At 72.2% G+C, this 56,360-nt stretch carries 48 protein-coding genes (1 of these 48 cut by a window edge); 29 read left to right on the top strand and 19 right to left on the bottom strand.

What is annotated here, in order from left to right; all coding sequences use genetic code 11:
* Positions 1-176: 176 nt before the first annotated feature.
* Complete coding sequence (locus ACIGYR_RS10155; RefSeq protein WP_399595873.1) at positions 177-965, bottom strand: sirohydrochlorin chelatase; 789 nt, start codon at positions 963-965, stop codon at positions 177-179.
* Between the two features lie 152 nt (positions 966-1,117).
* On the opposite strand from ACIGYR_RS10155, the gene ACIGYR_RS10150 reads away from it, so the two are divergent.
* The 3 genes from ACIGYR_RS10150 (at position 1,118) to ACIGYR_RS10140 (ending at position 5,916) form a co-directional block, all read left to right on the top strand.
* Complete coding sequence (locus tag ACIGYR_RS10150; protein ID WP_399595874.1) at positions 1,118-1,801, top strand: vancomycin high temperature exclusion protein; 684 nt, start codon at positions 1,118-1,120, stop codon at positions 1,799-1,801.
* 2 nt (positions 1,802-1,803) lie between these two features.
* Complete coding sequence (locus ACIGYR_RS10145) at positions 1,804-3,273, top strand: membrane-associated oxidoreductase (RefSeq protein WP_399595875.1); 1,470 nt, start codon at positions 1,804-1,806, stop codon at positions 3,271-3,273.
* A 138-nt stretch (positions 3,274-3,411) separates the two neighbouring features.
* Positions 3,412-5,916, top strand: a complete 2,505-nt coding sequence (locus ACIGYR_RS10140) for a molybdopterin-dependent oxidoreductase (RefSeq protein WP_399595877.1) — start codon at positions 3,412-3,414, stop codon at positions 5,914-5,916.
* A 273-nt stretch (positions 5,917-6,189) separates the two neighbouring features.
* Here ACIGYR_RS10140 and ACIGYR_RS10135 read toward each other — a convergent pair whose 3' ends face one another.
* Entirely contained in the window at positions 6,190-6,594 is a 405-nt protein-coding gene (locus ACIGYR_RS10135; RefSeq protein WP_399596520.1) for a gamma-glutamylcyclotransferase family protein, read from the bottom strand.
* Between the two features lie 357 nt (positions 6,595-6,951).
* Here ACIGYR_RS10135 and ACIGYR_RS10130 point away from each other — a divergent pair, with 357 nt between their 5' ends.
* From ACIGYR_RS10130 to ACIGYR_RS10090, 9 genes are all read left to right on the top strand, one after another.
* Entirely contained in the window at positions 6,952-8,601 is a 1,650-nt protein-coding gene (locus tag ACIGYR_RS10130) for a M4 family metallopeptidase (protein WP_399595878.1), read from the top strand.
* Positions 8,602-9,015: 414 nt separating this feature from the next.
* Positions 9,016-9,564, top strand: coding sequence for a hypothetical protein (locus tag ACIGYR_RS10125; protein WP_391838533.1), 549 nt, complete (start codon positions 9,016-9,018; stop codon positions 9,562-9,564).
* A 123-nt stretch (positions 9,565-9,687) separates the two neighbouring features.
* On the top strand, positions 9,688-10,341 hold the full coding sequence (locus ACIGYR_RS10120; RefSeq protein ID WP_399595880.1) for a class F sortase: 654 nt from the start codon (positions 9,688-9,690) through the stop codon (positions 10,339-10,341).
* Between the two features lie 225 nt (positions 10,342-10,566).
* Entirely contained in the window at positions 10,567-11,301 is a 735-nt protein-coding gene (locus ACIGYR_RS10115; protein ID WP_399595881.1) for an alpha/beta hydrolase, read from the top strand.
* Positions 11,302-11,500: 199 nt separating this feature from the next.
* Positions 11,501-12,715 carry an NAD(P)/FAD-dependent oxidoreductase gene (locus tag ACIGYR_RS10110; protein WP_391838526.1) on the top strand — a complete coding sequence of 405 codons (1,215 nt, stop codon included), beginning with the start codon at positions 11,501-11,503 and terminating at the stop codon, positions 12,713-12,715.
* Positions 12,716-15,325: a nitrite reductase large subunit NirB gene (gene nirB, locus ACIGYR_RS10105; RefSeq protein WP_399595882.1), complete on the top strand. Its 2,610-nt coding sequence runs from the start codon at positions 12,716-12,718 to the stop codon at positions 15,323-15,325.
* Positions 15,322-15,681, top strand: a complete 360-nt coding sequence (gene nirD / locus ACIGYR_RS10100; protein WP_399595884.1) for a nitrite reductase small subunit NirD — start codon at positions 15,322-15,324, stop codon at positions 15,679-15,681. Before nirB ends, nirD begins: the two co-directional genes overlap by 4 nt.
* A gap of 32 nt (positions 15,682-15,713) precedes the next feature.
* Positions 15,714-16,298 (top strand): TetR/AcrR family transcriptional regulator, encoded by a 585-nt coding sequence (locus tag ACIGYR_RS10095; RefSeq protein ID WP_391838520.1) that lies wholly within the window; start codon positions 15,714-15,716, stop codon positions 16,296-16,298.
* Positions 16,299-16,373: 75 nt separating this feature from the next.
* Positions 16,374-17,174: an SDR family NAD(P)-dependent oxidoreductase gene (locus ACIGYR_RS10090; protein WP_399595885.1), complete on the top strand. Its 801-nt coding sequence runs from the start codon at positions 16,374-16,376 to the stop codon at positions 17,172-17,174.
* Between the two features lie 13 nt (positions 17,175-17,187).
* Here the strand turns inward: ACIGYR_RS10090 and ACIGYR_RS10085 are convergent, their stop codons facing one another.
* The 4 genes from ACIGYR_RS10085 to ACIGYR_RS10070 form a co-directional block, all read right to left on the bottom strand.
* On the bottom strand, positions 17,188-18,021 hold the full coding sequence (locus ACIGYR_RS10085; RefSeq protein ID WP_391838516.1) for a carbohydrate ABC transporter permease: 834 nt from the start codon (positions 18,019-18,021) through the stop codon (positions 17,188-17,190).
* Positions 18,014-18,916, bottom strand: coding sequence for a carbohydrate ABC transporter permease (locus ACIGYR_RS10080; protein ID WP_399595887.1), 903 nt, complete (start codon positions 18,914-18,916; stop codon positions 18,014-18,016). Before ACIGYR_RS10080 ends, ACIGYR_RS10085 begins: the two co-directional genes overlap by 8 nt.
* Entirely contained in the window at positions 18,913-20,169 is a 1,257-nt protein-coding gene (locus ACIGYR_RS10075) for an ABC transporter substrate-binding protein (protein WP_399595888.1), read from the bottom strand. The genes ACIGYR_RS10080 and ACIGYR_RS10075 overlap by 4 nt, the downstream gene beginning before the upstream one ends.
* 86 nt (positions 20,170-20,255) lie before the next feature.
* Positions 20,256-21,182, bottom strand: a complete 927-nt coding sequence (locus ACIGYR_RS10070) for an oxidoreductase (protein ID WP_399595890.1) — start codon at positions 21,180-21,182, stop codon at positions 20,256-20,258.
* A 98-nt stretch (positions 21,183-21,280) separates the two neighbouring features.
* Between ACIGYR_RS10070 and ACIGYR_RS10065 the strand changes: the two genes are divergently transcribed.
* Positions 21,281-21,778, top strand: a complete 498-nt coding sequence (locus ACIGYR_RS10065; RefSeq protein WP_399595891.1) for an excalibur calcium-binding domain-containing protein — start codon at positions 21,281-21,283, stop codon at positions 21,776-21,778.
* A 136-nt stretch (positions 21,779-21,914) separates the two neighbouring features.
* On the opposite strand, the gene ACIGYR_RS10060 is transcribed toward ACIGYR_RS10065, so the two are convergent.
* Both ACIGYR_RS10060 and ACIGYR_RS10055 read right to left on the bottom strand, forming a co-directional pair.
* Positions 21,915-22,310: a cupin gene (locus tag ACIGYR_RS10060; protein ID WP_399595893.1), complete on the bottom strand. Its 396-nt coding sequence runs from the start codon at positions 22,308-22,310 to the stop codon at positions 21,915-21,917.
* Positions 22,307-23,770, bottom strand: a complete 1,464-nt coding sequence (locus ACIGYR_RS10055; RefSeq protein WP_399595895.1) for an MFS transporter — start codon at positions 23,768-23,770, stop codon at positions 22,307-22,309. Before ACIGYR_RS10055 ends, ACIGYR_RS10060 begins: the two co-directional genes overlap by 4 nt.
* Positions 23,771-23,886: 116 nt before the next feature.
* On the opposite strand from ACIGYR_RS10055, the gene ACIGYR_RS10050 reads away from it, so the two are divergent.
* A complete protein-coding gene (locus tag ACIGYR_RS10050; protein WP_399595897.1) occupies positions 23,887-24,558 on the top strand; it encodes a TetR/AcrR family transcriptional regulator in 672 nt (223 codons plus the stop codon).
* Positions 24,559-24,804: 246 nt separating this feature from the next.
* Here the strand turns inward: ACIGYR_RS10050 and ppdK are convergent, their stop codons facing one another.
* Both ppdK and ACIGYR_RS10040 read right to left on the bottom strand, forming a co-directional pair.
* Positions 24,805-27,525: a pyruvate, phosphate dikinase gene (ppdK, locus tag ACIGYR_RS10045; protein WP_399595899.1), complete on the bottom strand. Its 2,721-nt coding sequence runs from the start codon at positions 27,523-27,525 to the stop codon at positions 24,805-24,807.
* A gap of 406 nt (positions 27,526-27,931) precedes the next feature.
* A complete protein-coding gene (locus ACIGYR_RS10040) occupies positions 27,932-29,152 on the bottom strand; it encodes an ROK family protein (protein WP_399595901.1) in 1,221 nt (406 codons plus the stop codon).
* A gap of 120 nt (positions 29,153-29,272) precedes the next feature.
* On the opposite strand from ACIGYR_RS10040, the gene ACIGYR_RS10035 reads away from it, so the two are divergent.
* From ACIGYR_RS10035 to ACIGYR_RS10020, 4 genes are all read left to right on the top strand, one after another.
* On the top strand, positions 29,273-30,781 hold the full coding sequence (locus ACIGYR_RS10035) for an MGH1-like glycoside hydrolase domain-containing protein (protein ID WP_399595902.1): 1,509 nt from the start codon (positions 29,273-29,275) through the stop codon (positions 30,779-30,781).
* Entirely contained in the window at positions 30,778-32,715 is a 1,938-nt protein-coding gene (locus ACIGYR_RS10030) for a glycogen debranching N-terminal domain-containing protein (RefSeq protein WP_399595904.1), read from the top strand. Before ACIGYR_RS10035 ends, ACIGYR_RS10030 begins: the two co-directional genes overlap by 4 nt.
* 252 nt (positions 32,716-32,967) lie before the next feature.
* Positions 32,968-33,162: an NAD(P)-binding protein gene (locus tag ACIGYR_RS10025; RefSeq protein WP_399595905.1), complete on the top strand. Its 195-nt coding sequence runs from the start codon at positions 32,968-32,970 to the stop codon at positions 33,160-33,162.
* 121 nt (positions 33,163-33,283) lie between these two features.
* Positions 33,284-35,059, top strand: coding sequence for a CDP-alcohol phosphatidyltransferase (locus ACIGYR_RS10020; RefSeq protein WP_399595907.1), 1,776 nt, complete (start codon positions 33,284-33,286; stop codon positions 35,057-35,059).
* Between the two features lie 470 nt (positions 35,060-35,529).
* On the opposite strand, the gene dusB is transcribed toward ACIGYR_RS10020, so the two are convergent.
* Entirely contained in the window at positions 35,530-36,663 is a 1,134-nt protein-coding gene (gene dusB / locus ACIGYR_RS10015) for a tRNA dihydrouridine synthase DusB (RefSeq protein WP_399595908.1), read from the bottom strand.
* Positions 36,664-36,917: 254 nt separating this feature from the next.
* Between dusB and ACIGYR_RS10010 the strand changes: the two genes are divergently transcribed.
* Entirely contained in the window at positions 36,918-38,369 is a 1,452-nt protein-coding gene (locus tag ACIGYR_RS10010; RefSeq protein WP_399595909.1) for an MFS transporter, read from the top strand.
* Between the two features lie 28 nt (positions 38,370-38,397).
* Here ACIGYR_RS10010 and ACIGYR_RS10005 read toward each other — a convergent pair whose 3' ends face one another.
* Positions 38,398-39,279: a helix-turn-helix transcriptional regulator gene (locus tag ACIGYR_RS10005; protein WP_391838488.1), complete on the bottom strand. Its 882-nt coding sequence runs from the start codon at positions 39,277-39,279 to the stop codon at positions 38,398-38,400.
* 101 nt (positions 39,280-39,380) lie between these two features.
* Between ACIGYR_RS10005 and ACIGYR_RS10000 the strand changes: the two genes are divergently transcribed.
* The 4 genes from ACIGYR_RS10000 (at position 39,381) to ACIGYR_RS09985 (ending at position 43,002) form a co-directional block, all read left to right on the top strand.
* A complete protein-coding gene (locus ACIGYR_RS10000; RefSeq protein ID WP_399595910.1) occupies positions 39,381-40,808 on the top strand; it encodes an MFS transporter in 1,428 nt (475 codons plus the stop codon).
* Positions 40,809-40,914: 106 nt separating this feature from the next.
* Positions 40,915-41,139, top strand: a complete 225-nt coding sequence (locus ACIGYR_RS09995) for a hypothetical protein (RefSeq protein ID WP_391838485.1) — start codon at positions 40,915-40,917, stop codon at positions 41,137-41,139.
* Between the two features lie 72 nt (positions 41,140-41,211).
* Positions 41,212-42,363, top strand: a complete 1,152-nt coding sequence (locus ACIGYR_RS09990) for a serine hydrolase domain-containing protein (RefSeq protein ID WP_399595911.1) — start codon at positions 41,212-41,214, stop codon at positions 42,361-42,363.
* Between the two features lie 144 nt (positions 42,364-42,507).
* Positions 42,508-43,002, top strand: a complete 495-nt coding sequence (locus ACIGYR_RS09985; RefSeq protein ID WP_399595913.1) for a hypothetical protein — start codon at positions 42,508-42,510, stop codon at positions 43,000-43,002.
* Here ACIGYR_RS09985 and ACIGYR_RS09980 read toward each other — a convergent pair.
* Together ACIGYR_RS09980 and ACIGYR_RS09975 are read right to left on the bottom strand one after the other, a co-directional pair.
* A complete protein-coding gene (locus tag ACIGYR_RS09980) occupies positions 42,989-43,582 on the bottom strand; it encodes a TetR family transcriptional regulator (RefSeq protein WP_399595914.1) in 594 nt (197 codons plus the stop codon). The two genes, ACIGYR_RS09985 and ACIGYR_RS09980, sit on opposite strands and share 14 nt — an antisense overlap.
* A 25-nt stretch (positions 43,583-43,607) precedes the next feature.
* Complete coding sequence (locus ACIGYR_RS09975) at positions 43,608-44,618, bottom strand: aldo/keto reductase (RefSeq protein WP_391838478.1); 1,011 nt, start codon at positions 44,616-44,618, stop codon at positions 43,608-43,610.
* 174 nt (positions 44,619-44,792) lie between these two features.
* On the opposite strand from ACIGYR_RS09975, the gene ACIGYR_RS09970 reads away from it, so the two are divergent.
* Complete coding sequence (locus ACIGYR_RS09970) at positions 44,793-45,845, top strand: chitinase (protein WP_399595916.1); 1,053 nt, start codon at positions 44,793-44,795, stop codon at positions 45,843-45,845.
* 139 nt (positions 45,846-45,984) lie between these two features.
* On the opposite strand, the gene ACIGYR_RS09965 is transcribed toward ACIGYR_RS09970, so the two are convergent.
* Positions 45,985-47,367, bottom strand: coding sequence for a glycine--tRNA ligase (locus tag ACIGYR_RS09965; protein ID WP_391838475.1), 1,383 nt, complete (start codon positions 47,365-47,367; stop codon positions 45,985-45,987).
* A 160-nt stretch (positions 47,368-47,527) separates the two neighbouring features.
* Between ACIGYR_RS09965 and ACIGYR_RS09960 the strand changes: the two genes are divergently transcribed.
* Genes ACIGYR_RS09960 through ACIGYR_RS09945 form a run of 4 tightly spaced genes read left to right on the top strand, consistent with a single transcriptional unit; the run spans position 47,528 to position 50,650 of the window.
* Positions 47,528-48,490 carry a metal ABC transporter substrate-binding protein gene (locus ACIGYR_RS09960; RefSeq protein ID WP_399595918.1) on the top strand — a complete coding sequence of 321 codons (963 nt, stop codon included), beginning with the start codon at positions 47,528-47,530 and terminating at the stop codon, positions 48,488-48,490.
* Positions 48,491-48,507: 17 nt separating this feature from the next.
* Positions 48,508-49,278: a metal ABC transporter ATP-binding protein gene (locus ACIGYR_RS09955; RefSeq protein ID WP_391838471.1), complete on the top strand. Its 771-nt coding sequence runs from the start codon at positions 48,508-48,510 to the stop codon at positions 49,276-49,278.
* Positions 49,278-50,180 carry a metal ABC transporter permease gene (locus ACIGYR_RS09950; protein ID WP_399595919.1) on the top strand — a complete coding sequence of 301 codons (903 nt, stop codon included), beginning with the start codon at positions 49,278-49,280 and terminating at the stop codon, positions 50,178-50,180. The genes ACIGYR_RS09955 and ACIGYR_RS09950 overlap by 1 nt, the downstream gene beginning before the upstream one ends.
* 59 nt (positions 50,181-50,239) lie before the next feature.
* Entirely contained in the window at positions 50,240-50,650 is a 411-nt protein-coding gene (locus tag ACIGYR_RS09945) for a Fur family transcriptional regulator (protein ID WP_391838468.1), read from the top strand.
* Positions 50,651-51,129: 479 nt separating this feature from the next.
* Here ACIGYR_RS09945 and ACIGYR_RS09940 read toward each other — a convergent pair whose 3' ends face one another.
* From ACIGYR_RS09940 to ACIGYR_RS09925, 4 genes are read right to left on the bottom strand one after another with little or no spacing between them, the layout of a single operon-like run.
* Complete coding sequence (locus ACIGYR_RS09940) at positions 51,130-52,455, bottom strand: histidine-type phosphatase (RefSeq protein ID WP_399595921.1); 1,326 nt, start codon at positions 52,453-52,455, stop codon at positions 51,130-51,132.
* 40 nt (positions 52,456-52,495) lie between these two features.
* A complete protein-coding gene (locus tag ACIGYR_RS09935) occupies positions 52,496-53,344 on the bottom strand; it encodes an isoprenyl transferase (protein WP_391838465.1) in 849 nt (282 codons plus the stop codon).
* Positions 53,345-53,370: 26 nt separating this feature from the next.
* On the bottom strand, positions 53,371-54,117 hold the full coding sequence (gene recO, locus ACIGYR_RS09930) for a DNA repair protein RecO (RefSeq protein WP_391838464.1): 747 nt from the start codon (positions 54,115-54,117) through the stop codon (positions 53,371-53,373).
* Between the two features lie 29 nt (positions 54,118-54,146).
* Positions 54,147-54,362: a hypothetical protein gene (locus ACIGYR_RS09925; protein WP_391838463.1), complete on the bottom strand. Its 216-nt coding sequence runs from the start codon at positions 54,360-54,362 to the stop codon at positions 54,147-54,149.
* 687 nt (positions 54,363-55,049) lie between these two features.
* On the opposite strand from ACIGYR_RS09925, the gene ACIGYR_RS09920 reads away from it, so the two are divergent.
* Positions 55,050-56,360, top strand: partial view of an ABC transporter substrate-binding protein gene (locus ACIGYR_RS09920; protein WP_399595924.1) — the 5' portion only. It continues 312 nt past the right edge of the window; only the first 1,311 of its 1,623 coding nucleotides appear in the window; the start codon lies at positions 55,050-55,052; the stop codon falls past the right edge of the window.

Below are 56,360 nucleotides of genomic sequence, written 5' to 3'. Positions count from 1 at the left end.
GCTGCTGGGTCCTGTCGTCTGGCGGGTGCGGGTGCCCGACGGGCTGCTGGGTCCTGTCGTCGGACGGGTGCGGGTGCCCGACGGGCCGCCGGGTTCTGTCGTCGGGCGGGTGCGGGGCTCGGTGGCCTGCCGTGGCCATGCGGCCGAGCCGGACGCCGGCACGGCCCCGCGTCCCGTCAGGCGGCTTCCGTGGACCGCGCCGTCCGGGCCTGGTCGTAGCGGTGCAGGACCAGGCGGGCCATCGCCTCGTGGTCCCCCAGCGGAGCGGACGCGATCCAGGGCGCCGCCTCCGCGCACTGCGTCGCGAAGCGGCCCGGTGCCGTGAAGTACGACGCGATCGCCACCCGGTGCCGGCCCCGTGCCGTCAGGGCGCGGACCGCCGTGGGGACGGCGGGGGTCGCCGCCGAGGCGTACGCGGGGATCACCGGGACGCCCAGGCGGGCGGCCAGGAGGCGGGCGGTGCGGCGGGTGTCGGTGGCCGAGTCGGGGTCGCGGGAGCCGGCGGCGGCGAGGACCACCGCGCTCGACCGGCGGAACGAGTCGTCCGTGGCCGGGGGCCAGCCGGCCTCCAGCAGCCGGGCGTGCAGGACCTCGGCGAGCAGCGGGTGCGGGCCGAGCGGGGTGGCCGTGCGGGTGCGGGCGGAGGCCGCGGCGGCCATCTCGGGGATGTCCTGTCTGACGTGGTAGCCGCGGCCGAGGAGGAGGGGGACGAGGACGGCCCGGGTGTCGCCGAGGGCGGCCAGGGTGCCGGGGAGCAGCGGCTCGGTCAGCTCGATGTGGCCCAGGTGGACGGGGAGGCCGGGGCGCAGCCCCCGTACCCGTGTCATGAGGGCCCGTACGGTGGTGAGCGCCCGGGGTTCGCGGCTGCCGTGGGCGACCAGGACGAGGGCGGGCGCGGCCGGGCGGCGGCGGCCGAGCGGGGTCACGAGCCGGCCGCTGGTGCTGGGTGGGGTCGACGCCGTCATGCAAGGATCCTGACCCGGGGACGTTGCGCGCCCGTTGCGCGGTCGTCACGGGTGTTTTCCGCGGATTCACCTCGTACGGATGCGCGATGTGAGGCGAACCGGATCGCCGTCGTTCGCGTCCTCCTTGGTCGGGACCGATCACTGGGGGGCGTATGAGGATCCGTCGACCGCGGCTGCCGCGTACGCGTGCCGGGCAGCGGCGGCTGGTGCAGGCAGTGATGGCCGGGTGCGTGCTGGCGCTGCTGCCGATGACGTGGCTGTACGCGTCCACGGCGGACCGGCTGCGGACGACGGCGGACGTGCCGCGCACCGAGGTGGCGATGGTGTTCGGGGCCGGGCTGTGGGCGGAAGGCAAGCCGTCGCCGTACCTCGCGCGCCGGCTGGACGCTGCGGCCCAGCTGTACCGGACGGGGCGGATCGAGGTCGTGCTGGTCACCGGGGACAACAGCCGGGAGGACTACGACGAGCCGGACGCCATGCGCGCGTACCTGGCGCAGCACGGGGTGCCGGACAGGCGGATCGTCAGCGACTACGCCGGGTTCGACACCTGGGACTCCTGCGTGCGGGCGAAGAAGATCTTCGGGGTGGACCGGGCGGTGCTGATCAGTCAGGGCTTCCACATCCGGCGGGCGGTGGCGCTGTGCGAGGCCGCGGGGGTGGAGTCGTACGGCGTGGGGGTCGAGGACAAGCATGACGTGACCTGGTACTACGGGGGCACGCGCGAGGTGTTCGCGGCGGGCAAGGCGGTGCTTGACGCGGTGTTCCGGCCGGACCCGCGGTTCCTGGGGCCGAAGGAGCAGGGGGTCACACGGGCCCTGGCGGGAGCGCGGGACTGAGCATGGAGATCACGGAGCTGACGCCCGCCGAGCGCCGTGTACGGGAGGCGTTCCCGCTGGGTGAGGGGGTCGACTTCCGGCAGGGCGGCGACGAGGACCCCGCGCGGGGCGCCTCGTGGGGGCCCGAGCGCACGCTGCGCGCGGAGGTGCTGCGGGAACTGCTGCTGGCCGGGCCGGTGCGGGAGGGGCGGACAGCCGGCCTGAAGGTGGCGGGCGCGCGGATCACCGGCCGGCTGGACCTCAAGTACGGCACGGTCGGCCACCCCGTCCGGCTGCGCTTCTGCCACTTCGAGGAGCCGCCCGACCTGTACGGGGCGCAGGTCGGCGCCCTGGTCCTGAGCGACTCGGTGCTGCCGGGGCTGACGGCCGGGACCCTGCGCGCCGACGGGGTGGTGCGGATCACCTGCTGCCGGATCACGGGGCCGGTACGGCTCCAGGGCGCGAAGCTGTCCGGGGCGTTCTTCGCCAACGGTGCGCGGCTGGGCAGGCCCGGAGAGGTTCCCGAGGAGGCCGTGCTCCAGCTCAACCACGCCGAGATCGGCGCGGACGTGTGGGCCCCGGGCCTGGTCGCGCACGGAAAGGTGCATCTGAACGGGTCGGTCGTCCGCAACCAGGTGAACCTCAACGACGCGGAGCTCAACGCTCCCGGCGAGACCGCGCTGAACGCCGAGGTCCTGACGGTCGGCACCGACCTGCACGCCATGCGTCTGCGCAGTCGTGGCCGGGTCAATCTGGGCGGTGCCCGGATCCCCCGGCAGCTCAACCTCGCCCACGCCCGGCTGTCCAACCCGGACGGCCAGGCGCTGCGCGCCAGCAGCAGCGTCGTGGGCGAGCTGTGGCTGCGGGAGGCCGCACCCATCGAGGGTTCCGTCAATCTGCGCCGTGCCCAGCTCGACCTGTTGCACGTGCCGCCCGAGGTGTGGCCGCGTCAGGTCCAGACCGACGGGCTCAGCTATCGCGTGCTGACCCCGCACCTCCCGGCCGAGCGGCGTCTTCCGCTGCTGGAACACGAGCCGGACGGTTATCTCCCCCAGCCCTACGAACAGTTGACCACCGCCTACCGGACGGTCGGCGACGACGGTGCCGCACGCACCGTCCAGCTGGCCAAGCTGCGTCGTCACCGCCGCACCCTGCCGCCGTACGCCCGGGTGTGGGGCTGTCTCCAGGACGCGGCCGTCGGCTACGGTTTCCGCCCGATGCGGGCCGCGGGCTGGCTGCTGTTGCTGCTGAGCACCGGCACGTTCGCCTTCGCCCTGCACCATCCGCCGGCTGTCAGCCCCGCAGAGGCGCCGGTGTTCAACCCGCTCGCCTACGCCCTGGACCTGCTGCTGCCGATCGTCGACTTCGGTCAGCAGGGGGCGTACGCGCCGCGCGGCTGGTACCAGTGGCTGTCGTATCTGCTGATCGCCACCGGCTGGGTGCTGGCCACCACGATCGCGGCGGGCGTCACCCGGTCCCTGAACCGGCAGTAGGAACGGTCCGGCACCTCACGCCGCTCCCGGCCCAGCGCGGACCTCACGCCGCTCCCGGCCCGGCGGGGAGGTCGCCGTGCCGGGCGTGTAACCGGACGGGGCCAGGGGCCGTAACACGCCCGACGCACGCTGGGCGGCATGGAGAACACCTCGACGCCCACCCACTGCCCGTACTGCGCCCTGCAGTGTGGGATGAACGTCACGTCCCTGCCGCAGGGGGGCGTCGAGGTGACCGAGCGCCCGGACTTCCCCGTCAACCGGGGCGCGCTGTGCGGCAAGGGCCGTACGGCGGCCGAGGTGCTGTCGCCGGCGGTGCGGCTGACCGCGCCGCTGGTGCGGGAGGGCGGCCGGCTGGTGGAGGCGAGCTGGGCTCGGGCGCTGGACCGGATCGCCGAGCGGCTCGGGGCGACGCGGGAGTGCTACGGCCCGGACGCGATCGGGGTGTTCGGCGGGGGCGGGCTGACCAACGAGAAGGCGTACGCGCTGGGCAAGTTCGCGCGGGTGGTGCTGGGCACCTCGCAGATCGACTACAACGGCCGGTTCTGCATGTCGTCGGCCGCGGCGGCCGGCACGAAGGCGTTCGGACTGGACCGCGGGCTGCCGTTTCCGCTGGAGGACGTCGCGAAGACCGGCTGTGTGATCCTCGTCGGCTCCAACCCGGCCGAGACCATGCCGCCGTCGCTGCGGTTCTTCTCGGAACTTCGCGAGAACGGCGGCACGTTGATCGTCGTCGACCCGCGCCGGACCCGGACCGCGGAGCAGGCCGACCTGCACCTGGCGCCCCGGCCCGGCACCGATCTCGCCCTGGCGCTGGGCCTGTTGCACCTGGTGGTGGCCGAGGGGCGGACGGACGAGGAGTACATCCGGGAGCGGACCACGGGCTGGGCCGAGGCCCGGGCGGCGGCGATGGCGCACTGGCCGGAGTACGTGGAGCGGATCACCGGGGTGCCGGTACCGCAACTGCGTGAGGCGGTGCGGATGTTCTGCGCGCCGGAGGCGGCGATGGTGCTCACCGCGCGGGGGCCGGAACAGCAGTCCAAGGGCACGGACACGGTGGGCGCGTGGATCAACCTGTGCCTGGCGACCGGCCGGCCGGGCCGTCCCCTGTCCGGATACGGCTGTCTGACCGGGCAGGGCAACGGGCAGGGCGGGCGCGAGCACGGTCAGAAGGCCGACCAGCTGCCCGGTTACCGCAAGCTGGACGACCCGGTGGCGCGGCGGCACGTGGCCGGGGTGTGGGGCGTGGACCCGGACAGCCTGCCCGGCCCCGGGCGCAGCGCGTACGAGCTTCTCGACGCCCTCGGCACGGAGGTGCGGGCGCTGCTGCTGATGGGTTCCAACCCGGTGGTGTCCGCGCCCCGCGCGGCCCACGTGGAGGAGCGGTTGCGGTCGTTGGACTTCCTGGCGGTGGCCGACGTCGTCCTGTCCGAGACGGCGGAGCTGGCGGACGTGGTGCTGCCGGTGACCCAGTGGGCGGAGGAGACGGGCACGACGACCAGCCTGGAGGGCCGCGTGCTGCTGCGCCGCCAGGCCGTCGCTCCCCCGCCCGGCGTCCACAGCGACCTGTACGTCCTGCACGGGCTGGCCGACCGGCTCGGCGTGGAGAAGGGCTTCCCCACCGACCCGGAGGAGACCTTCGAAGAACTCCGGCGCGCGAGCGCGGGCGGCCCGGCGGACTACTCGGGCATCACCTACCGCCGCCTCGCCGAGGAGAACGGCGTCTTCTGGCCGTGCCCGGAGGAACCGGCCGAGGGGGAGACACCGACGAAAACCGAGCCGGACGTCGCGACCGGCACCGGCACCGGCACCGGCACCGGCATCGACACGGACACCGGGCACACGAACCGATCCGTGGCCGGGCACACGAGCCCAGCCGGGGCCGGGGACACGGGCCGAACCGGGGCCGGGGACACGGACCCGGCCGAGGCCGGGAACACGGGCCCAGCCGAGGCCAGGGACGGTGAGGCAACAACCGGTCGTGGTGAGCAAGATCGTGCTGAGCCGGATCGTGCGTGGCCGGATCGTGCTGGGCCGGATCCTGCTGGGCCGGATCGTGCTGGGCCGGATCCTGCTGGGCCGGATCGTGCTGGGCCGCGCGGGGACGCGGTCTCCGTGTCCCGCCCGCACCCCGGCACGCCCCGCCTCTTTCTCGATCGGTTCGCCACCCCCGACGGACGGGCCCGGTTCGTGTCCGTCGTGTACCGGGCGACCGCCGAGGAGCCGGATGCCGAGTATCCGTTGGTGTTGACCACCGGCCGGGTGGTGTCCCAGTACCAGTCGGGGGCACAGACCCGGCGCGTGACGGAGCTCAACGCGGCGGCGCCCGGACCGTTCGTGGAGCTGCATCCGCGGCTCGCGGCCCGGCTGGGGGCGGCCGACGGCGATCCGGTGGCGGTGGTCTCCCGGCGCGGCCGGGCCGTGGCGCCGGCCCGGATCACCGGTGCCATCCGCCCCGACACCGTCTTCATGCCCTTCCACTGGCCGGGCGAGGGCCGTGCCAACACCCTCACCAACCCCGCCCTGGACCCGACGTCCCGGATGCCGGAGTTCAAGTCGTGCGCGGTGCGGGTGGAGGTCCTGGGAGGTCAGAGCGCCGGAAAGGGCCTGACCGCAGTCGCGGTCAGCAAAGATCCGGAGACGTAGTGCCGCATGACCGCGTGGATGTCGTGCACCCCGGCGTCTTCGACGGCCCGGTCGGACTCCGCACGCCGCTCCTCGGCCGGTCACCAGCAGATCGACAAGATGCTCGAACAGGCGGTACACAGCAAACTGCCCGAGGGCCAGTGGCATTCGACGGACCAGGACCCGGGGCAGTTCGAGACCAACCTCCGGCACCCGCCCGAAGCTTCCGGGCCGCCGTGGCGCACCAAGGCCACTGCACGTGACGAGGTTCGGCTGAACCGTCCCCGGCACCGATCAGCGGCGGGAGAGCCAGTCGCCGTCCGCGATGCGGGTCCCGGTGTCGCGCAGCCGGGCGGCGACCCCGGGGGCGGCCAGGTAGACCCAGGCCCGGACGGTCCCGCCGGCGGCGCGTACGACATCCCGGGCGGCGCGCTCGTAGAGGTTGCGGGGGTCGCCCGGCACGTACTCCTCCAGCCGGTCCAGGGCGGCGAGCAACTCCTCGTACGCCTCCGGCCGGGTGGTCACCAGCTCGCCGCGCACGGTTTCGCCGGGTTCCTCGACGGCGTAGGGATAGCCGGGGCCGTCGTACAGCACGGCGCCGGTGAGGCGTCCCGGTTCCTCGGCGAGGGTGCGGCCGCGCAGGTACAGGTCGTGGTTCACCTCGCCGGGGCGGAGCGTGCCGTAGACGAAGAAGGGCAGCGGGCGACCGCCGCCCTCACCGGAACGTTCACCGGCGTCCTCGCGGCCACACCGATCAGGGTCCTCACGGGCACCCCGGCCGGGATCCTCGCGGGCACACCGGCCGCCGACCTCCGGGGCGTACGGGCCGGCGTCCTCGCGGGCACACCGGCGTCCGGCCTCGCGGGCGTACGGGTCGGCGTCCTCGCGGGCGTACCGGCGGGGGTCCTCGGTGATCACGGAAACGATTCTGTACCCACGCCGGCTCCCCACACATCTCCATGAAGAGACTATGGACATGACATGTCATGGCCACTTAAATCTCGGTGACATCAGCGCCACCCCCACGCCGAGCCTGGCGCCTTCCCGAGGAGACAGATGAGCCGGATACGGCAACACGTCCGAGGAACCCGTCGCACAGCCACCGCCGGTGTCGCCCTCACCACCGCGACCCTGCTGGCCGTCAGCCTCTCCCCCGCCGCCCACGCCGACGGCAGACCGACCCGGGCCACCGCGATCGAGAACGCGGCCTCCGCACTCCTGACCCACGCGGCGACCCTGGGCCTCACCTCCCCCCAGGACGCCGGCGTCCGGGACGTGATCGTGGACAAGGACGGCACCCAGCACGTCCGCTACGACCGCACCTTTCGCCACCTCCCGGTGATCGGCGGCGACTTCGTCGTCCATCTCGCCGCGGACGGCAGCTACCGCAGCGCCGACCGAGCCACCCGCCAGGCGATCTCCGTGCCCTCCGTCACCCCGGCGGTCTCCGGCACCGAGGCCGCCGGGATCGCGGTGAACGCGCTGCGCGCGGCCAACCTCGGCGACCGGCTGAAGCAGGTCAAGGCCAGGCCGGAACTGGTGGTCGACGCCCTGCACGGCAGCCCCAAGCTGGCCTTGCGCACCAACGCCGTCGGCCTCGACTCGCTCGGCAACCCCGTCGCCCGGACCGTGCTGACCGACGCGCGCACCGGCGCGCAGATCGACGCCTGGGACAGCATCGAGACCGCCACCGGCGACGGCAAGTCGCTGTACAGCGCGACCGTGCCGCTGGAGACCACCCAGTCCGGGTCGTCGTACCAGCTCAAGGACCCGACCCGCGGGAACACCTACACCGGTGACGCGCAGAACAAGACCGACCTGTGCATCTTCGGCATCTGCATCAGCCGGGCCCCCGCGACCGTGTTCACGGACGCCGACAACCACTGGGGCACGGGCACCACCGCCGACCGCGCCTCGGCCGCCGTCGACGCCCAGTACGGCACCAACGAGACCTGGGACTACTACAAGAACGTCCACGGCCGCAACGGCATCGCCGGCGACGGCAAGGGCTCGTACAACCGCGTCCACTACGGAAGCAACTACAACAACGCCTTCTGGGACGACAGTTGCTTCTGCATGACGTACGGCGACGGCGACGGGACCACCTTCGGGCCCCTGGTCGCCCTCGACGTCGCCGGGCACGAGATGTCCCACGGGGTGACGTCCAAGACGGCCGCGCTGACCTACTCGGGCGAGTCCGGCGGGCTGAACGAGGCCACCTCCGACATCCTCGGCACGATGGTCGAGTGGTACGCGAACAACTCCTCCGACACCGGTGACTACCTCATCGGCGAGAAGATCGTGAAGCCCGGCTTCGGCAAGGCGGCCCTGCGCTTCATGGACAAGCCGTCCAAGGACGGCAGTTCGGCGGACTACTGGAGTTCGTCGGTCGGGAACCTGGACGTCCACTACTCCTCCGGCGTCGCCAACCACTTCGCCTACCTCCTGGCCGAGGGCAGCGGCGCGAAGACCATCAACGGCGTCAGCTACGACTCCCCCACCTACAACGGCTCCACGGTCACGGGCATCGGCCGGGACAAGGTCGGCAAGATCTGGTACCGGGCGCTGACGGTGTACATGACGTCCTCGACGAACTACAAGGGGGCACGGACGGCGACCCTGAACGCCGCGAAGGACCTCTACGGCGCGGGCAGCACGGAGTACAACGCGGTGGCCGCCGCCTGGAGCGCGGTCAACGTCAGCTGAACCGACGGCGACAGCGGAAGGCCGGTGCCCGGGCGGCACCGGCCTTCTCGCGCGCACGGACCGCGTCCCTTCCGGGATGCGGGCGGGTCCGTTCCGGACGCGGGCCTGCTCCGGGTGCCGGACGCGGGGCGGGTCCGGTTGCCCGCGGTGCCCGCTGCGGCTGATGCGCCGTCACCCGTTCACCGGCACCACCGCTCCATTCGTGTGCTTTTCGTACCGCAGTCTCCCGGTCCTTCCGTACCCGCCGATGACCTGGCGGAACGCCGCACGGGCTGACCCGTGCGGGTGGCGGGACCGGCACCCGTTCGCCGTATCCCTGACGCGGCCTCAGGAAGCGAACCGGTCGCGGAGCCACTTATCTCGGAAGGGCAGGGGCGCACCCCTGGACGAGTCGGACAAGCCCTGGGGAGCACCATGCGACGCACTGCCCGTCTGCTGGCCGGTACCGCGCTCGCCGTGGCCGCCGCGGCACCCGCCCAGGCCGCCGCGGACGCGGTCCGCACGGCGGCTCACCTCCGGGGCGCTCAGACCGGCCGCCTGGACGTGTACCCCTCCACCGTGACGCCCGGCAACCAGGTCACGGTGAACACGGCCGCGTGCGGGGACCCGGGCGCCGCGACCGGTGACGCGGGCGCGCTCGGCGCCGGCACGTTCCCCCTGGCGCCCAGCACGCACCAGGGCGAGGCGATCGGCCAGTTCCGGGTGCCCCCGAGCGCGCAGCCGGGGACGTACGAGATCGTCGCCAAGTGCGCCGAGGGGGACCGGCAGGTGTCGGGCGACCTGGTGGTGGCGTTGAGCGCGGTGCACGAGCAGGTGCAGCCGCGAGGAAGCGTGAAGACGGGGGTCGGCGGCGGACTCGGCACCGACCCCGTACAGACCACGGCGGGTGTGACGGCGCTGGCCGTCGCCGCCGTGGGCGGTACCTGGCTCCTGCATCGCCGGGCGAGAGGCGACGGGATCTGACGGACACCCTCCGCTGTCCGTCCGCCGGTACCGCACATCCCGCCCCCTCCGGGTCCGACGCCCCTCGCGGCCCGGAGGGGGAGGGGATCCCCAAGGGGGGCCGTCTCCGGGAGAGGGGTTCGTATGCGCAGGAGCGCCAAGGCTGCCGGGCGCGGCCGGAGCGCCCGGCTCGGCGACACCGCCATAGCCGCCGTCACCGTCGTGGCCCTCGGCTCGGGCGTGTGGCTGCTGGGCGGCGCCGGCCCGCACACACCGCCGCAGCCGACGGCCGCCGAGGGCCGTGCCGATCCGGGCGGTGAGCCGCTCGTGGCCCCCGCCCTCGCGCCGTCCGTACCGCTCCGCATCCGCATTCCCGCGATCCGCGTCGACGCGCCCCTCACGGGCCTGGCCCTCACCCGCTCCGGCAGCCTGGACACACCGCCCGCCAAGGAGAAGAACCTGGCCGGCTGGTACGAGGCCGGCACCACGCCCGGTGAGACGGGCACCGCGATCGTCGCCGGCCATGTCGACAACACCGACGGCCCCGCCGTCTTCTACAACCTCGGCGCACTCAGGCGTGGCGCCCGTATCGAGGTGGACCGCGAGGACGGCACCGTGGCCCTGTTCACCGTGGACGCGGTGGAGGTGTACTCGGCCCGCGACTTCCCCGACGAGAAGGTCTACGGCGCGGCCCCCCGCCCCGAACTCCGCGTCATCACCTGCGGCGGGGGCTACTCGAAGGCCACCGGCTACCAGGGCAACGTGGTGGTGTTCGCCCGTCTGACGGGCAGCCGCTGAGGCTCGGCGCCGGGCCGGTTCCCCGCCCAGGACGTACGGCCACGGGGCCTGGCGAAAACCTGTTGGCGGGCCACGGCGGCCACTGCTACTTTTCCGGAGGCCGTGCGAGAGAACGAGGAGGTGGTACCCGTGAACGTATCGACATGGGTGCTCCCCTCCGGGGTCACGGTCGGGCGATAGGTCGTCCGGGAGCGCCGTTCAAGCGCACTCCCGAAAGGCACGACCATGCACTTCACTTCTGAACAGCGTCTCGACGACGGTGTCCTGGAGCGGGAATTCACCCTCGGCGAGATCCCCGGCATCCTGTGGACGCCCGCGTCCGTATCCGCACCGGCGCCGTTGATCCTGCTCGGCCACCCCCCGCTCGGGCTGCGCACGATGTATCCCCGGCTGGCGGAACGGGCACGGCAGGCCGCAGCGGACGGCTTCGCCGCGGCCACCATCGAACTCCCCGGGAGCGGGGAGCGGCCCCGTTGGGCCGCCGTCGAGCAGGCCCGCGCCGACCTGCGCCGGGCTGTGCAGGCCGGCGAGCCGGTCGGTGACGAGATCATCGACGCCCTCGCCCTCCCACTCGTCGAGAAGTCGGTCCCGGAATGGCAGACCGCCCTGGACGCCCTCCTGTCGCGGCCCGAGATCGGCGGTCCGGTCGGGTACTCGGGGGGAGTGATCTCCATCGGCATCCGGCTCGCGGTGGTCGAGCCGCGCGTCTCGGCCGCCGTTCTGTTCGCCGGGAGTCTCGTGCCCGCCGCCATGTTCGAGGAGGCCCGCCGGGTCACCATTCCGCTGCACGTCCTGCTGCAGTGGGACGACGAGGGGAACGACCGGCAGGCGGCCCTGGACCTGTTCGACGCCTTCGGCTCCAAGGAGAAGACGCTGCACGCCAACATGGGCGGGCACACCGGCGTCCCGCGGTTCGCGGGGGACGCCGCGGCCCGCTTCTTCACCCGGCACCTGAAGTGAGGCCGGGCCGTCAGGCCGGCGGCAGACGGCGGGCGGTGTCGGCCGGCACCCGGTCCCCCGCCACCCGACGGTCCTCGGGCACCCAGGACGTACGCCGGCCCGGCCCTCACACCTTTGCCCGCCGGCCGCTGAGGGCAGCGTTCCTCGCGGGAAACAGAGGTGATGCCGCCGGGTAACGTCGGGGCCGCACGCTCGTGGCATGACCTCGAATACGCGTGTGGTGGTGATCGGCGCCGGCCTCGCGGGCGTACGGCTCGCCCGGCGGCTCGGCGAGCTGGGTGTGCCCGCGCTGCTCGTCGGCGAGGAGGAACACGCGCCGTACAACCGGGTGCTGCTGGCCGAGGTGCTGGCCGGCCGGTACGCCCCGGAGGTGATCGCCCTCCCGCCGCACGCCGGCCTGCTGCGCACCCGGGTCACCGGCATCGACCGGGCCGCCCGGACGGTCGCCTGCGCCGACGGCACCTCGATCGCGTACGACACGCTGGTCCTGGCCACCGGCTCCAACCCGGTGCTGCCCCCGCTGCGCGGGCTGTTCGGCCCGGACCACCGGCTCCCCGACGGCGTCCACGCGTTCCGCACCCTGGACGACTGCCTGGGCCTTGCCGACGCGGTCCGTCCGGGGGTGCGCGCGGTCGTCATCGGCGGCGGGCTGCTCGGCGTCTCCGCGGCTCGTGCGCTGGCCGTACGCGGCGCACAGGTGGTGCTCGCCCAGCAGGCCGAACGGCTCATGGAGCGCCAGCTCGACCCGGACGCCTCCCACCTGGTGCTGCGGCACCTCACCGACCTGGGCGTCGAGGTCCACACCGAGTGCCGGGTACGGGACGTGCGCTGCGTCGGGGGCACGGTCCGCTCGGTGGAACTGGCCGACGGCTACGCCCTCGACGCCGACCTCGTGGTCCTGGCCTGCGGGGTACGGCCCCGCACGGTTCTCGCCGAACAGGCGGGCCTCGCCGTCCGCAAGGGCGTCCTCGTCGACGACGAACTGCGCACCTGCGACCCGCACATCCACGCCATCGGCGACTGCGCCCAGCACGACGGCACGGTGTACGGCCTGGCCGCCCCGGCCCTCGAACAGGCCGACGCCCTGGCCGGGCTGCTCGCGGGCGACACCCGAGCCCGCTACCGCGGCACCCGTTCCCTGACCCGGCTGACCCTGACCGGTCCCGGCTCCCCCTTCGACCTCGCCGCGTTCGGCGAGACCGAGCCCCGCCCCGGTGACGACGTCGTGCGGCTCGCCGACGCCACCCGGGGCACGTACCGCAAGGTCGTCGTCCGCGACGACCGTCTGATCGGCGGGGTCCTCGTCGGCGAACTCGGCACCGTCGGCGCGCTCGCCCGCGCCTGGGAGGGAGCGGAACCGCTCCCCGACGACGGCCCCCTGCTCCACCTGCTCACCAACGATGGAGGCTCCTGAATGACCGCCACCCCGGGGGCCGCCCCCACGATCGTGCTCGTCGGCCACGGCATGGTCGGGCAGCGCTTTCTCGAAGCGCTCGCCGAGCGCGGCCTGACCGCCACGCACCGCGTGGTCGTGCTGTGCGAGGAGCCGCGTCCGGCGTACGACCGCGTGCGGCTCACCTCGTACTTCTCGGGCAGCAGCCCCGAGGACCTCTCCCTGACCGACCTGGAGTTCATCAAGGACCACGGCATCGAGCTGCACGTCGGCGACCCGGCGGAGACGATCGACCGCGAGGCGAGGAGGGTGACCGCCCGCTCGGGCCTGGTCGTCGACTACGACGTCCTGGTCCTGGCCACCGGTTCCTACCCGTTCGTGCCGCCGGTGCCGAACAAGGACGCCACCGGCTGTTTCGTCTACCGGACCATCGAGGACCTGCTGGCGATCGAGGAGTACGCGAGAACGAAGGCGTCCACCGGTGCCGTGGTCGGCGGCGGCCTGCTCGGCCTGGAGGCGGCCGGCGCCCTCAAGGGGCTCGGGCTCGCCGCCCACATCGTGGAGTTCGCGCCGCGCCTGATGCCGGTGCAGGTGGACGAGGGCGGCGGCGCGGCCCTGCTGCGGACCATCGAGGAGATGGGCCTGACGGTCCACACCGGCGTGGGCACCCAGGAGATCGTGACGGACGCCTCCGGTGCCGTCACCGGCATGAAGCTGTCCGACGGCTCCGAACTCGCCACCGACCTGGTCGTGTTCAGCGCCGGTGTCCGCCCCCGCGACCAGCTGGCCCGCGCCTCGGGCCTCACGGTCGGCGAGCGCGGCGGCATCGCGGTCGACGAGCGGTGCCGGACCGTCGACGACCCGCACGTGTTCGCGATCGGCGAGTGCGCGCTGGCCGTCGACGGCCGGGTGTACGGCCTGGTGGCCCCGGGTTACGAGCAGGCCGAGACGGCCGCCGCGACCATCGCCGCGGACGAGGCGTCCTTCACCGGCGCCGACCTGTCCACCAAACTGAAGCTGCTCGGCGTGGACGTCGCGTCCTTCGGTGACGCGCACGGCACCACCGAGGACTGCCTGGACGTCGTCTTCGCCGACTCGCGGGCGGGTCTGTACAAGAAGCTGGTCATCGGCCGGGACGGCACACTGCTCGGCGGCATCCTGGTCGGTGACGCGGAGGCGTACGGCACCCTGCGCGCGCTCACAGGGTCGGTGCCCCCCGTCTCCCCCGAGTCGCTCGTCCTGCCCGCCGGTGCCGGCTCGGGGGCTCAGCTCGGCCCGTCCGCCCTGCCGGACGACGCGATCATCTGCTCCTGCCACAACGTCAGCAAGGCGGCCATCCGCGGCGCGGTCACCGAGCACCACTGCGGGACCGTGCCCGAGGTGAAGAAGTGCACGAAGGCCGGTACCGGTTGCGGCAGTTGCGTGAAGGTGCTGGGCCAGCTGGTCACCGCCGAGCTGGAGGCGTCCGGTGTCGAGGTGGACAAGGGCCTGTGCGACTGCTTCGCGCAGACCCGCGAGGAGCTGTACGAGATCGTCCGTGCCCTGCGCCTGACGTCGTACCGGGAGCTGCTGGACCGGCACGGCCGTGCGGACGCCCGGGGCGGCGAGGGCTGCGAGGTGTGCAAGCCGGCCGTCGGCTCGATCATCGCCTCGCTCGCCCCGGCCATCGGCGCGAGCGGCTATGTCCTGGACGGCGAGCAGGCGGCCCTGCAGGACACCAACGACCACTTCCTCGCCAACCTGCAGAAGAACGGCTCGTACTCGGTCGTGCCGCGCATCCCCGGCGGGGAGATCGCGCCCGAGAAGCTGATCGTCATCGGGGAGGTCGCCCGGGACTTCGGGCTCTACACGAAGATCACCGGTGGCCAGCGGATCGACATGTTCGGCGCCCGGGTGGAGCAGCTGCCGCTGATCTGGGCACGGCTGGTGGACGCCGGCTTCGAGTCGGGCCACGCGTACGGCAAGTCCCTGCGCACGGTGAAGTCCTGTGTGGGCTCGACGTGGTGCCGCTACGGCGTGCAGGACTCGGTCCGGATGGCGATCGACCTGGAGCTGCGCTACCGGGGGCTGCGGTCCCCGCACAAGCTGAAGTCGGCGGTCTCCGGCTGCCAGCGCGAGTGCGCGGAGGCGCAGTCGAAGGATTTCGGGGTGATCGCCACCGCCAACGGCTGGAACCTGTACGTCGGCGGCAACGGCGGTGCCACCCCGCGCCACGCCGACCTGCTGGCCCAGGACCTGTCCGACGCCGAACTGGTCCGGCTGATCGACCGGTTCCTGATGTTCTACATCCGTACGGCCGACCGCCTGGAGCGCACCAGCACCTGGCTGGAACGCGTCCCCGGCGGCCTGGACCACGTACGGGACGTGGTGGTGCACGACTCGCTCGGCATCTGCGACGAGCTGGAGAAGCTCATGCGGGCGCATGTCGCCCACTACCGCGACGAGTGGGCGGAAACCGTGAACGACCCCGAGAAGCTGGCCCGGTTCGTGTCCTTCGTGAACGCCCCGGACGCGCCGGACCCGGTGGTCTCCTTCGTCCCCGAGCGCGACCAGATCAAGCCCGACCTGCCGCTGCTGTCCATCGGCCTGCGGCCCGCCGACGACGTCCTGGAAGGAAGCACCCAGCGATGACCCTGGCAGTTGAGACGACCGACCTGAAGGTCCAGCTCCAGCTGGCGGACGGCTGGTTCACGGTCTGCGACCTGAGCATGCTGGTCCCGGGCCGCGGGGTCGCCGCCCTGCTCCCCGACGGCCGTCAGGTGGCCGTCTTCCGGGACCGCGCCGACCGCCTGTACGCCGTCGACAACCGCGACCCCTTCACCGGCGCGGCCGTCCTCTCCCGTGGGCTGACCGGCACCCACGAGGGCCGCCCGTTCGTGGCGTCCCCGCTGCTGAAGCAGCGCTTCGACCTGGCCGGCGGGCAGTGCCTGGACGACGAGTCGGTGCGCCTGGCCGTGTACGAGGTACGGGCACTCCAGATATCTTGACCGCTCGTTCCAGTAAGCCTAGGCTGCACGACATGGCCAGGACCAAGGAGTTCGACCCCGAAGCCGCGTTGCAGTCAGCCCTGGAGCTGTTCTGGCGGCGCGGTTACGAGGCGACGTCGATGGCCGACCTGGTAGCGCACCTGGGCATCGGCAAGGCGAGCCTGTACGCCACCTTCGGCAGCAAGCGCGAGCTGTACCTGAAGGCGCTGGACCGGTACGAGCAGTCGGGTCTCGCCCCGATCGTGCACGAGCTATCCCAGCCGGGACCCGCGCTGCCGGCCGTACGCGCCCTCGTCCGGCGCTACGCCCGGGAGGCGACCGACGAACGGCTGCGGCTCCAGGGCTGCATGGTCACCAACACGGCGGCCGAACTGGCCCCGCACGATCCGGCCGCGGCCCGGCGCGTGGAGCGCAACTGGGACCAGCTGGAGACGCTGCTGCACGCGGCACTGGTCCGCGCCCGGAGCCAGGGCGAGCTGCCGGCCGGCCGTGACCCCCTCGCCGTGGCCCGCACCCTGCTGGTGCTGATGCAGGGACTGCGGGTCGTCGGCAAGGCATCGGCGGACCCGGCCCGGGTCCGGGACGCGGCGGAACAGGCCCTGGCCCTGCTGGACTGAGATCGACCGCCCCCCTCGGGGGGCGTTTTTTCGGACCTGATACTGAACCGAACGGTCAAGAAAGAGGAGATCATCATGCCGTACCGCTTCGACGGCCGCACCGCCCTCGTCACCGGCGCGGGCTCCGGGATCGGCCGGGCCGTCGCCCTCGCGCTCGCCGCCGAGGGCGCCCGGGTCGTCGTCGCCGGACGGCGGCCGGAGCCCCTGACGGAGACCGTCCGGCTGATCGAGGAGCAGGGCGGCCAGGCCCTCGCGGTGCCCGCCGACGTCTCCCGCGCGGCAGACGCCGAGGCGCTGGTCCGGGCCGCCGTGGACCTCCCCCACCCTCGGCTTCGCTCGGGCGGGGGGACCCCCATCGGCTCGCTGGACGTGGCCGTGAACAACGCGGGTGTCTTCCGCGGCGGCCGGCCGCTCGCGGACCTCCCCGAGGACGACTGGCACGAGCAGCTGGCGATCAACGTCACCGGCGTGCACCTGGCCCTCCAGGCGCAGATCCGTCAGATGCGCACCCAGCCCGCGGGCGGCGCGATCGTGAACGTCTCCTCCACCTTCGGCCGGCACGCCTCCTCCCCCGGAGCCGCCGCCTACTCCGCGACCAAGGCCGCCGTGACCGCGCTCAGCCGGGGCGCCGCCCTCGACCACATCCGGGACGGCGTCCGCATCAACGTGGTCAGCCCCGGCGCCACCGACACCTCCATGTCCCTGCGTCCGGGCGAGACGGAGCGGCAGCGGACCGAGCGCGCGCGGGCCACCCTCCCGCTCGGCCGGATCGCCGCCACCCAGGAGGTGGCCGCCGCCGTCCTCTACCTGGCCTCCGACGACGCGGCCGCGGTCGTCGGCACCGACCTGGTCGTGGACAGCGGCGCCACGGCCTGAACCCCGGCCCGCGTCAGTCGATCCCGGACCGCTCCACCCCCGCCACGATCCACCGCTGGAAGACCAGGAACACCAGCAGCAGCGGCAGGATCGACACGGCCGCCGCGACGAACAGCTCGTGCAGCCGGACGACCTGGGCGGTGGTGAACGAGGACAGGGCCACCTGCACCGTCCAGGCGCTCTGGTCCTGCCCGATCACCAGCGGCCACAGGAAGGAGTTCCACGCGCCGAGGAAGACGATCGTCCCGACGGCCGCGAACACCGGACGGGCGTTGGGTACGACGACCAGCCAGTACGTCCGCCAGTACCCGAGCCCGTCCACCTGCGCCGCGTCCTCCAGCTCCCGCGGGAAACCGAGGAAGTACTGCCGGAAGACGAAGCAGGCGAACGCGGAGAACAGGGTGGGGACGATCAGGCCGCGCAGCGTGGAGACCCAGCCGAGCGACGACACCAGTACGAAGCTCGGGACGAAGGTGACGGCCGGCGGGACCAGCAGGGTGCCCAGGATGCCGTAGAAGACCTTGTTCGCGTGCCGGTAGGGGATGCGGGCGAGGCCGTAACCGGCCAGGGAGGCCAGCAGCAGGGTGCCGAGGGTGGTGGCGACGGCGATCAGCGCGGAGTTGAGCAGGGACCGGGCGAAGGGGACGGACGGATCGTCGAACAGCTCCCGGACGTTGCCCCACCTCAGCTCGGCGGGGAAGAACGTCCAGCCGGGCGAGGTGATGTCCCGCTCGCTCGACAGCCCGTTGCGCACCAGCAGATAGAAGGGGATCAGGAAGAGCAGGGCGAGCGCGATCAGCAGCGCCAGCCGCAGCGCCCGCCCGGCCCGCACCAGGGCGTCATCCATGGGCGTCCGTCCTTCCCAGCCTCAGCCAGCGCGCCTGTCCCACCGTGACGACCGCGATGACCAGCGCGAGGATCACCGCGCCCGCGCTGCCGAGCCCCAGGTTCTGCCCCTGCCCGAGCGCGGTGTAGTAGAGGTAGACCAGCGGCGGCCGTGCGTAGGGCGGATAGCCACGGGCGTCGGACAGCAGGTTGTAGAACTCGTCGAACGCCTGGAAGGCGTTGATGACGAGCAGCAGCAGCACCGCGACCGAGGTGGCCCGCAGCTGCGGCAGGGTGATGTGGCGCAGCACCGTCCAGCCGGGCCGGGCCCCGTCCACGGCCGCCGCCTCGTACAGCACCGGGTCGATCCGTTGCAGCCCGGCGAGAAAGAGGATCATGTAGAACCCGGCCTGGAGCCACAGGCGCACGGTCACGATGACCAGCCAGTACCAGGGCGGATCCGGAGTGGACAGCCAGGCGACCGGGCCGGTGCCGAACCACCCCAGCACGGTGTTCGCCAGCCCGAACCGCACGCCGTTGAAGACCGACATCTTCCAGACGAGCGCGGCCACGACATAACTGCACGCGGCCGGCAGGAAGAACACGGACCGGAAGAAGGCGCGGGCCCGCCGGACCCGGTTGACCATCAGGGCGAGGGAGAGGGCGAACCCGTAGGTGACGGGCACGATGAAGGCGGTGAAGACGAGGAAGGTCCGCAGGCTGTCGACGAACGCGTCGTCCCGCAGCATCGCCGTGTAGTTGTCCAGTCCGACGAAGTCCGTGGGCGTGACGGTGTTGTGCGCGCCGAAGAAGCTGAGCGCCACGCTCCACAGCAGCGGAACGTAGGTGAACAGCGCGAGCCCCAGCGCGAACGGCCCGACGAACACCCAGAACCAGAGGGCCCGGCGCCGCCTCATGACGTCTTCTTCGTGTTCTTCACGCGGTCGAGTTCGGCCGACACCTTCCGTACGACGGACCGCAGTTCGCTCTCCGGACCGGCCCCGTTCCTGATGATCCGGCTGAGCGCGTCCTGGTAGGCGGTCTGGCTCGCCGGGGTCCACCGCAGCGGCTGGGCGTAGCCGTGGTCGGTGGTGAAGCGGACGGCATCGGCGGCCGGGCCGTCGCGCAGCCGGGTGGCCTTCTGGGCGAGGGAGATCCGGGCGGGGATGTGGAAGCCGTAGGACAGCGCGAAGTCCTGCTGGAGGTCGGTGCGTTCGACCCACAGCCACTTCACGTACTCCTTGGCGGTCTCCTTGTGCCTGCTGCGGGCGCTGACGGCGGCACCGTAGGCGCCGACGGGTACGGAGGGCCGGCCGTGGTCGCCGTCCCCGGGGAACGGCAACACCCCGAAGTCGTCGCCGAGTTCCTTCTGCACCTGCGGCAGGGCCCACAGTCCGGACCACTGCATCGCGGTCAGCCCCTGGAGGAAGGCGGAGGGGTCGGACCAGTCGGAGGGTGCGCCGAGGAGCAGGGACTCGTCGGCGTAGAGCCGGTGCAGCTTGCCGAGGGTGCGGGCGGCCGCGGGGTCGTCGAAGCCGACCTTGCCGTCGTCGGTGACGAGCTGGAGTCCGGCCGCGTACAACGGGGTTCCGCCGAGGACGCCCGCGCCACCGTCGTTGCCCAGGAAGAGGCCCTTGGTCTTGCTGTCGGTCAGCCTCCTGGCGGCGTCCACCAGGGCGTCCAGGGTGGTGGGCGGCTCGACTCCCGCGTCCCTGAGCAGGCTCTTGCGGTAGTAGAGCAGCTGCATGTCGATGACCTGAGGGATGCCCCAGACCCTGCCGTCGTACGTCTTCGGCGCCAGCACCGCCGGATTGAAGTCGTCCTTCACCCCCGCGATCAGCTCGGTGAGGTCCAGCACCTGGCCGCCCTGGATCTGGTCCAGGGTCGGCCCGTTGACCTCGAAGACATCGGGCCCCGCGGCGGTGAGCAGCGCGGCGGCGGCCTGCTGGTCGTAGTTCCCCGGCCGCCACTCCACGCTGACACGCGCTTTGCTGAAGCCGGCGGCATAGCGCCGCACGGCCTGCTGCGCACCCGTCTCGCCGTACTGGTGGTACCACTGCGACAACCGCGGCCCCGAGCCGCCGTCGCCGCGCCCGGTGTTCGACCCGCACGCGGTGAGGATTCCTGCTCCCGCGCCCAGGGCCAGCAGGTTCCTTCGGCTGATCGTCATCGTGTGCCCCCTGACGTCCGTCATCGATGCACAGCCCAACGATCAACCATGCGCGGCGATTACGAAAGGGGCGTTGCGGCCGTGTGTCAGCCGTCGAGGGCGTCGAAGCCCACACCGGTCAACCGTGCTGAGGCGGCCCAGAGTGCCGCAGCCGCCTGGTCGTTCACGGTCCAGGGCGCCCGCCACGACGGCGCCGGCACCCCCCGCCACATCGCGAACGAAGGGCCGAAGAAGGAGTCGGGCCGTACGCCGGGCGCGGTCGCCGCGTACAGCGTGGGCAGCGCTCCGGCCTCCGCCGACTGGGCGAAGGCGCGGTTGGCCAGCTCCATCATCCGCTCGGCCCCGCGCCGCCCCTCGGCCCGCGGCCCTGCGGTCTGGAGGTTGGTGGCCGCGTAGCCCGGGTGCGCGGCAGCCGCCAGGAGGGAACTGCCGCCCAGTCGGCGCGCCAGCTCGTGGGTGAACAGCAGATTGGCACTCTTGGACCGCGCATAGGCCACCCAGCGCCGGTAGTTCTCGCGGCTGTCGAGATCGCGCGGGTCGATGTTGGCGAGGGCGTGCAGCATGCTGGACACGGTCACGATCCGCGCGCCCGGAGCGGCCAGCAGCCGGGGCAGCAGCAGCCCGGTGAGCGCGAAGTGCCCGAGGTGGTTGACGCCGAACTGGGTCTCGAATCCGTCGGCGGTCGTCCCGTACGGTACGGCCATCACGCCGGCGTTGTTGACGAGCAGATCGATCCGCTCGTACGGCAGCCCCGCCGCGAAGGCCCGCACGGACGCCAGCTCGCCGAGGTCCAGCCGGCCGAACTCGACGGCCGCCCGGGGCTCCTCCCCCACCAGCCGCTCGACGGCCGCCCGCCCCCGCGCCTCGCTCCGGCACGCGAGCACCACCCGGGCACCCTTACGGGCCAGCTCCCGCGCGGTGACGTAGCCGAGCCCGCTGTTGGCGCCGGTGACGACGGCGACGCGGCCACTGAGGTCGGGGATGTCGACCACACCCCACCTCGATCCATTCATCACGAAAACGTCACCCTTCCTTCACGCACGACACCGGGGTACTACGGTCGTCGGCACGTGCTCCGTCCGGGACACGCACCACCGTCCGGGGGGACGCTATGACCAACCCGTACACGACGCCACCCGTGCCGCCGGCGCCGCGCACCGCTCCGCGATGGGCCCGTAAGCGCTACGTGCTGCCCGCCCTCGGTCTCGCCCTCTTCGTCGGCGTGGCCATCGGTGCCGCCGACGACACCGCCTCGACCGACGCCAAGCCGGTGGCGGCCGCGCCCCGGCCGACGGTGACCGTGACGGCCACGGCGACCGCCACGGAGACCGCGACCCCGCAGGCGGCTCCCACCGTGACCCGGACCCACACCGTCAAGGTCACCAGAACCGTCACGGCCCAGCCGGCGGCCGACGACGACACCTCCGCCTACGGAGACGACAGCGGGGGCGGAAGCGGCAGCGGCAGCGGAAGCGGCAGCGGAGGCGGCAGCGTCTACTACGCCAACTGCTCCGAGGCCCGGGCCGCCGGCGACACCCCCCTGTACGCCGGTGACCCGGGCTACGACTCCCATCTCGACCGGGACGGCGACGGGGTGGCCTGCGAGTAACCGAGGGCGCCCGGTCCCCGGACAGAACCCGCGGCCTCCGCCTCGTGACCCCCGGTGTGAGCCCATGGCCTCATGCGTGGGGCCGCGGCCTCCGGCGAGGGGCCGCGGCCTGCGGCATGGGCGCCCGGCCCCCGGGTCAGCGGGAGTCCGCGCGCTTCTCGTGGTACGTGCCGCGGCGGCGCGTGATCGACATCAGGTCGCTGGGGCCGTCCAGTTCGAGCCGGTGCGCGCGGCCCCGCGGCACGATCACGGCGGTGCCCGGCCGCAGCCGTACCATCTCCTCCGCCTCCCCCTCTGCGGTGGGCCGGAAGTACAGGCGCACGCCGCCGGACAGACAGCACACGGCCTCCTCGCCGTCGGGGTGCGCCTCCCAGTGGTCGGCGTGCACATCGGTGTCGGTCTCCACGTGGAAGGCGGCGAGTTGCCAGACACCGGGACCGCCCTCCGCCATCCGCCGCGCGCCGTCCCGGACGTCACCGTCGGGACGGAACTGCAGCGCCGAGCCGAACAGGTCGACGGGGGTGATGGTCATGACGGGGTTCCTTCCAGTCGGGGTTCCTCGGCAGGGTTCGCCGCGGTGGGCGTGGCGGGGCCGGCCGTCCGCCGGCCGGGCAGGACGCCGATCGCGACCACCGCCGCGAGCACGAACAGGACCGCGGTGGCGGCGAGGCCCAGCGCGTAACCGCTGGTGAGCGCGGCGGGATCGGTGGGGTCGGCGGCCGTGCCGGTGCGGTGTGCGGCGACCGTGGCCAGGGTGGCGAGGCCGATGCAACCGCCCAGCTGGCGGGCGCTGTTGAGGACGCCGGAGGCCATGCCGGCCTCGCCCGGGCGGACGCCGGTGGTGGCGGCGGCCGCCGCGGGCGCCAGCACCAGCCCGGCGCCGACACTGGTGAGCAGGGACGGACCGAGCACGTCGGTGAGGAACCCGCCGTGCGGGCCGATGCGGGCGAACCAGGCCAGACCGGCGGTCGCGAGCAGGCAGCCGGCGACCAGCGAGGCGCGGGGCGAGCGGGTGGCGGTGACGCGGGTCGCGACCACGGTGCCCGCCACCAGGCCCGCGGAGAACGGCAGGAACGCGGCACCGGTCGCCGCCGCGCCGAGGCCGAGGACCTGCTGGAGGTAGAGGGACACGAAGTAGAAGGCGGTGAACTGCCCGGCGGCGGCGAGGAACACCAGCAGGTTCGCGCCGGCGACCCAACGGCTGCGCAACAGGCCGAGCCGCAGCAACGGGGCCGGCGCCCGGGACTCCACCAGGAGGAAGGCGCTGAGCAGGACGGCCGCGGCGGAGAGATCGACCCAGGTGGCGGCGGAGGCCCACCCGTTGGCGTCGGTGCGGACGACCCCGTACACCAGCAGGCCGATGCCGCCGGTGGCCAGCACGGCGCCGAGCACGTCCGGCCGTTCGCGCCGTACGGGCCGCGGCTCGGCGGCGACGGCGGCGTGCACCAGGACGAGCGCCGCCGCCACGATGGGCAGGTTGATCAGCATCACCCAGCGCCAGCCCGCGTACTCGGTCAGCACCCCGCCGGCCAGCACGCCGAGCGCACCGCCCGCGGCGTTCACCGCGCTCCACACGCCGAGCGCGCGAACGCGGCCGGGGCCTTCCGTGAAGGTGGTGGTCAGCAGCGCCAGCGCGGCGGGCGCTGTCGCGGCGGCGCCCACTCCCTGACCCGCGCGGGCGGCGACCAGCTGCCAGGGTTCCTGGGCCAGGCCGCCCGCGAGGGAACACAGCCCGAAGACGACCAGCCCCGCGACGAACAGCCGGCGCCGGCCGAACAGATCACAGGCCCTGCCACCGAGCAGCAGGAACCCGCCGAAGGTGAGCGCGTACACGTGGACGACCCAGGACAGGCCGAGCGGGGTGAAGCCGAGCGCGGAACGGACGGCCGGGAGGGCGACGTTGACGACGGCCATGTCGAGGGCGACGACGAACTGGGCGACGGCAGCGGCCGCCAGCACCGCCCCCGGACGGCCGCGTAAGTTTCTATACATGTAAGAAAACTAGCGCGCGATCCTCCCCGATGTCGACACCCGCCACGCGAACTCCCCGCCGCCCGCCAGACGGCGGCCCGTGCCGCGACCGCCCGCCTCTGCGGGATGATGGGTCCATGCCGCGACCGCCCGCCCCCCGCAAGACCACCGGCCGGCCTGCCCGTATCTCCCGCGAGGAGATCATCCGGACGGCGCGCCGGATCGTGACGGAGGACGGCGTGGACCGGCTGACCATGCGCCGGCTCGCCACGGAGATCGGCAGCACGCCGATGGCCCTGTACCACCACGTCCGGGACAAGGAGGAACTGCTCCTCCTCCTGCTGGACGACTACGCGGCCCAGTCCCTCCGGCGCCCCGACCCGCCCCCCACCGACCCGCGCGACCGCATCCTCACCGCCGCCACCGCCATCCACGAGGTGCTCGCCGCATGCCCCTGGATCGTGGAGGTGCTGACGGCGGACGACCTCTTGTCGACCTCCGCCCTCTGGTTCGTGGAACAGATCGTCGCGGGCCTGAGGGACAGCGGGCTCACCCTGGACCAGGCCGTGCACGGCTACCGCACGATCTGGTACTACACGGCCGGCGAGATCGTGGTCCGCGCGAGCGCGACCCGCCGCCGCGCCACCGACGCCCGCCCCACCTACCGCGACCAGGTCTTCACCGACCTGGACCCCGCACAACTCCCCCACCTGGCACAGGCGGCCCCGCGCTGGGCCCCGCTGACGGCGGAGGACAGGTACGAGGAAGGACTGCGCACACTGGTGAACGGCCTCCTGAACAGCCGCTGACACCGGCCACCGGCCGACGCGACCGACACGCGACGCCCCCGGCGCATCGGCGCGGACCCGCCACCGCCCCGGCGGACGGGCCGCCGGCAGCCCTTCGAGGACGCCGCCGCCCGCGCGCGGTACGCGGAGGGGCGGCACCCCCCGCACTGGGGTGCCGCCCCTCTTCTTTCGTGCGCCGGAGCCGTCGCCGATCGGTGAGGGTCGGGGACCGACGGCGGCTCCGGGGCTCAACCGGCCCGCACGGGCCTAGCGGTGGTCGCTGCCCGCCGACTGGGTCGCCGCGCGGCCGGCCTCCAGGCGGGCCACCGGGATGCGGAACGGGGAGCAGGAGACGTAGTCCAGGCCGACCTCGTGGAAGAAGTGGACCGACTCCGGGTCACCGCCGTGTTCGCCGCAGACGCCCAGCTTGAGGTCGGGGCGGGTGCGGCGGCCCGCTTCGGCCGCCGCCTTCACCAGGGAACCGACGCCGTCCTTGTCGATCGTCTCGAAGGGCGACACACCGAAGATGCCCTTCTCCAGGTACGCCGTGAAGAAGGACGCCTCGACGTCGTCGCGGCTGAAGCCCCACACCGTCTGGGTCAGGTCGTTCGTGCCGAAGGAGAAGAACTCCGCGGCCTCCGCGATCTGGCCCGCCGTCAGGGCGGCGCGCGGCAGCTCGATCATCGTGCCGATCGCCAGCTTGAGCGTCGTACCGGTCGCCGCCTCGACCTCGGCGATGACCTGGTCGGCCTCCTCGCGGACGATCTCCAGTTCCTGGACCGTGCCGACCAGCGGGATCATGACCTCCGCCCGCGGGTCGCCCTTGGCCGCCCTGCGCTCGGCCGCGGCCTCCGCGATGGCGCGGACCTGCATGGTGAACAGGCCGGGGATGACCAGGCCCAGGCGTACGCCGCGCAGACCCAGCATCGGGTTCTGCTCGTGCAGGCGGTGCACGGCCTGGAGCAGGCGCAGGTCGTTCTCGTGCGGCTCCTGCCGGGACTCCGCCAGCGCCACCCGGACGGAGAGTTCCGTGATGTCCGGGAGGAACTCGTGCAGCGGCGGGTCGAGGAGGCGGACCGTCACCGGCAGGCCGTCCATCGCCTCGAACAGCTCGACGAAGTCCTTCTTCTGCAGGGGCAGCAGCTCGGACAGGGCGGCCTCGCGCTCCTCCTCGGTGTCGGCGAGGATCAGCTTCTCGACCATCTCGCGGCGCTCACCGAGGAACATGTGCTCCGTGCGGCACAGGCCGATGCCCTGGGCGCCGAAGCGGCGCGCCCGCAGCGCGTCCTCGGCGTTGTCGGCGTTGGCGCGCACCCGCAGCCGGCGCTTGCGGTCGGCGAAGGCCATCATGCGGTGGACCGCCTCGACCAGCTCGTCCGCGTCGTCGGCGCCGGGGTGCATGCGGCCCTCGAAGTACTCGACCACGGGGGACGGCACGACCGGGACCTCGCCCAGGTAGACCTTGCCCGACGAGCCGTCGATGGAGATCACGTCGCCTTCCTCGACGACGTGACCGCCGGGCACCGTCATGCGGCGGCGCTTGGTGTCGACCTCCAGCTCCTCCGCGCCGCAGACACAGGTCTTGCCCATGCCGCGGGCGACGACGGCCGCGTGGGAGGTCTTGCCGCCGCGCGAGGTCAGGATGCCCTCGGCCGCGATCATGCCGTCCAGGTCGTCGGGGTTGGTCTCGCGGCGGACCAGGATCACCTTCTCGCCCGAGCGGGACCACTTCACCGCGGTGTACGAGTCGAAGACCGCCTTGCCGACCGCCGCACCCGGAGAGGCCGCGATGCCCCGGCCGACCTGCTCGGTCTTGGCGCTGTCGTCGAAGCGCGGGAACATCAGCTGCGCCAGCTGGGCGCCGGTGACGCGCTGGAGCGCCTCCGTCTCGTCGATCAGGCCCTGGTCGACCAGCTGGGTGGCGATGCGGAAGGCGGCGCCCGCCGTGCGCTTGCCGACGCGGGTCTGGAGCATCCAGAGCTGGCCGCGCTCGATGGTGAACTCGATGTCGCAGAGATCCTTGTAGTGGTTCTCCAGGGTCTCCATGATCTGCATGAGCTGGTCGTACGACTTCTTGTCGATCCGCTCCAGCTCGGCGAGCGGGACGGTGTTGCGGATACCCGCCACCACGTCCTCGCCCTGGGCGTTCTGGAGGTAGTCGCCGTAGACGCCCTGGTGGCCGGAGGCCGGGTCGCGGGTGAACGCGACGCCCGTGCCGGAGTCGGGGCCCAGGTTGCCGAAGACCATCGAGCAGACGTTGACGGCCGTGCCCAGGTCGTGCGGGATGCGCTCCTGGCGGCGGTACAGCTTGGCGCGGTCGCCGTTCCAGGAGTCGAAGACGGCCTTGATGGCCAGGTCCATCTGCTCGCGCGGGTCCTGCGGGAAGTCCCGGCCGGCTTCCTTCTTGACGATCTTCTTGAAGGCGGTGACCAGCTTCTTCAGGTCGGCGGCCTCAAGGTCGGTGTCGACCGTGACCTTCTTGGCCTCCTTGGCCTTGTCGAGGGCCTCCTCGAACAGCTCGCCGTCGACACCGAGGACGGTCTTGCCGAACATCTGGATGAGGCGGCGGTAGGAGTCCCAGGCGAAGCGGTCGTCGCCGGCCTGCTTGGCCAGGCCCTGCACCGACTTGTCGGAGAGGCCGATGTTCAGGACCGTGTCCATCATGCCGGGCATGGAGAACTTGGCGCCGGAGCGGACGGAGACCAGCAGCGGGTCGTCGGCCTGGCCGAGCTTCTTGCCCATCTTCGCCTCGAGGGCGTCGAGGTGCGCACTCACCTCGTCACGCAGTGCCGCGGGCTCCTCACCGCTGTCCAGGTAGACCTTGCAGGCCTCCGTGGTGATGGTGAAGCCGGGAGGGACCGGCAGACCGAGGTTGGTCATCTCGGCGAGATTGGCACCCTTGCCGCCGAGAAGGTCCTTGAGGTCCTTGTTGCCCTCGGTGAAGTCGTAAACGAACTTCGCTACGTGGGGTTCTTTGTTTTCCGACACGGGTCTCGACTCCTTGAGGCCACGGTGGCTGCCCTGACGGGCAGGAACATACCCAGATCGAAGGTTCCTGGGTACGTCCACTTGCGCGTCATGCGCCTGTAACCACCCGTCCGCCAGCGGATCGAAAGTCAAAGCTTGGCAAGCCCAGCCGGGCTTATGTTTTCACTTCTTGAACGCATAAGCGTTCACCGGAGCACTTTTCCGCTCAGATGAGCGAGCCTCAGCACGACTGAGTTCGATCGATGAACGATCAAGGGGTGGCACCGAGTGCCACCCCTTGGAGAAGTGCAGTCGCTCATGATCCGCTCATCTGAGCGCACCCCTTATCAAGGGTGGCGAGAATCACGCTGTCACAGCGCGCCGGGTTTCACCATGCGGACGGCGTCCCGGACGGGAAACACCCCCGTCACACACCCATCGCCACGAGCCGCTCCTCCACCCGCTCAGGCGCGTACAGGTGCTCCACCACCAGCGCTCCGGCACCGATCAGACCGGCCCGCTCCCCGAGCCGGGAGGTGACCACCTCCAGGTGGGCCGTGGAACGGGGCAGCGCCCGCTGGTAGAGCAGCTCGCGCACGCCGGTCAGGAAGGGCGTTCCGGCCAGATCGCCGGCGATCATCAGCACGCCCGGGTTGAGCAGGGTCACGACCGTCGCCAGCACGTCCCCGACCTGGCGCCCGGCCTCCCGGGCGAGCGCGGCGGCCTGCGGGTGCCCGGCGGCCAGCAGATCCCGTACGTCCGAGCCGGAGGTGGCCGGCACCCCGGACGCGGCCAGCCGCCGGGCCACGGCACCACCGCTCGCGACGGCCGCGAGACAGCCGTACGAGCCGCACCGGCACAGCGCGTCGGCGCCGACCCTGATGTGCCCGATGTCGCCCGCGCCGCCGTCGACGCCCCGGTAGATCGAGCCGTCCACGACCACCCCGGCGCCGATGCCGGTGGAGACCTTCACCAGTACGAAGGCCGTGCAGTCGGGATGTCCGGTGCGCTGTTCGCCGTAGGCCATGAGGTCGGCGTCGTTGTCGACCAGGACCGGCACCGCCGGGGCGCCGGTGTGCTCGGTGAAGGCGCGGGACAGGCGGCTTCTTATGTCGTAGCCGTCCCAGCCCGGCATGATCGGCGGCTGGACCACCCGGCCGGTCTCGCGGTCCACCGGGCCCGGCACCGCGAGCCCGATCCCGCAGACCTCCGCCGCCCGGTGCCCGGCCTTGGCCGGCAACTCGGCAAGCCAGCGGCCCAGCTCGCCGAGGACGGCCTCCGGACCGTCCTCGACCACCAGCGGGCCGGCGTGCTCGGCGAGGATCTCGCCGGTCAGGGAGAGGACGGCCGCGCGGGCGTGCCGGGTGTCCAAGTCGGCGGCGAGGACCACCGCGTGGGAGTCGTCGAACTCCAGGGTGATGGAGGGGCGTCCGCCGAGCGGCGAGCCGACGGGACCGCCGGCGCCCTCGCGCAGCCAGCCCGCACGGAACAGCCGGTCCAGGCGCTGGCCGACGGTGGCCCGGGACAGTCCGGTCGCCTGTTGGAGCGCACCGCGCGTCACGGCCCGGCCGTTGCGCACGAGTTCGAGCAGATCGCCGGCGCCCGCCTGGCTTCCGCTCCTGCCCGTCCTTCCCGGACGCCCGGTCATGCGCACCCCCTTGTGCTTCCCAAGCCTGCATTACATAGTGAGTTTTGCGTGTTAAATAGACGTAACCCTACGGTGGCCGCCGCCAAACCCGGTCGGCCGGACGTCTTCGGGGAGCCCCGAGTGGATCGCACCGCCCAGCTCACTGCCCGTCCCACGACATACGAGATCGCATACGATCCGTCGGCCGAGCCGACGTCCCCGCAGGCCAGAGCGGCCCGGGTGCTGGAGGCGAACTGGACGGGCAACTCGACGGTCCCGTCCCGGAACCTGTATCCCCACCAGTGGTCCTGGGACTCCGCGTTCATCGCCATCGGACTGCGGCACGTCTCGCCGCTGCGGGCCCAGACGGAACTGGAGACGCTGTTCACGGCCCAGTGGGCCGACGGACGCGTCCCGCACATCGTCTTCAACCCCTCCGTACCGCTCGACGCGTACTTCCCGAGCCCCGACTTCTGGCGCTCCTCCACCGCCGGGCGCACCGCGGGCGCCCCGCGCACCGTACAGACCTCCGGCATCGTGCAGCCACCGGTGCACGCGCTGGCGGCCTGGCTGGTCCACCGCGCCGACCCCGCCCTGTCCCGGGCCCGTGGCTTCCTGGCCCGGATGTACCCGCGGCTGGCCGCCTGGCACCGGTATCTGCTGCACCGCCGGGACCTGGGCGGCGCCGGACTGGTCTGCGTGGTCCACCCGTGGGAGCAGGGCATGGACAACAGCCCCTGCTGGGACGCCCCGCTGGCCCGGATCACCCCGGCACCGGCCCGCTCCTTCCGCCGCGCCGACCTCGACCACGGCGCGGCGGAGGACCGGCCGACGGATCTGGACTACGGCCGGTACGTGCGGCTGGCCGCCGACTACCGGGACGACGGGTACCGGGACGACGGCTACCGGGGCGGGCCGGGCGGGAGACAGGGCACACGGGGAGGCCGGTTCGCCGTGGAGGACCCGGCGTTCAACGCCCTGCTGATCGCCTCCGAGCAGGCCCTCGCGCGGATCGCCGAGGAGCTGGGCGCGGCCGGCACCGCCCGGCGGGCCCGCGCCGAGCGGCTGACGGAGGCTCTGGTGGCGCGGCTGTGGGACGGGCGGGCCGGGATGTTCCTGTGCCGGGACCTGCGCGGCGGCGACGCCCTCGTCCCCGAGCGCAGTGTCTCCGGACTGGTGCCGCTGCTCCTGCCGGGGCTCCCCCGCGACATCGCCGCCGCCCTCGTCCGTACCGTCCGCGGGCCGCACTTCTCACTCGGCGACCGCACCCGGCTGGTCCCGAGCTACGACCTCCTCGGCGAGGCGTTCGACCCGCACCGGTACTGGCGCGGACCGGCCTGGTTCAACACGAGTTGGCTGCTGGAGCGCGGGCTGCGCGCGCACGGCGAGACGGCGGCGGCCGACGCCCTGCGCACGGCGGTACCGCACCTGGCCGACGCCACCGGCTTCGCCGAGTACGTCGACCCGTACACCGGCGAGCCCAGCGGCACGACCGGCTTCAGCTGGACGGCGGCGCTCGCGCTCGACCTGTGCCACCAGGGGCCCGCACCACACGAGCGTCAAAAGCTGGACAAGAGCCCACAAAACGACGTGTCCGCCGCGGACAACGTCCCGTTCGACACGAGTGACAGAGGAGGGGACCAGGGATGACGGACCGGCATCATCTGCTCGTGCACGGCGCCACCTTCGCCGCCGTGGGCGACCGCGGGGACATCAGCGGGGTGCGCGCCGGCAGTTCCCCGGACGGGTTGTTCGTCCGGGACGCACGGCACCTCAGCCGCTGGCAGCTCACCGTCGACGGCGCCGTACCCGAGGTGCTCACCCCGGTGACGGACGGGGCCGCGGCCCGGTGCGTACTGGTCCCGCGCGGCGGCCGGCAGGAGCCCCCGGCGCACACCCTCTTCCGTGAACAGGCCGTCAGGGACAGCGCGTTCGTGGAGTCCGTGCGGGTGACCAGCAACCGCCCGGTGCCCACCACCGTCCGGCTCGCGCTCACCGTCGACGCCGACTTCACCGACCAGTTCGAGCTCCGCTGCGACCACCGCACCTACGTCAAGGCCGGCGCCGTACGCTCCCGGCAACTCCTCGGCGACGGCATCGAGTTCGCCTACCGGCGCGCCGAATGGCGGTCCTGTACGACCATCACGGCCGACCCGGCCCCGGAGGCCGTGGAGGAGACGGGCACCGGTGCCCGGCGCCTGGTGTGGACACTCGACCTCGCACCGCACGGCACGACCGAGCTGCTGCTGCGGGTGATCGCCCGCCCGCACGGCGAGAAGCGCACCCTGCGCGTGCCCCGCGACCCCGCCGCCGTACGCCGCCAACTCAGCGCGGCGGAGGACGAGTTCATGGAAGGCGTGGCCTTCCCGGCCGGCTGGCCCGAGCTGGCCGCGGCCTGCGCCCGGGGCCTCGCCGACCTGGCGGCGCTCCAGGTCCCGGCCACCGGACCGGACGGCGAGGAGCTGCGCGTCCCCGCGGCCGGCGCCCCCTGGTTCCTCACCCTGCTCGGCCGCGACGCGCTCCTCACCTCCCTCTTCGCCCTGCCCTACCGCCCCGGACCGGCCGCCGCCACCCTCCTCGCCCTGGCCGCCACGCAGGCGACCGGCACCGGGGCCTCCCCGGTCGCCCAGCCGGGCAAGATCGTGCACGAGGTACGGCACGGGGAGCTGGCCCACTTCGGCCAGGTGCCGTTCCGCCGCTACTACGGCTCGGTCGACGCCACCCCGCTGTTCCTGATCCTGCTCGGCGCGTACGTCGAACAGACCGGCGACGCCGAGCCGGCCCGCCGCCTGGAGCCGCACGCCCGCGCCGCCGTCGGCTGGATGCTCGACCACGGCGGGCTGACCTCGCGCGGATATCTCGTCTACCGCGCCGACGCGGGCGGCCTCGCCAACCAGAACTGGAAGGACTCCCCCGGCGCGATCTGCTGCGCCGACGGCACCCGGCCCACCGGCGCGGTCATGGCGGCAGGCGCCCAGGGCTACGCGTACGACGCGCTGCGCCGCACGGCGGGTGTGGCGCGCGCGGTGTGGGCCGACGAGACGTACGCCGCGCTGCTGGAGCAGGCGGCGGCCGACCTACGCGACCGTTTCCAACGGGACTTCTGGATGCCGGAGCGGTCCTTCCCGGCGCTGGCGCTGGACGGGCAGGGCCGCCAGATCGACGCGCTGGCCTCCGACGCCGGGCATCTGCTGTGGTCGGGACTGCTGGACAAGGAGTACGGCGAGGTGGTGGGCCGACGGCTGCTGGAACCGGACTTCTTCTCGGGCTGGGGCGTGCGCACGGTGGCCTCCGGGCAGCCGGCGTACCATCCGCTGTCCTACCACCGTGGTTCGGTCTGGCCGCATGACAACGCGCTGATCACCTTGGGGCTGGCCCGGTACGGGCTGCACGACGAGGCCCGGACGGTGGCGCACGCGCTGGTCGACGCGGCGACGGTGACCGGGCACCGGCTGCCGGAGGTGCTGGCGGGGTACGGGCGGGACACGCACAGCGAACCGGTGCCGTACCCGCACGCGTGCGGCCGGGAGGCCCGGTCCGCGGCGGCGCCCCTTGCCCTGTTGACGGCCGTGGGAGGCGCCTGACGTGCTCGGCCCATCGGCGCCGGTCGCGCCCGTGGCCGCGGGCCGGCAGGGCGCTGCCGCCCCGCGCCGGGACCGGCACATGACGGGTTGACGCTCCCGCGCCCCTTGCGCCCGGAACGGACGCCGTGCGGGAGGGGCGCGGAGGTACCCACAGGACTCTGATCGATCGTCGGTGTCTCCCCGGATCGCTGTGTCTCCTTGGCTGGGTGCCGGACCTCCCGGCCATCCATCCCTCTGCCGAGAGACAGTCCCATGCGTCCAACTCGACGGCCCCGCACCGCCGTTGTGGGCGCCGGTCGCGGCGGTCTCGTCCGCGCCGGCGTCCTGCGACCGCACGTCCGGCAGGTCACCGTCTTCGAGCGTGAGGCGTCCACCGGCGTCCGCCCCCAGGGGGCGCGGACGCGCGGCGGAGCGTGTCGCCACGGCCCGCGCCCCTGGGCCGCCTGACGTGCCGTCGGCCGTATTGACCAGGTGTTTGCCCGGGCGCGGTGAACAGCGGTCGTCGGTGAGCCGTACGGGAGGACGGTCGACGGGATGCGCAGGGAAGGACTCCGGGTTGTCTCAGGACATGAGCACACGCCAGCCGGCAACAGAGGAAACGGAGCCGGAGGAGGCTTCCGCTCCCCTCTCCGCCCCACGCCCCTCCCGGCGCCCGCCCTGGGCCCTCTGGTCCGCGTGGAGCCGGCGCTGGCGGGAACGGCATCCCCGCGGTGCCCGGGCCCTGTCCGTCACCCTCAACGTGCTCGCCGCCGCGCTCGTCGTCGCCGCCCTCGTGATGCCCGACTCCGTCGTCCGGCTCGAGCCCGGCGCGTTCGTGCGGATACCGGCGGAAGCCGTCGTAGGGGCCGCCGTGCTGCTCGCGCTGCCGCGCCGGCCCCGGGTGGCGGTGGCGGCGGTGTCCGGGGTCCTGCTCGGCGCCATGACCGTGCTGAACGCGCTCGACATGGGCTTCAACCAGTATCTCGGCCGCAAGTTCAACGTCATCCTCGACTGGAGCCTGTTCGGCGACGCGGAGTCGTATCTGGAGGACTCCCTCGGCCACACCGCCACCCTGGCCGCCGTGACCGGCGTGATCATCCTGATCCTGCTGCTCTTCGTGCTGCTGGCGCTGTCCGTGGTCCGGCTCGGTGACCTTCTGGCCCGGCACCCCGGCACCGCGACCCGCGGCACCCTGGTCGCCGGGGTGGTCTGGATCACCTGCTCCTCCCTCGGCCTACAGGTGGCGGGCGTGCCGATCGCCTCCGACCGGACGGCGACGGCGCTCCAGGCGCAGGTCCACCAGGTCTCGGCCACCCTGAAGGACGAGGCGGAGTTCCGGAAGGTGGCCCGGGTCGACGCCTTCGGGAACACCCCGGGCAGCCAGCTGGTGCCCGCTCTGCGCGGCAAGGACATGATCTTCACGTTCATCGAGAGCTACGGCCGCAGCGCGATCGAGGACCCGATCATGGCGCCGGGGGTGGACAAGACCCTGGACGTGCGCACCAAGGCCCTGGCCAAGGCCGGTTTCCACGCCAAGAGCGGCTGGCTGACCTCGGCGACCTACGGCGGCAGCAGCTGGCTGGGCCATTCGACCACCATGTCGGGCCTGTGGATCAGCAACCAGCAGCGCTACCGCACCGTCATGGCGAGCGACCACATGAGCCTGACGGACGCCTTCGAGAAGACCGGCGCGTTCGACACGGTCGGTGTGATGCCGGGTGTGCAGAAGGGCTGGCCGGAGCAGAAGTGGTACGGCCTCGACAAGGTCTACAACGCCTTCCGGCTCGGCTACCAGGGGCCGAAGTTCAGCTGGTCGACGATGCCGGACCAGTACGCGCTCCAGCAGTACCAGGAGCGGGTGCACAGCAAGCGGCCGGCCGCCGGCAAGTCGCGGATGTCGCTGCTCATCCTGACCTCCAGCCACCAGCCGTGGGCGCCCATCCCGAAGATGGTCGGCTGGGACCAGCTCGGTGACGGCTCGGTCTTCAAGGGCATCGAGGCGGCGGGCAACAAGTCGTCCGACATCATCGCCGACACCACCCGGTCCCGTGAGGAGTACGGCAAGTCGATCCAGTACTCCGTCACCGCGCTGACCGAGTGGCTGGAGCGCTACGGCAGCAAGGACACCGTGCTGGTCTTCCTCGGCGACCACCAGCCGATCGCCCGGGTCAGCGGCAACCACGCCAGCCGTGACGTTCCGGTGTCGGTCGTGGCCAAGGACCCGAAGGTGCTGGACAGGATCGCCGACTGGGGCTGGACGGACGGCCTGCGCCCCGCCCATGACGCACCGGTGTGGAAGATGAGCGCCTTCCGGGACCGCTTCCTGACGGCATACGGCTCGACACCCCACCCGAAGAAGGGCTGACCCCACAGCACCCCCGCGAACGACCCGCCCGAGCCGAGCGGTTGACGGCCCCCTCCCGACCGACCGAGCCGGGTGGGGGGTGGGCCAGGCGGGGACCAGTGGCGGAGCCCTTGGCGGTGTTCGGGGCGGAGCCCCTGGCGGTGTTCGGGGCGGAGCCCCGTGACGGCCACCCACAGAGCCGAGCCGAGCCGGTGCACGGCCACTTCCCGGCCGACCGAGTCGGGTGGTGGGTGGGCCAGGCGGGGTCCAGGGGCGGAGCCCCTGGCGGTGTTCGGGGCGGAGCCCCGTGACGGCCACCCACAATGCCGAGCCGAGCCGGTGCACGGCCACTTCCCGGCCGACCGAGTCGGGTGGTGGGTGGGCCAGGCGGGGTCCAGGGGCGGAGCCCCTGGCGGAGTTCGGGGCGGAGCCCCGTGACGGCCACCTCACAAAGCCGAGCCGAGCCGGACCGGACAGCACAGGGCGTCGGCTCAGCCCCCGGACGTGTCCAGTTCCGCATCCTCACTCACGCCCGCACAGTCGTACGGATCCTTCAGCCACCCGTCCGGCAGCACCACCCGGTTGTTGCCGGACGTCCGGCCCCGCGGCCCCTCCGCCCCGACCGGCCACGCCTGGTCCAGGTCCAGCTCGTCCAGGCCGCCCCGCAACTCCTCCAGCGACGACGTGATCGCGAGCCTCTTGCGCATCTCGGACCCGACGGCGAAGCCCTTCAGATACCAGGCGACGTGCTTGCGGAAGTCGACCACGCCCTTGGACTCGTCACCGATCCACTCGCCGAGCAGACGGGCATGGCGGACCATGATGTCGGCCACCACGCGCAGGGTCGGACGGGCGACGTCCTGGAGCCGCCCCTCGAACGCCGCCACCAGGTCCGCGAACAGCCACGGCCGCCCCAGGCACCCGCGCCCCACGACGACCCCGTCGCAGCCGGTCTCACGCACCATCCGCAGCGCGTCCTCGGCCGACCAGATGTCGCCGTTGCCGAGCACAGGGATCTCCGGCACGTGCTCCTTCAGCCGGGCGATGGCGTCCCAGTCGGCGGTGCCGCCGTAGTGCTGGGCGGCGGTGCGGCCGTGCAGGGCGATCGCCGTGACGCCCTCCTCCACGGCGATGCGGCCGGCGTCGAGGAACGTGATGTGATCGTCGTCGATGCCCTTGCGCATCTTCATGGTCACCGGCAGGTCCCCGGCGCCGGAGACGGCCTCCCGCAGGATCGCCCGCAGCAGGTTCCGCTTGTACGGCAGCGCGGACCCACCGCCCTTGCGCGTCACCTTCGGCACCGGGCAGCCGAAGTTCAGGTCGATGTGGTCGGCGAGGTCCTCTTCCGCGATCATGCGGACCGCCTTGCCGACGGTCGCCGGGTCGACGCCGTACAGCTGGATCGACCGCGGGCGCTCGCTCGCGTCGAACTTGATCAGCTGCATGGTCTTCTCGTTGCGCTCGACCAGCGCCCGGGTCGTGATCATCTCGCTGACGAACAGCCCCTTGCCGCCGCTGAACTCCCTGCACAGGGTGCGGAAGGGCGCGTTGGTGATCCCCGCCATGGGTGCGAGCACGACGGGCGGCGTCACGGCGTGCGGGCCGATGGAGAGCGGGTGGGTCATCGTCAGGGCTCCGGGACGGATGGACGGCACAGGGACACGGGCAAGGACCCATTGTCCCTCACCCGGCCGGCCGGGATGCGCCGGGCGCCGGCGGTGGTCCCGGCGGTGCGGCGGCGGGGCGGGTGGCGCCGGCTCTGCTTGGCCTGCGGCTGCCCCGGGTACGGGGCCGAGCGGCGGGTGGGAGCCGGTGCCCCGAACATCATGTACCACTCATTAGTTAACCGCACTATTGAAATCGGCGTACGATGGGCCGCATGCCAGAGTTGAGCCATCGCCGACGCATGCTCGTGCTCGGGATCTGCTGCATGAGCCTGCTGATCGTGAGCCTCGACAACACCGCGCTGAACGTGGCGCTGCCGTCCATGCAGCGCGACCTGCACGCCACCACCTCCGGTCTCCAGTGGACGATCGACGCCTACACGCTCGTCCTGGCCTCGCTGCTGATGCTCGCGGGCTCCACGGCCGACCGGATCGGGCGCAAACGCGTCTTCATGGCGGGCCTGGTGGTGTTCACCGTCGGCTCCCTGCTCTGTTCCCTCGCCCCCAGCCTGGAACTGCTGATCGTGTTCCGGATGGTCCAGGCGGTGGGCGGCTCGATGCTCAACCCGGTCGCCATGTCGATCATCACCAACACCTTCACCGACGCCCGCGAGCGCGCCCGCGCGATCGGCGTGTGGGGCGCGGTGGTCGGCATCTCCATGGCGGCCGGTCCGCTGGTCGGCGGGCTGCTGGTGCAGTCGGTGAGCTGGCGCTCGATCTTCTGGGTCAACCTCCCCGTCGGCCTCGCCGCCCTCCTGCTCACCCTCCGCTTCGTGCCCGAGTCCCGCGCGCCCAAGGCCCGCCGCCCCGACCCGGTCGGTCAGCTGCTGGTGATCGCCCTGTTCGGCTCGCTGACCTACGCGATCATCGAGGCCCCGGCATCGGGCGCCGGCCCGGTGACACCGTTCGCCGTGATCGCCGTGGCCGCCCTGCTGGCCCTGCTGTGGTACGAGCGCCGGCGTGTGGAACCCCTCATCGACCTGCGCTTCTTCCGTTCGGCCCCGTTCAGCGGCGCCACGGTGATAGCGATCAGCGCGTTCGCGGCGCTGGGCGGCTTCCTGTTCCTTTCCACCCTCTACCTGCAGAACGTGCGCGGACTCGACGCCCTGCACGCGGGCCTGTGGATGCTGCCGATGGCCGCGCCGACGTTCCTGTGCGCCCCGCTGTCCGGCCGCCTGATCGGCAGCCGCGGCCCCCGCCTGCCCCTCCTGATCGCCGGTACGGCGATGACGGCGAGCGGCGTCCTGTTCGCGGCCTTCGAGGCGGAGACGACGAACGCCACGCTGGTTCTCGGTTACGTCCTGTTCGGCATCGGCTTCGGCTTCGTGAACGCGCCGATCACCAACACGGCAGTGTCCGGCATGCCGCGCACCCAGGCCGGCGTCGCCGCCGCCGTCGCCTCCACCAGCCGGCAGCTGGGCCAGACGCTCGGCGTCGCGGTGGTGGGCGCCGTCCTGGCCTCCGGCATCGGCTCGTCCCCGTACCGGGAGGTGTTCGTCACCGCGGCCCGCCCCGGCTGGTGGATCCTCGCCGGCTGTGGCCTGGCCGTCCTGGTTCTGGGCCTGCTGACCAGCGGCCCCTGGGCCCGCCGCACCGCCGACCGGACGGCCAGGAGGCTGGAGTCGGCGGAGATCCGCGAGGCCGTCGGAGCCTCCGAGCGGGCCTGAAACCGCTGCGGGGGCGGCGGACCGGCGCTCAGCGCACCGGCGTCCCGGACGCGATCTCGAGGAGCCGCTCCAGCCTCTGCCGTGTCTCGTCGTTCTTCGGGGTGTACGTCACCATCCGGGCGCCCAGCTGGGGCCCCAGCCACAGGTCGGTGTGTTCCAGAGTGAGGTGGCCGACGTACGGGTTGAGGAACTCCTTGGTCTTGGAGCGGGTGCCGACGACCTCGTACCGCTGCCAGTTCTCGCGGAACTCCGGGATCTCCTCCAGCCGTCCGAGGAGCATCTTCCAGGCCGGCTCGCCGAGGTGGCCGGCCAGGGAGGCGCGCAGCCGGGCGGCCATCAGGCGCCGGGTCTCCTCCAGATGGACGACGGCCGCCTGCCAGTCCTTGTTGGTGTGGACGAGGAGCAGGCAGTTGCGGTCCTCGGGCGGGACCGCGTCCAGGTCGCCCAGGAGGCGGCCGTAGGTGCGGTTGTGGGCGAGGATGTCGTACCGGCTGTTCTGGACACAGGCCGGGATCGGCTCCAGCCGGGCCAGCATCTCGCGCAGGGCGGGCGTGACGCCCGGGCAGCTCGCGGCCGGTGTCGGGTCGGTCGCGCCGGCCAGCTGGAAGAGGTGGGCACGCTCACTGGCGTCCAGACGCAGGGCGCGCGCCAAGGCGTCCAGGACCTGTACGGAGACCTGGATGTCGCGGGCCTGTTCGAGCCAGGTGTACCAGGTGACACCGACCGCGGAGAGCTGGGCGACCTCCTCCCGGCGCAGTCCGGGCGTCCGACGGCGGGCACCGCGGGGCAGGCCGACCTGCTCCGGCGTGATGCGCTCCCGCCGGCTGCGCAGGAACGCGGCCAGTTCGTGCCGGCGGATCTGAGCGCCCCGGGCCGGCTGGGGCGAGGTCTCCTGGGCCGTGGTCGTCATACGCCCAGCGTGCCCCGCCGGGCAGCCTGTTGCCAGGTAGTTCTTCTACCAGGATCACCAGACTCTGGTACCAGGCTGAGCACTCGCGCAGGCTCGGGAACATGAGGGAAACCGTCACCGTCACCGCCGTCCGGACAACGGGCGCGCCGCCCGCGCTCGGCGGACCCGGGCTGTTCACCGTCCTGCTCGCCGCGGCGCTGCCGCTGGTCGACTTCTTCATCGTCAACGTCGCCCTGCCGGCCATCGGCACCGATCTCGCCGCAGGCGAGGCCGTGCTGGAGCTGGTCGTCGCGGGGTACGGGGTCACGTACGCCGTACTGCTCGTGCTCGGCGGGCGGCTCGGGGACCTGTTCGGCCGGCGCCGGCTGTTCCTCGGCGGAATGGCCGCGTTCGGACTCACCTCGCTGGCCTGCGGGCTCGCGCCCGGCGCCTGGAGCCTGGTCGCGGCCCGGGCCGCCCAGGGCGCCTCGGCCGCCGCGATGCTCCCCCAGGTACTCGCCACCATCCAGGCCGCCACGAGCGGCGCGCGCCGGGCGAAGGCCATGAGCCTGTACGGCGCCACGGCCGGGCTGTCCATGGTGGCCGGGCAGATACTCGGCGGGGTACTGGTCGCCGCCGATGTCGCCGGGACCGGATGGCGGGCCGTCTTCCTCGTCAACGTGCCGGTGGTCGTGCTGGGGCTCGTGCTCGCCGCGCGATGCGTACCGGAGACGCGCTCGCAGCACCCGGAGCCCGTCGACGGGCCGGGCACGGTGCTGCTCGCGGTGTCCCTGCTGACGCTGCTCGCGCCGCTCACCGAGGGCCGGGCCGCCGGCTGGCCGCTGTGGACCTGGCTGTCGCTGGCCGCGTTCCCGTTCGCCGTGGCCGCGTTCTGGGCGGTGGAGCGGCGGGCGGACCGGACCGGGCGGACCCCGCTGGTGCCGCCGAGCCTGTTCCGGGTGCCGTCCATGCGGCGCGGTCTGGAGCTGATGGTGCCGTTCTCCATCGGCTTCAGCGGCTTCATGTTCGTGATCGCGCTGGCGCTCCAGCAGGGCGCCGGGCTCGGTCCGGTGCCGGCCGGTCTCGCGCTCGCGCCGATGGCCGTGGCGTTCCTGGTCGTCTCGCTCGCCGGGCCCCGGTTGATCGCCCGCTACGGCACCCGGGTGGTCACCGCCGGATCCGTGCTCCAGGGCGTGGGCGTGCTGCTGATCGTGCTGGCCACCTGGCGGGACTGGCCGCACCTCGGCTTCGGGTCGCTGCTGCCGGGCGCGGCCGTGGCCGGTGCCGGGCAGGCCCTCCAGCTGCCCAATGTGCTGCGGATCGTGATGTCCGAGGTGCCGGCCGCCCGGGCCGGCGTCGGCAGCGGTGTGATGGTCACCACTCAGCAGTCGGCGCTGGCGCTGGGCGTGGCCACGCTGGGCACCCTGTTCCTGACCCTCGTGCCGCACCTGGGCATGCGGGACGCGCTGGTCAGCACGCTGCTGGTGCAGCTGGCCGGGATCGTGCTGACGGGCCTGCTGAGCCTGCGGCTGCCCCGGACGGTCGGCTGAACCGGGGGCACGGCCCGGCGCCTTGGCGTGAACCACGCCCCGGGCACGCCGGTCCTGCCGCACACTCCTAGCGGCCGGGCGGTCCGGCCCGGGGAGGGAGGGTGTCATGCCGAGGGACAGCGTCACGAGCAGGGTCAGCCGGTGGGACCGGCACGGCCGGGAGCACGCGGTCCAGGTGCTGCGGACCGGTGTGCAGCGCACGATCCGGTGCGAGACCTGCGGTTGGCGGCGCGGCGCGCAGTTCCTGCCGTGGCTGAAGGCGCAGGAGCACCTGGCCGGTGCCCACCAGGCGACCATCGATCCGACGGTGCCCCGGCAGCCGTCGCGCTGAGCGCCGATGACTTCCGGCGGCGGCCGGAGTCGTCCCCCACGACACCGTGCACCGACCGGAGGGCCGAGAACCATGACCGCACTGCACGACACCCTGAGCCGGTACGTGGCCGACGGCACCGTGCCCGGCGCCGTCGCCCTGACCCTCCGCGGCGACGACGTCGAGGTGGTGGCCGTCGGCCACGCCGACGTCACCGGCTCGGCCCCGATGGCCCGCGACTCGCTGTTCCGGATCGCCTCGCTGACCAAGCCGGTGACGGCGGCGGCGGTGCTGACGCTGGTGGAGGACGGGCTCGTCGGCCTGACGGACCCGGTCGGGACCTGGCTGCCCGAGCTGGCGAAGCCGCTGGTCGTGCGGACACCGTCGAGCCCGCTGGACGACCTGGTGCCGGCGGACCGGCCGATCACGGTGGAGGACCTGCTCACCTCCCGGACCGGCTGGGGCTTCCCGTCGGACTTCTCCCTGCCGGCGGTGGAGGCGCTGTTCGAGGTCCAGAAGGACGGCCGCGCCCCGCACGCCTACCCGCCGCCCGACGCCTGGGTGGCCGACCTGGCCCGGGTCCCGCTGCTGTACCAGCCGGGCGCGGCCTGGCTGTACGGCACCTCCTCCGACCTCCAGGGCGTGCTGGTCGCGCGGGTGTCGGGCCGTACGCTCCCGGAGTTCCTCGCCGAGCGGGTCTTCGAGCCGGTGGGCATGAAGGACACGGCGTTCGAGGTGCCGGCGGGGAAACGGGACCGGCTCACGACGTACTACCGGCCCGGCGCCGACGGCACCCTGGAGCTCGCGGACCCCCCGGACGGCGACTGGAGCCGCGTCCCCGCGTTCCCGTCGGGCGGCGGGGGTCTCGCCTCGACGGCCGACGACTACCTGGCCTTCTGCCGCATGCTGCTGGCCGGCGGCGAGGCGAACGGCAGGCGCCTGCTCTCCCCCGCCTCCGTGCGCCGTATGACGACCGATCACCTCACCGCCGGCCAGCGGGAGATCGGCGCCCTCTTCCTGGAGGGCCAGGGCTGGGGCTACGGCGGCCAGGTCGACATCACCCCCGCCGAGCCCTGGAACGTCCCCGGCCGTTACGGCTGGGTCGGTGGTACGGGCACCACCGCCCACCTCGTGCCCGCCACCGGCCAGGTCGCGATCCTGCTCAGCCAGGTGGCGATGACGGGCCCGGCACCGACACCGCTGATGCGGGACTTCTGGCGGGTCACGGCGTGCGGCCGGGGGTGACCGGGAAACCGGCCCGGCTGCCGAAAGCCTGGCTGACCTGCTGATGTGCCGCATGTCACGCGGTCCTGCGCCTCCTCCCGAGTGGCCGCCCGGCCGAACCCGGGCCAGCCTGGGAAAGGTTCATCGAGCGACGGGAGACGAAACATGACCTCCGTACTCCACCATCGCCACGGCCGTGCGCTCGGCTCCGGTGCCCTGTGCGTGGCGCTGCTCTCCGGCGGGACGGCCGGGGCCTTCGCCGCAAGCCCGAGTCCGAGCCCGAACTCCACGAACACGAACCCCAGCCCGAGCTCCACGAAGACCAGCCCGAGCCCGAACGTCACGAACACCAGCCCGAGCCCGAGCTCCACGGGCGCCGCCTCGATCAGCGCCCGCGCCGACAAGTCCTCGGTGAAGGCCGGTGGCCAGGTCAAGATCATCGGACGTACCAAGGGTCTGAAGGTGGGCAGCCCGCTGGTGCTCCAGCACGAGAAGTCCGGCAAGTGGACGTCCCTGAAGGCGACCGCCAAGGTCAAGACCGGCAGCTCGTACGCCCTGCTGGCCAAGCTGAACACCAAGGGCACCGAGCATCTGCGGGTCGCGAGCGTGACCAAGGCCGGGAAGGTCTATTCGCCCACCGTCACCGTCAGGGTGCACTGAGCCCCCGCACCACCAGGTCCACCACTGCCGTGAACTCCTCCTCGATACCGGGGCTGGTCCACTCCCGGGCGTAGCAGGGGTCGTGGAAGCGGCCGGTGGCCTGGAAGACGGCGCGCGCGGCGGTGGCCGGGTCGGACACCCTGAAGGTGCCCGACCCGGCTCCCGCGGCGATGATCCGGGCCAGCTGGCCGGTGAGATCCGCTATGTGCTCGAAGACCACGCCCCCGAGTTCGTCGGTGAGCACCGTGTAGGTGGCGAACAGCTCGGGGTCGTCGCCCGCCTTGTGCCGCTTGGCCGCGAACAGAGCGGTGAGCCAGTCCCGCAGCCGCAGCTCCGGGTCGCGCTCCTCGGCGAGGGCGATCCCGGCGAGCTTCTGCGAGGTCCGGTCCAGCCAGCGCTTGGTGACCGCCTCGCGCAGCGCCGCCTTGGTCCGGAAGTGCCGGTAGACGCTGCCGTGGCTGACGCCGAGCGCACGGGCCACGTCGACCACGGTGGCCTTGGCCGGGCCGTGGCGGCGCAGCACCTCCTCGGTGGCTTCGAGGATGCGCTCGGCGGTCAGGGTCTCGCTGGTCGGTGGCATGCCTAGACCGTACCCGGCACCGGGATCAGCGCTCGCTGTCGAGCATGGCCATCTGGGCGGGGGCGTACCGCTCGCCGGCCGCCGCGTCCGCCGGTACGGCGGCCTCGACGGCGGCGAGGTCGGCCGCGTCCAGGGTCACGTCCACGGCGCCCAGGGCCTCGTGGAGCCGTTCGCGGGTGCGGGCGCCGACCAGCGGCACGATGTCCTCGCCCCGGGAGAGCACCCAGGCGATGGCGATCTGGGCGACCGTGGCGCCCTTCTGCTCGGCGACCTTGCGCAGGGACTCGACCAGCGTGAGGTTGTGCTGGAGGTTGTCGCCCTGGAAGCGGGGCGAGTGGGCGCGGAAGTCGTGCGCGGCGAACTGACGGCCGGCCGTGAGGTGGCCGGAGATCAGCCCGCGGGAGAGCACACCGTACGCGGTGACGGCGATGCCCAGCTCGCGGAGGGTGGGCAGGATCTCCCGCTCGGGGCTGCGGGAGATGAGCGCGTACTCGATCTGGAGGTCGGCGATCGGGGCGGTGGCGGCGGCCCGGCGGATGGTGTCCGCGCCGACCTCGCTCAGGCCGATGTGCCGGACGTACCCCTTCTCGACCAGTTCGGCGATCGCGCCGACGGTCTCCTCGATCGGCACGTCCGGGTCGAGCCGGGCGGGGCGGTAGATGTCGATGTGGTCGACGCCGAGGCGCTGGAGGGAGTAGGCGGCGAAGTTCTTCACGGCGGCCGGGCGCCCGTCGAAGCCGGACCAGTCGCCGGCCGGGTCGCGCAGGGCGCCGAACTTCACGCTGATCACCGCGTTCTCGCGCCGGGCGGCGGGGGCGGTGCGCAGCGCCTCGCCGATCAGCAGTTCGTTGTGGCCCATGCCGTAGAAGTCGCCGGTGTCGAGCAGGGTCACGCCGGCCTCCAGGGCGGCGTGCACGGTGGCGACCGACTCGGCGCGGTCCGTCTCGCCGTACATGCCGGACATGCCCATGCAGCCGAGGCCGAGGGCGGAGACCTGGGGGCCGGTGGTTCCGAGGGTTCGGGTTCGCATCGTCATGCCCCCCACTCTGACATGACAGCTGACAGATTTCAATATCTGTCATTCCATCTTCGTCATCCATACAGAATGGTCCAGACCTCTTGACGAGAGGTCTGGACCAGAGCACTGTGCGGGAAAGCCCAAGAACTGTCATGCCTACGACACCTCACCGATTCCCCACCGGGAGGCCCGATGCTCCGTCGCACCCTGCGCCTGCTCACCGCAGCCCTCACCGCCGCCGCGCTCGCCCCGCTCGCGATCGCCACCGCGCCCGCCGCCTCCGCCGCCGCCACCTGTGCGGTGAAGTCGCGGCCCGCGGGCAAGGTGCTCCAGGGCTACTGGGAGAACTGGGACGGCTCCGCCAACGGCGTCCACCCGCCCTTCGGCTGGACCCCGATCACCGACTCCCGCCTCCCCGCCCACGGTTACAACGTGATCGACGCGGCCTTCCCGGTGATCCGCTCCGACGGCACGGCGCTGTGGGAGGACGGCATGGACGCCGGCGTGAAGGTGGCCACGCCCGCCGAGATGTGCGCGGCCAAGGCGTCCGGCCAGACGATCCTGCTCTCCATCGGGGGCGCTGCGGCCGGCATCGACCTGTCGTCCTCGGCCGTCGCCGACCGGTTCGTCGCGACGATCGTCCCGATCCTGAAGAAGTACAACTTCGACGGCATCGACATCGACATCGAGACGGGCCTGACGGGCAGCGGGAACATCAACCAGCTGTCCGCGTCCCAGGCCAACCTGATCCGCATCATCGACGGGGTCCTCGCGCAGATGCCGTCGAACTTCGGCCTGACGATGGCCCCCGAGACGGCCTATGTGACCGGCGGCAGCATCACCTACGGCTCCATCTGGGGCGCCTACCTGCCGGTCGTCAAGAAGTACGCGGACAACGGCCGCCTGTGGTGGCTGAACATGCAGTACTACAACGGCAGCATGTACGGCTGCTCCGGCGACTCCTACTCGGCCGGCACGGTGCAGGGCTTCACCGCGCAGACCGACTGCCTGAACAAGGGACTCGTGGTCCAGGGCACCACGGTCAGGGTGCCGTACGACAAGCAGGTCCCGGGCCTGCCCGCGCAGCCCGGCGCGGGCGGCGGCTACATGTCCCCGTCCCTCGTCTCCCAGGCGTGGAAGCACTACGGCACGTCACTCAAGGGCCTGATGACCTGGTCCGTCAACTGGGACGGCTCGAAGAACTGGACTTTCGGCGACAACGTCAAGGCGCTGCAGGGCCGTTGACCCGCGGCGGACCGCGCCTCTTCCGACGCACACCACCCCACGCAAAGCGCCCACCCTCCAGCCGACCGAGTCGGATGGAGGGTGGGCGTCGGCCGGTGATCCGGGGGCGGAGCCCCCGGGGCGGCAAGGGCAGCCGAGGTCAGCAGCCCACGAGGCGCTGGGCCAGGTAACCCTCGATCTGGTCCAGCGAGACCCGCTCCTGCTTCATCGAGTCACGCTCACGCACGGTGACGGCGTTGTCCTCGAGCGTGTCGAAGTCGACGGTCACACAGAACGGCGTACCGATCTCGTCCTGGCGGCGGTAGCGGCGGCCGATGGCGCCGGCGTCGTCGAACTCGATGTTCCAGTTCTGCCGCAGCGCCTGCGCGAGACCCTTGGCCTTCGGGGACAGCTCCGGGTTCCGGGACAGCGGGAGCACCGCGACCTTCACCGGGGCCAGACGGTGGTCGAGCCGCAGGACGGTCCGCTTCTCCATCTTGCCCTTGGCGTTCGGCGCCTCGTCCTCGACGTAGGCGTCGAGCAGGAAGGCCAGCATGGTGCGGCCGACGCCCGCCGCCGGCTCGATGACGTACGGCGTCCAGCGCTCCTGGGCCTCCTGGTCGAAGTAGGAGAGATCCTGGCCGGACGCCTTGGAGTGGGCACCGAGGTCGTAGTCGGTGCGGTTGGCGACACCCTCCAGCTCGCCCCACTCGCTGCCGCCGAACTGGAAGCGGTACTCGATGTCGGCGGTGCGCTTGGAGTAGTGGGAGAGCTTCTCCTTCGGGTGCTCGTACCAGCGCATGTTCTCCTCACGGAGACCCAGGCCCCGGTACCAGTTCCAGCGCTGCTCCATCCAGTATTCCTGCCACTGCTCGTCCTCGCCCGGCTTGACGAAGAACTCCATCTCCATCTGCTCGAACTCGCGGGTGCGGAAGATGAAGTTGCCCGGCGTGATCTCGTTGCGGAAGGACTTGCCCATCTGGGCGATGCCGAACGGCGGCTTGCGGCGCGAAGTGGTCTGCACCTGGGCGAAGTTGGTGAAGATGCCCTGGGCGGTCTCCGGGCGCAGGTACGCCACGGAGCCGGAGTCCTGGGTCGGGCCGAGGTGGGTGGAGAGCAGACCGGAGAACTGCTTGGGCTCGGTGAACTGGCCCTTGTTGCCACAGTTCGGGCAGTTGATGTCCGCCAGGCCGTTCGCCGGGGCGTGGCCCTTCTTCTCCTCGTACGCCTCCTCCAGGTGGTCGGCGCGGAACCGCTTGTGGCACGAGGTGCACTCGGTCAGCGGGTCCGTGAAAGTGGCGACGTGGCCGGAGGCGACCCAGACCTCGGGGGCCAGGATGACGGACGAGTCGATACCGACCACGTCCTCGCGCGACGTCACCATGTAGCGCCACCACTGGCGCTTGATGTTCTCCTTGAGCTCGACACCCAGGGGTCCGTAGTCCCAGGCGGCACGCTGTCCGCCGTAGATCTCACTGCACGGGAAAACGAAGCCACGGCGCTTGCTCAGGCTGACGATGGTGTCGATCTTGTCGGCGGCCACGGTGCTCTCTTCATTACGACGACGGGCGTTGAAGCGAGATGCTTCCAGCGAATGATTCAGGTTACCGGCGCAGGCTCCCCCACGACCAAATCGGCCCCCGCTCAGACCGCCTGACGAGCGTTGTTGACAACGGTTTCCATATTTGTTGAAAATGACTGTCATGAACGTACGACGACGCCTCATACCCGCCGCCGCGGTAGCCGCGGTCACCGCGCTCGGGACCGGCACGCTCACCGCGTGCTCCGGGGACACCGCGGCAGCGGCCAACACCAGCAAGTTCGACGTCGTCGCGTCGTTCTACCCGATGGCCTTCCTGGCCGAGCGGATCGGCGGGGACCACGTCCACGTCACCACCCTCACCTCCCCCGGCCAGGAACCGCACGACCTGGAGATCAGCCCCCGGCAGATCGCCGCGCTGGAGGAGTCCGACGCGGTCCTGTACCTGAAGAGCCTCCAGCCCTCCGTCGACGAGGCCGTGGCCCAGTCCCCGGTCGAGACGAAGATCGACGCGGCCTCCCTGACCACACTGGAGAACCACGGCAACGAGGTCGGCGGCCACGTCGCCGAGCACGACACCCACGACGGCGAGGAAGGGGCGGGCGGCAAGGACCCGCACATCTGGCTCGACCCCCAGCGGTACGCCCAGGTCGCCCAGGGCGTCGGCACGGCCTTCGAGAAGGCCGACCCCGAGCACGCGGCCGACTACCGGAAGAACACCGTGAAACTGGTCGGCGAGCTGGACGCCCTGAACTTCCGGTTCAAGCAGGAACTCGCGCACACCAAGAGCAAGGTCTTCGTCACCACGCACGCCGCCTTCGGCTACCTCGCCGAGCGCTACGGCCTCACCGAGGAGGCCATCAGCGGCCTCGACCCCGAGTCGGAGCCGAGCGCCGCCCGGGTCCGGGAGCTGGAGAGCATGGCCAAGGCCGACGGCGTCAGCACCGTGTTCTACGAGACGCTGGTCAGCGACAAGACCGCCCGGACCATCGCGGGCGACGCGGGCCTGAGGACCGACGTCCTCGACCCGATCGAGGGCATCACCGGCACGTCCCGCGGCAAGGACTACTTCGCGGTCCAGGAGGCCAACCTCAAGGCCCTCCGGAAAGCCCTGGGCGCCAAGTGAGCGGCACGGGAGAGAAGATGACCGGCGAACCCGTCATCACCCTGCGCAAGGTGACCGCCGAACTCGGCGCGCGCCCCGTCCTGCGCGGCATCGACCTCACCGTCGGCCGCGGCGAGGTCGTCGCGCTGCTGGGCGCGAACGGCTCCGGCAAGTCCACGGCGGTCCGCACGATCATCGGCCAGGTGCCGGTCAGTGGCGGCACGGTCGAGCTGTTCGGTGCCCCGCGCCGGTCCTTCCGGGACTGGGCCCGCGTGGGCTACGTACCGCAGCGGACGACCGCCGCGGGCGGCGTCCCGACGACGGTCACCGAGATCGTCTCCTCGGGCCGCCTCTCCCGCACCCGCTTCGGCCTCTTCCGCAAGGCCGACCGGGAGGCCGTCCGCCACGCCCTGGAGCTGGTCGGCATGGCCGACCGCGCCAAGGACTCGGTGACCGCCCTCTCCGGCGGCCAGCACCAGCGGGTGCTGATCGCCCGCGCACTGGTCGCCGAGCCCGAACTGCTGATCATGGACGAGCCGATGGCGGGCGTCGACCTGGCCAGCCAGGAGGTGCTGGCACGGACGCTGCGGCAGCAGGTCGAGGCCGGTACGACGGTCCTCCTGGTGCTCCACGAACTGGGTCCGCTCGAACCCCTGATCGACCGGGCGGTCGTCCTGCGCGACGGCTGCGTGCTGCACGACGGCCCGCCCCCACGGGCGGTCGGCCAGCACGCGCTGCCCGGCCACGACCACGTACACCCGCACGCACCCGCGGGCGCCGAACCGATCCGCACGGGACTGCTGAGCTGATGGACTTCCTCACCTACGAATTCATGCAGCGGGCGCTCCTGGCGGCCGTCCTGGTCGGCATCACCGCGCCCGCGGTCGGCATCTACCTGGTCCAGCGCCGCCAGGCCCTGATGGGCGACGGCATCGGGCACGTCGCCATGACCGGCGTCGGCCTCGGCTTCCTGCTGTCCACGTCCCCCGTGTGGATGGCGACGGCCGTCTCCGTGCTCGGCGCGGTCCTGATGGAGCTGATCCGCTGGTACGGCAGGACCCGCGGCGACATCGCGCTGGCCATGCTGTTCTACGGCGGTATGGCCGGCGGGGTGATGCTGATCAACCTCGCGCCGGGCGGCTCCAACGCGAACCTGACCTCGTACCTGTTCGGCTCGCTGTCGACGGTGTCCCGGTCCGACGTGACGGCGATCTGCGTCCTGGCGGCCTTCGTGCTGCTGGTCACGCTGGGCCTGCGCCGCCAGCTGTTCGCGGTCAGTCAGGACGAGGAGTTCGCGCGGGTCACCGGCCTGCCGGTGCGCGCCCTGAACCTGCTGACGGCCATCACCGCCGCCGTGACCGTCACGGTCGCCATGCGGGTCGTCGGCCTGCTGCTGGTGTCCGCGCTGATGGTCGTGCCCGTGGCGGCGGCGCAGCAGCTCACCCGCAGTTTCACCGTCACCTTCGTGATCGCCGTGGCGATCGGGGTGGCCGTGACCGTGAGCGGCACGATCACCTCCTACTACCAGGACGTCCCGCCCGGCGCCACGATCGTCCTGCTGACCATCGCCGCGTTCATCGCGCTGACCGTGCTGGCCACCCCGCTGGCCCGGCGACGCGCCCGTGCGGCGGCCGCGGCGGAGCCCGCCGGGGACCCGGCGGAGTGCTCGATTCCGGCTTCGCGGGAGGCCGGGGAGGAGATCGGCGTCTGACCGCGGACAGCCCGGACTGGCACAATGGCCCGGCAGACGCCAGACGTGAGGAGGCAACGGTGACGACCGCTGGACCGCCCGTGAAGGGCCGCGCGACCCGACAGCGTGCAGCCGTGGCGGCGGCCCTCGACGAGGTCGACGAGTTCCGCAGCGCGCAGGATCTGCACGACATGCTGAAGCACAAGGGCGACTCGGTCGGTCTGACCACGGTCTACCGCACCCTCCAGTCCCTCGCCGAGGCCGGCGAGGTCGACGTCCTGCGCACGTCCGACGGCGAGTCGGTCTATCGCCGCTGCTCGACCGGCGAGCACCATCACCACCTGGTCTGCCGCACGTGCGGCAAGGCGGTGGAGGTGGAGGGCCCGGCGGTGGAGAAGTGGGCCGAGGCCATCGCCGCGGAACACGGTTATGTCAACGTGGCCCACACGGTGGAGATCTTCGGCACGTGCGCGGACTGCGCGGCGGATTGAGCACCAGGGGGGGTGTGGACCGTCACCGAGTGAGCGCCGGGGGGCGTGGACCGTCGCCGAGTGCGGGTCCGTTGTGGCCGGTCGCGCAGTTCCCCGCGCCCCTAGGGGGTTGCAGAACCGTTGGTTGCGCAGTGCTGCCGGCGGTGCGGACCGTCGCCGGGTGCCGGTTCGTTGTGGCCGGTCGCGCAGTTCCCCGCGCCCCTAGGGGGTTGCCGGACCCTCGGCTGGGTAGTGCTGCCGGCGGTGCGGACCGTCGCCGAGTGCGGGTCCGTTGTGGCCGGTCGCGCAGTTCCCCGGGCCCCTAGGGGGTTGCAGAGCCGTTGGTTGCGTAGTGCTGTCGCGCTCCTGGGGGGTTGCAGAGCGTTGGTTGCGTGGCAGCGGTGTCGCTGCGGGCAGTCGTGCCGCTGGGGCGGCACGGGTGGGCGCAGCGGCACCCCGCGAGCGCGGGTGAGCGTCCCGCCCCGCCCGGCCGCCCCGGCTCAGCTCCGCCCGAAGCAGCGCTCCAGCTCGTCGAGGTCGTAGAAGGCGCTGCCCTTGGCGATGGGACGGCAGCCCGCCTTGAACGCGGTCTCCTTCTCGTTGTAGAGCATGCGGACCAGGTAACGGCTGCCCTTCGCGAAGACGTCCCACTGGATGTTCGCGCCCAGCGGGGCCACGGCGGCACCCCGCCAGGGATTGTCGGCGTACGTGTACGCCTCCCCCGGCGTCGCCGGCTCCGTGCTGCCCGGCAACCCCATCAGCGCGGCCAGCGGAATGATCTCCTCAGCGTGCGTGAACCGGAGTTCGGCGCCCAGGACGCCGGTACCGCCCCGCTTGGCCTCGACCTGCTCGAAGAGGTCGTCCAGGAGGACACCGGCCATCTTGTACGTGATGTCGCTGCCGGAGAAGCCGGGACCCTTCTCATAGAAGTCCTCGGCATCGGACAGGTAGCCGAACCAGGCCGCGTCCCTGCGGGAGACGTACCGCTCCATGCCCCAGCCCTCGCCGTCCGGGCTCTCCTCGCTCATCGCCGGGGCGATCGCGTACAGGTTGTAGACGGCCCGGGCGGCACCCACCTGGTCCGTGATCCGCGCGACGAAGGACTCCGTGAAGATCCCCCGCAGAACGCGCCGGGCGGCCTTCGCGGTCCGCGGCTGACCGGTGACGCCCTTCAGGGTGTCCTTGAGGCGCTGGTCGTTCTCGATGTACTCCCGGTAGGCCGCACCGCCCGCCGCCTTGTGGAAGTACAGCAGGTCCCTGTCGGTGCGGCCCGGCCCGATCAGCGGCTTCAGCTCGGGATCGGCCGCGGCGAGGGACTGCACGAACACGGTGCCGCTGTCCACGGCCCGCCCCTGCCCGGAGCTGACGACGTCGATCTTCTCCCCGTCGTCGGCGATCCTCTTGAACAGCGACGGCAGCCGCCGCTCCATGCGCACGGCCGCCTCCGCCAGCTCCTGCCGGCCGCGCCCGCTGAGGTTGCCGTAGCCGACCTGCGCCATGGCGACCTGGAGAGCACGGACCTTCGGCCCGAACTCCTCTCCCGCACCGGTGAGTTGCCCCTCGGCCCGGGCCTTGTCCCACAGCGCGAGGATCAGGTCCCCGTCCTCGCTGTCGGTGGCCGCCCGGGACCCGTGCCGGGAGACGTTCTCGGTGAAGACCGGTGCGAACCCGGCCGGGGGCCGCTGGTAGCCGTGCCGGTCCTGCTGAGGCGCGTACGGCGCCTTCGTGCCGTAGCTCTCGCGGTGTGCGGGGCCGTCGACGGCGTGCGCGGGCAGCGCGGTGAGCAGCAGGGCGCCGAGGGCGAGGACAGGGGTAAGACGTCTCATGAGTCCCGCATCCTCGGCGGCCCGCGTGAACCCCGGGCGGCTACGAGGTGGAATCACCCTTCATGGCGGCTTCCATGGCGAGCAGTTCCTCGTTCGGCACGGCCCCGCCGAAGCGCCGGTCCCGGGAGGCGAACTCGAGGCAGGCGCGCCACAGGTCACGGCGGTCGAAGTCGGGCCAGAGCACGTCCTGGAAGACCATCTCGGCGTACGCGCTCTGCCAGAGAAGGTAGTTGGAGGTGCGCTGCTCGCCGCTCGGACGCAGGAACAGGTCGACGTCCGGCATGTCCGGGTAGTACAGGTACTTCTGGATGGTCTTCTCGCTGACCTTCGACGGGTCGAGCCGGCCCGCCTTCACGTCCTCCGCGATGGCCTGCGCCGCGTCGGCGATCTCGGCGCGCCCGCCGTAGTTCATGCAGAAGTACAGGGTGAGCAGGTCGTTGCCCTTGGTCTGCTCCTGGGCGACCTGAAGCTCCTTGGCGACCGACTTCCACAGCTTGGGCATCCGGCCCACCCAGCGCACCCGGATCCCCAGCTCGTCGAGCCGGTCCCGCGTCTTGCGGATGAAGTCGCGGTTGAAGTTCATCAGGAAGCGGACCTCGTCGGGCGAACGCTTCCAGTTCTCGGTGGAGAAGGCGTACAACGAGATGTTGCGCACACCGACCTCGATCGAGCCCTGGAGCACGTCCAGCACCCGCTCCGCACCGACCTTGTGCCCCTCCGTGCGCGGCAGGCCGCGCTCCTTCGCCCAGCGCCCGTTGCCGTCCATGACGATCGCGACGTGGTTCGGCACCAGCTCACCCGGGAGCTTGGGCGCGCGGGCACCGGACGGATGCGGCTCCGGCGCCTTGTACTCGCGCCGCTGGCGCCCCAGGATCCCGCGTACGACCATGTGCTTCTCGTCTCCTCGACCGTGGACTACTTCTCTACGTACCGGAGGGAGCGCAGCCCGCGCTCCAGATGCCAGTGCAGGTAGGCGGACACCAGCCCGCTGCCCTCGCGGACGTACCGCGCCTCGCACGCGTCCGCCGTCTCCCAGTCTCCCGTAAGCAGCGCCCCCAGCAGCACCAGGGTCTGCGGGGACGGTACGACACTGCCGGGCACCCGGCAGTCGACGCAGACGGAGCCTCCGGAGGCGACCGAGAAGAACCGGTTCGGGCCGGGCATCCCGCACTTCGCGCAGTCGGTGAAGGTGGGCGCGTACCCGTTGACGGCCAGGGAGCGCAGCAGGAAGGCGTCGAGGACGAGGTGGGGAGCGTGCTCGCCCCGGGCGAGCGTCCGCAGGCCCCCGACCAGCAGCAGGTACTGCTGGACGGCCGGCTCGCCCTCGTGGTCCGTGAACCGCTCGGCCGTCTCCAGCATGGCCGTGCCGGCGGTGTACCGCGCGTAGTCGGTGACGATCCCGCCGCCGTACGGAGCGATCGTCTCGCTCTGTGTGCACAGCGGCAGACCACGCCCGACCAGCTCGCTCCCGCGCGCGAAGAACTGCACGTCCACGTGCGAGAAGGGCTCCAGCCGGGCTCCGAACTTCGACTTGGTCCGCCGCACCCCGCGTGCCACGGCCCGTACCCGGCCGTGACCGCGCGTGAGCAGCGTGATGATCCGGTCCGCCTCACCCAGCTTCTGGGTGCGCAGCACGATGCCGTCGTCGCGGAACAGACTCATGGCATCATTCTCGCCCATGGCGGGAGTGGCTAGAGCGCCTCTCCGCGGCTGCGGGCGTTGGCGTACGCGGTCGCCGCGCTCAGCCGCTCGGCGGGGGTGGCACCGCGCAGCGCCCCCGGCTCGGCGTCCCATTCCCGCCCGCCGCCGTACGGTCTCAGCTGCACGTACGGCCCCTCGTGCCCCATGACGATGCCGACCTTGCCGGTACAGGTGTCCATCACATGGCTGCCGACGGCATGCTTCACCGCGCCACCCCCGCCGGCGCCGCCGCGAGTCGGCGTGCGGTCGTAACGGAACAGCGTCCCGATTCCACGGGCGGGCAGGGCGCCTCTCGCGCGAGACTCACCTGGTCGAGCCCCCGTGACGGGAGAACGACTCCGGCCTTTTCGAGAGCCGACCGCAATTCTCTCAACGTTTCCTCCGCCTCTTCGACACACAGCGCCGCATGGGTGGTACGTCGCGCCTTCACCCTGCTCCCCTTCCCGTCCGGGTTTCACGCTTCGTGCATCCAGAGTGACGCTCCGCGTCTACACTCGACAGGTGTCTGCGCCCTACAAGTGCATGGCGGAGCACGGGGATTGGCTATGGCCAGCGGTTCACGGCAGCCGGTCCGGGAGTTCTTCGGCGCGGGGTTGAAGAGGCGCCGCTTACAGCGGCGGAGGTGGCGCATCGTGCGTCGAGGTCGTCGTACGGGGCGGTGTCGTCCAGCGGGGTCAGGGTCACCTGTGGCCCCCTCGGGCGCCGGTGCTTTTCGGGCCGTGCGGGCCGCCGTCCGGCCTCCAGTGGTGCGACCTCTGGCGGCTAGGCCATTCGTGTGCGCTGTCTTGACCGCCCCCACAGCCCCTCTTATGGTCGCGCTACCGATCGGACGTAGGACGTAGGACGTCGTATCTCACCTCCCACCCCTCCCCCACCCACCTGCTGGAGGACCCGTGCGCGACGACGTGAACCCCGACGTGCCGGCACCGCGCCGCCGGTCGTTCCTGAAGGGCGCCGGAGCGCTGGGTGCGGGCGCGCTGCTGGCGGGCTGTTCCACCGGACCGGAGTCGACCAACGACACCGGCAACGGTGGCAGCGGCAAGGACCGGACGCTGACCGCCGTCATCGGCTACGGCAACGACGGCAGCTGGGACCCGACCCAGACGGCGTCGGCGTTCGCGATGGCCGCCAACAACCACATCTACGAGGGGCTGCTGGACACCGATCCGATCACCCGGGCACCGTATCCGGCGCTGGCCACCGAGGTGCCGAAGGATCCGGGCGCCACCCGCTGGCGGTTCGCCCTCCGCCCCGGTGCCACCTTCCACGACGGCAAGCCCGTGACCGCCGACGACGTCGTGTTCGTCTTCGACCGGATCCTGGACCCGAAGACCCAGACCCTCGCCAAGGGATTCTTCGCGTCCTGGCTGGGGTCGGTACGGAAGGTCGACGCACACACCGTCGAACTGGTGCTCAAGTTCCCCTTCCCGGACGGGCTGTCGCGGCTCACGCTCGCCAAGATCATGCCGAAGCACGTCTACTCCAAGCCCGGTGCCTGGGACGACGCGATCAAGGGGCTGGCCGTGGGCTCGGGGCCGTACCGGCAGACCGCCCACCACCCGAAGTCGAACACCACCTTCCAGGCGTTCACCGGCTACAACGGGCCCCGCAAGCCGGCCTTCAAGCGCATGAACTGGCTGACCATCGTGGACGCGGCCCCTCGCGTCGCGAAGATCTCCGGGACCGGTGCCGGCGCGCAGATCGCCGACAACATCCCCTACGCCAACATCGCACGTCTGGAACAGGGCGGCCTGAGGGTGGCCGGCGGCGCCGGGATGAACAACCTCTTCCTGATGTTCAACACCCAGCACAAGCCCTTCGACGACGTCCGGGTGCGGCAGGCCCTGCACTACGCCATCGACACGGAGAAGATGGTGCGGGTCGCGCTGAAGGGGCACGGGAAGCCCGCGTCCTCGTTCCTCAACGAGGGCAACCCCAGCTACCGGCGGGCCAGGACCGTCTACGACTACGACCCCGGCAAGGCCAAGGCGCTGCTCGAGGCAGCCGGTGTGTCGCATCTGAAGGTCGAGATCCTCGCGGTCAACGTCAGTTGGATCGTGGACTGTCTGCCGACCGTCAAGTCCTCCTGGGACGCGATCGGCGTGGAGACCACGCTGGCGCCGCAGGAGACCACGGCCGTCTTCACCAAGATGGACCAGAAGCAGGACTACCAGGTGGTGGCGGCGGCCTCCAACCCGAACCAG

This window comes from Streptomyces sp. NPDC053076 (assembly GCF_044546845.1).
GTDB lineage: Bacteria > Actinomycetota > Actinomycetes > Streptomycetales > Streptomycetaceae > Streptomyces.
This window is presented reverse-complemented; position numbering and strand designations above follow the sequence as displayed.

What these genes read in the sequence shown, in the direction of transcription:
- ACIGYR_RS10155 (WP_399595873.1), bottom strand. Translation starts at nt 965, where the DNA reads ATGACGGCGTCGACCCCACCCAGCACCAGCGGCCGGCTCGTGACCCCG.
- ACIGYR_RS10150 (WP_399595874.1), top strand. Translation starts at nt 1,118, where the DNA reads ATGAGGATCCGTCGACCGCGGCTGCCGCGTACGCGTGCCGGGCAGCGG.
- ACIGYR_RS10145 (WP_399595875.1), top strand. Translation starts at nt 1,804, where the DNA reads ATGGAGATCACGGAGCTGACGCCCGCCGAGCGCCGTGTACGGGAGGCG.
- ACIGYR_RS10140 (WP_399595877.1), top strand. Translation starts at nt 3,412, where the DNA reads ATGGAGAACACCTCGACGCCCACCCACTGCCCGTACTGCGCCCTGCAG.
- ACIGYR_RS10130 (WP_399595878.1), top strand. Translation starts at nt 6,952, where the DNA reads ATGAGCCGGATACGGCAACACGTCCGAGGAACCCGTCGCACAGCCACC.
- ACIGYR_RS10125 (WP_391838533.1), top strand. Translation starts at nt 9,016, where the DNA reads ATGCGACGCACTGCCCGTCTGCTGGCCGGTACCGCGCTCGCCGTGGCC.
- ACIGYR_RS10120 (WP_399595880.1), top strand. Translation starts at nt 9,688, where the DNA reads ATGCGCAGGAGCGCCAAGGCTGCCGGGCGCGGCCGGAGCGCCCGGCTC.
- ACIGYR_RS10115 (WP_399595881.1), top strand. Translation starts at nt 10,567, where the DNA reads ATGCACTTCACTTCTGAACAGCGTCTCGACGACGGTGTCCTGGAGCGG.
- ACIGYR_RS10110 (WP_391838526.1), top strand. Translation starts at nt 11,501, where the DNA reads ATGACCTCGAATACGCGTGTGGTGGTGATCGGCGCCGGCCTCGCGGGC.
- nirB (WP_399595882.1), top strand. Translation starts at nt 12,716, where the DNA reads ATGACCGCCACCCCGGGGGCCGCCCCCACGATCGTGCTCGTCGGCCAC.
- nirD (WP_399595884.1), top strand. Translation starts at nt 15,322, where the DNA reads ATGACCCTGGCAGTTGAGACGACCGACCTGAAGGTCCAGCTCCAGCTG.
- ACIGYR_RS10095 (WP_391838520.1), top strand. Translation starts at nt 15,714, where the DNA reads ATGGCCAGGACCAAGGAGTTCGACCCCGAAGCCGCGTTGCAGTCAGCC.
- ACIGYR_RS10090 (WP_399595885.1), top strand. Translation starts at nt 16,374, where the DNA reads ATGCCGTACCGCTTCGACGGCCGCACCGCCCTCGTCACCGGCGCGGGC.
- ACIGYR_RS10085 (WP_391838516.1), bottom strand. Translation starts at nt 18,021, where the DNA reads ATGGATGACGCCCTGGTGCGGGCCGGGCGGGCGCTGCGGCTGGCGCTG.
- ACIGYR_RS10080 (WP_399595887.1), bottom strand. Translation starts at nt 18,916, where the DNA reads ATGAGGCGGCGCCGGGCCCTCTGGTTCTGGGTGTTCGTCGGGCCGTTC.
- ACIGYR_RS10075 (WP_399595888.1), bottom strand. Translation starts at nt 20,169, where the DNA reads ATGACGATCAGCCGAAGGAACCTGCTGGCCCTGGGCGCGGGAGCAGGA.
- ACIGYR_RS10070 (WP_399595890.1), bottom strand. Translation starts at nt 21,182, where the DNA reads ATGAATGGATCGAGGTGGGGTGTGGTCGACATCCCCGACCTCAGTGGC.
- ACIGYR_RS10065 (WP_399595891.1), top strand. Translation starts at nt 21,281, where the DNA reads ATGACCAACCCGTACACGACGCCACCCGTGCCGCCGGCGCCGCGCACC.
- ACIGYR_RS10060 (WP_399595893.1), bottom strand. Translation starts at nt 22,310, where the DNA reads ATGACCATCACCCCCGTCGACCTGTTCGGCTCGGCGCTGCAGTTCCGT.
- ACIGYR_RS10055 (WP_399595895.1), bottom strand. Translation starts at nt 23,770, where the DNA reads ATGTATAGAAACTTACGCGGCCGTCCGGGGGCGGTGCTGGCGGCCGCT.
- ACIGYR_RS10050 (WP_399595897.1), top strand. Translation starts at nt 23,887, where the DNA reads ATGCCGCGACCGCCCGCCCCCCGCAAGACCACCGGCCGGCCTGCCCGT.
- ACIGYR_RS10040 (WP_399595901.1), bottom strand. Translation starts at nt 29,152, where the DNA reads ATGACCGGGCGTCCGGGAAGGACGGGCAGGAGCGGAAGCCAGGCGGGC.
- ACIGYR_RS10030 (WP_399595904.1), top strand. Translation starts at nt 30,778, where the DNA reads ATGACGGACCGGCATCATCTGCTCGTGCACGGCGCCACCTTCGCCGCC.
- ACIGYR_RS10025 (WP_399595905.1), top strand. Translation starts at nt 32,968, where the DNA reads ATGCGTCCAACTCGACGGCCCCGCACCGCCGTTGTGGGCGCCGGTCGC.
- ACIGYR_RS10020 (WP_399595907.1), top strand. Translation starts at nt 33,284, where the DNA reads ATGAGCACACGCCAGCCGGCAACAGAGGAAACGGAGCCGGAGGAGGCT.
- dusB (WP_399595908.1), bottom strand. Translation starts at nt 36,663, where the DNA reads ATGACCCACCCGCTCTCCATCGGCCCGCACGCCGTGACGCCGCCCGTC.
- ACIGYR_RS10010 (WP_399595909.1), top strand. Translation starts at nt 36,918, where the DNA reads ATGCCAGAGTTGAGCCATCGCCGACGCATGCTCGTGCTCGGGATCTGC.
- ACIGYR_RS10005 (WP_391838488.1), bottom strand. Translation starts at nt 39,279, where the DNA reads ATGACGACCACGGCCCAGGAGACCTCGCCCCAGCCGGCCCGGGGCGCT.
- ACIGYR_RS10000 (WP_399595910.1), top strand. Translation starts at nt 39,381, where the DNA reads ATGAGGGAAACCGTCACCGTCACCGCCGTCCGGACAACGGGCGCGCCG.
- ACIGYR_RS09995 (WP_391838485.1), top strand. Translation starts at nt 40,915, where the DNA reads ATGCCGAGGGACAGCGTCACGAGCAGGGTCAGCCGGTGGGACCGGCAC.
- ACIGYR_RS09990 (WP_399595911.1), top strand. Translation starts at nt 41,212, where the DNA reads ATGACCGCACTGCACGACACCCTGAGCCGGTACGTGGCCGACGGCACC.
- ACIGYR_RS09985 (WP_399595913.1), top strand. Translation starts at nt 42,508, where the DNA reads ATGACCTCCGTACTCCACCATCGCCACGGCCGTGCGCTCGGCTCCGGT.
- ACIGYR_RS09980 (WP_399595914.1), bottom strand. Translation starts at nt 43,582, where the DNA reads ATGCCACCGACCAGCGAGACCCTGACCGCCGAGCGCATCCTCGAAGCC.
- ACIGYR_RS09975 (WP_391838478.1), bottom strand. Translation starts at nt 44,618, where the DNA reads ATGACGATGCGAACCCGAACCCTCGGAACCACCGGCCCCCAGGTCTCC.
- ACIGYR_RS09970 (WP_399595916.1), top strand. Translation starts at nt 44,793, where the DNA reads ATGCTCCGTCGCACCCTGCGCCTGCTCACCGCAGCCCTCACCGCCGCC.
- ACIGYR_RS09960 (WP_399595918.1), top strand. Translation starts at nt 47,528, where the DNA reads ATGAACGTACGACGACGCCTCATACCCGCCGCCGCGGTAGCCGCGGTC.
- ACIGYR_RS09955 (WP_391838471.1), top strand. Translation starts at nt 48,508, where the DNA reads ATGACCGGCGAACCCGTCATCACCCTGCGCAAGGTGACCGCCGAACTC.
- ACIGYR_RS09950 (WP_399595919.1), top strand. Translation starts at nt 49,278, where the DNA reads ATGGACTTCCTCACCTACGAATTCATGCAGCGGGCGCTCCTGGCGGCC.
- ACIGYR_RS09940 (WP_399595921.1), bottom strand. Translation starts at nt 52,455, where the DNA reads ATGAGACGTCTTACCCCTGTCCTCGCCCTCGGCGCCCTGCTGCTCACC.
- ACIGYR_RS09935 (WP_391838465.1), bottom strand. Translation starts at nt 53,344, where the DNA reads ATGGTCGTACGCGGGATCCTGGGGCGCCAGCGGCGCGAGTACAAGGCG.
- recO (WP_391838464.1), bottom strand. Translation starts at nt 54,117, where the DNA reads ATGAGTCTGTTCCGCGACGACGGCATCGTGCTGCGCACCCAGAAGCTG.